Source organism: Flavobacterium sp. N2038 (assembly GCF_025947185.1).
Taxonomy (GTDB): Bacteria; Bacteroidota; Bacteroidia; order Flavobacteriales; family Flavobacteriaceae; genus Flavobacterium.
Map to the genome: position 1 here is coordinate 3,171,924 of NZ_CP110001.1, position 57,671 is coordinate 3,229,594.

The following is a 57,671-nucleotide window of genomic DNA, read 5'->3' on the forward strand; positions in this document are numbered from 1 at the left end:
TATTTTCTCTTTTAACAGAAAAATTAGAGTCAATTCGTGGCAACATTTTTTATAATGTAATCGTTGTATGCGGAATATCTGAATTTTGAAGCATTTTATGATGTCCAATTTTGATTTTCTGCACACCTCTTGATAAACTATTGAAGCAGTTATCCAATTTTGGAATCATTCCTGAATGGATTACTTTTTCTTCTTTTAGCTTATTGTATAATGTTTCGTTAATTTGGGTTATTACAGATAAATCATCTTCTGAATCCTGCAAAACGCCTTGTTTTTCAAAACAATAGGTTAGCGTCACATCAAAAACTTGAGATAGTGCAATTGATAATTCGCTCGCAATTGTATCAGCATTTGTGTTTAACAATTGTCCGTTTTTGTCATGTGTAATCGCACAAAAAACAGGAACAACTCCTGCTTCTAACAAAGTTGCCAGTAATTTGGTGTTGACTTGTTTTACATCGCCTACAAATCCGTAATCAATTGTTGGGTGATTTCTTTTTGTTGACTGAATTAAATTTCCATCAGCTCCAGAAAAACCAATTGCATTATTGTCTTTTGCCTGCAATTGCGCCACAATATGTTTGTTGATTTGTCCTGCGTAAATCATCACTACAACGTCAAGCATTGGAGCATCTGTAATTCGGCGTCCGTCAATCATTTGCGGAACCAAACCAATACTCTGCGCCATCTTTGTAGCCGATTTTCCACCGCCGTGAACTAAAACTTTATAGCCTTCAATTTTAGAAAAATCGGTTAAAAATTGTTCTAATTCTACTGGATTATCGATGATGTTTCCACCTATTTTTATTACTGATACGTTCATTTCTTTCAAGGTTCAAAGAGGCAAAGGTTCAAAGAGGCAAAGGTTTTTCTCAAGGTTATAAAACCTCTGAACCTTTGTAGCTTTGAGCCTTTGCACCTAAATTTACAATTTCTTCAAAATCTTTTGTAAAACTAATTGTGCTGAATATGTTCTGTTATTCGCCTGTTCGATTACGATTGAATTTTCTCCGTCTAAAACTTCATCGCTTACAATTACATTACGACGAACTGGAAGACAGTGCATGAATTTTCCGTTGTTGGTTAAAGCCATTTTTTCTGCCGTTACAGTCCAGTTTGGATCGCTGTTGGTTACTTTTCCGTAATCATTGAAGTTACTCCAGTTTTTTACGTAAACGAAATCAGCATTTTCAAAAGCTTTGTCTTGATCGTATTCAATTTTGCTGTCTTTTGTGATTTCCGGGCTTAGTTCGTAACCTTCCGGATGTGTGATTACAAAATCCATATCTTTTTGCATCTGCATCATTTCTACGAAAGAATTAGCTACTGCCTGAGGTAAAGCTTTTGGATGCGGCGCCCATGAAAGCACTACTTTTGGTTTGTGTTTCGTTTTGTGCTCCTCCATTGTAATAGCATCTGCTAGCGACTGCATTGGATGACGAACAGCACTTTCCATATTTACAATTGGAACAGTTGCATACTTCAAAAATCCTGAAATTACAGTTTCCTGATAATCTTTTTCTTTGTCAACCAAACCTGCGAAAGCACGAATTGCGATAATATCACAATACTGAGAAACTACTTCTGCAGCTTCTTTAATATGTTCTGAAGCGCCAGAATTCATAACGGCTCCGTCTTCAAATTCTAAAGTCCAGCCTTCATTAGTAAAATTCATTACCATAACGTTCATTCCTAAGTTTAAAGCCGCTTTTTGAGTACTCAAACGCGTTCTTAAACTCGGGTTGAAGAATAACATTCCTAGAGTTTTATTCTTTCCTAAACTTTGATTTTTAAGTGGATTCTTTTTAATTTTAATCGCACTTTTTACCCATTTTGATAATGAGTCGATATCTTTTATTGAAATATAATTCATGTCTTTTTGTTTAATTTAGATAATGTGATAATTAGAAAATTGGATAATTGTGCATTATCTGATTAACTAATTTTCTAATTGACTCATTAGATTATTTTCGTAAACGGAATTTCGTCTTTTAATGCCTTTAATATAAAATTATCATTCAGTCCATTCACAATCCAGGTTTCGATATTTGCGGCTTTTGAAATTGCAGCTGCTTCTATTTTTGATTGCATTCCGCCAGTTCCGTGTGACGATTTTGATTCACCAATTTCCTTTACAAGCGACTTCAAATCATTTACCAATTTGATCGTTTCTGGAATTTCATCATGAATAGAATCTTTCGTATAAATTCCGTTTGTATTCGTCGCAATTATCAGAATATCAACATTTAAAAGAACCGCCGTTAAAGCCGCTAATTTGTCATTATCCCCAAACCGAATTTCATCTGTTGCAACGGTATCATTTTCATTGATAATCGGAATGTAATTGTTTTTAACTAATACATTAATTGTATTTACAATGTTCTTTTTGGTTTGCTCTTTTTCAAAATCAGAATAAGAAAGTAAACACTGTGAAGTATTCAATCCTAAATCCTTAAAATTTTCATTGTAAATCCGCATTAAATGGGGCTGTCCGATTGAAGCTAAAGCTTGTTTTACAAAAACATCTTTATCCTGATTATCCAGTTTTACAAACTGCTTTGCCGCTGCAATTGCTCCTGAACTCACTATGATAAATTCATATTCGTCGTTTAAAGCCGCAATCTGTATTCCGAGGTCTTCAATCTTTCCCCGCGAAATATGATTGGTTTCTTTGGTTAAAGTATTGCTTCCTATTTTTAATAAAATCCGTTTCTTACCCATTGTTGTTGTTTTGCTGCGATTTTTTTAACCGCAAAGTGCGCAAGGTTTTTTTACATTCTTTGTACTTACAAACGCTAAGTTCGCAAAGCTTTATCTATATATTTAAATTTCAATAAATAAAATTCCAAATCCCAATAATCTGCAATCAAAAATCGTTAATCATCAATCTAAAATTCTAAGAAGTCTAACAATCTAAGAAAGTCTAACTATCTAATTTGTCCTTCTCCGTAAACGTACCATTTGTTTGTTACAAGATGCTGAAGACCAATTGGACCTCTTTGATGCAATTTATCAGTGCTTATCGCTAATTCTCCTCCTAAACCAAATTGTCCGCCATCTGTGAATCTGGTCGATGCATTTTGATAAACTGCTGCAGCATCTATTGCTTCCATAAACTGCTGTGCAACATCGTTATCTCTGGTAATAATTGCTGCAGAATGTCCTCCACAATATTTATTAATCATATCAATGGCATGATCATGAGAATCGATTGTTCCAATTACAATTTTATAATCTAGAAATTCTTCGTACCAAATATCTTCATTTTGAAGTGTTTCTGTATCTTCAAAATTCTCTAATGATTTATCGACGATTACTTCAACATTATGTTCTTTTAATTCTTCAATTAAAATAGATACAAAACCTTCAAAATTGGGTAACTTAGGATCTATTAAAACCTTATCAACTGCATTGCAGGCCGATATTTTAGATGTTTTAGCATTCAAAATTATTTTTAAAGCCAAATCAGTATCTGCTTTTTCATGAACGTACATAAAATTGTTTCCGCGCCCACTTACAATAACCGGACAGGTTGCATGCGCTTTTACAAATTCAATTAGTTTTTCTCCTCCTCTTGGAACTATTAAATCTACTTTCTGAGTTGGTTTTTCTAAAAAAACCTGAGTTTCAGTTCTGTTGTAATTCAGATATTCAACCCAGTCTTTTGAAACTCCGTTTTCTTCTAAAGCTTTGTGCCAAAGACTTACGATTTTCAAATTTGATTTTAAAGACTCTTTTCCTCCTTTTAATAAAATCTTATTTCCAGATTTAAAAGCAATTCCGCCTGCTTCGATTGTAACATCGGGGCGAGATTCGTAAATAATTAAAATCGTTCCGAAAGCGGCTGTTTTATTTATAACTTTTATTCCATTATCATGTGTAAATTGAAAACGCTCAACGCCAACGGGATCTTCCTGAGATGCTAATTGGTTTAATGATAAAATCATTTCGTCGACTTTTTTATCATCTACTTTTAAGCGTTCTTCCATCGCTAAATCTGAGCCGTTGTAATCGGCAAGATCTTCCTGATTGGTCAGGATTATCTCATTCCGCTCCTGCTCGACCAGCTTTGCCATAGACCGCAAAACCGCATTGCGTGTTTCAATTGATAATGGTTTCATAATTTCAAGTGGGTTGGTTGTTTTTTGGTTGTTTCTTTTTATAGAAACCTATATTTTAAACCTGACGGGTATTAAAAACCCGTCAGGTTTACGTAACGAGAATTAGTTTTTTAATTCTTCCAAACTTTCTTTTAAAGCTTTTACAAACGTATCGATATCTGCTTTTTTCACAGTCAAAGGCGGTAAAATTCTTAATAAATTTTTATTGTTGGCGCTTCCTGTAAAAATGTGTTTTTCGATGATTAGTTTTTTTCTTAAAGCTGCAACATCAAAATCAAACTCAACTCCAAGCATTAATCCTTTTCCTTTTACTTGTTTGATTCCGTCAACTTCTTTGATTTTCTCTAAGAAATATTCATAAACTTCGTTTACATTTTTCTGTAAATCCAGTTTTTCAATTACATCTAAAACTGCAATTCCTGCAGCACAAGACAAGTGGCTTCCGCCGAAAGTTGTACCTAATAATCCGAAACTTGCTTCAAATTTTGGAGAAATTAAAATGGCTCCAACTGGAAAACCATTCCCCATTCCTTTTGCAACTGAAATAATATCAGCATTAATTCCGTGATGTTGGAATGCAAAGAATTTTCCGCTTCTTCCGTATCCTGATTGCACTTCATCTAAAATTAAAACAACATCGTATTTTTTACATGCTTTTTCTAAAGCCTGAAAAAATTCTGTTGTTCCCTGATCTAAACCTCCAACTCCTTGAATTCCTTCGATAATTACTGCTGTAACATCGCCTTTAGATAATTCAGCCTCAACTAATTCGATTTGATTTAAAGGTAAAAAAGTAACTTCTTGCTGTGCGTTAATCGGCGCAACAATTTTCTTATTATCAGTAACAGCTACGGCTGCAGAAGTTCTTCCATGAAAAGAATTATCAAAAGCGACAACTCTTGATTTTCCGTTATGGAAAGACGCTAATTTTAAAGCATTTTCGTTTGCTTCAGCACCAGAACTGCATAAAAACAATTCGTAATCTTCAAGACCAGAAAGTTTTCCTAATTTCTGAGCCAATTCAACCTGTAAAGGATTCTGAATCGCATTCGAATAAAAACCTAAATTATCTATCTGATTCTTCAGTTTTGCTACATAATCCGGCTGCGTGTGTCCGATAGAAATCACACCATGTCCGCTGTATAAATCTAAATATTCTACTCCTTTGTCGTCAATAATTGTACAATCGACTGCTTTTACTGGAGTTATGTTGTATAATGGGTAAACGTTGAATAAGTTCATGTGTTTTTTGTTTAAAGTTTCAGGTTTCAGGTTTCAAGTTACGCTAGAGAACGTGAAACTTGAAACTTAAAACCTGAAACAAATTTTTTCTAAAATCCGCTTGGTTTCAAATGTAAACCTGTGGTTTCTTCTAAACCGAACATTAAATTCATGTTTTGAATCGCTTGTCCTGAAGCACCTTTGGTTAAGTTATCGATAATTGATGTTATGAGAACCCGGTTTCCTTTTTTCAATAAACTAATAATACATTTGTTCGTTTGCACCACTTGTTTCATATTGATGTTGGTTGTGGTAACGGTTACAAAAGGCTCGTTTTTATAGAAGTCTTCATATTTAGCAACCAATTGTTCCAAACTATCATCGCACAATGTATAAAGCGTTGCAAAAATTCCTCTTGGAAAATCTCCTCTGTTCGGAATAAAAAGCAATTCGCTGTCAAAATCGTCTTGCAATTGAACCAAACTTTCTCCGATTTCTCCCAAATGCTGGTGTTCAAAAGCTTTATAATGCGACATATTATTGTTTCTCCAGCTGAAGTGAGAAGTTTCGGAAAGACTTACTCCTGCTCCAGTACTTCCAGTTGTTGCATTAATATGAACATCATTATTCAACAAATTATGTTCTGCTAATGGCAATAAAGCCAATTGAATAGCTGTAGCAAAACAACCCGGATTCGCGATATAATTTGCTTTTTTGATTTCGGCTTTATTTATTTCAGGCAATCCGTAAACAAAGTCTTTTCCTTCGAAATGAGCATCTTTATTCAATCTGAAATCATTTCCTAAATCAATAATTTTCGTATGACTTGCAAATTGATTTTCTTTCAAAAATGAAATTGATTTTCCGTGACCTAAACACAAGAAAACAACATTCACATTTGGATTAATTTCAGCTGTGAAATTCATTTCGATATCGCCCATCAAATCTTGGTGCGCCACAGAAAGCGGTTTTCCTGCATTTGTGGTGCTGTAAACAAAATCGATGTTTACTTTGGGATGATACATTAAAATTCTGATGAGTTCTCCGGCCGTGTAGCCTGAACCACCAATTATTCCTACATTAATCATGATCTAATTGATTTACAGATGAAAATATGTTTTGTGCATTTCCAAGAATTTTGATAAATCCTTTTGCATCATCAGATGTCCATGCATTGTTCATTTCTCCGTATTGACCAAAACCTGTGTTCATCAAATCGTTTTTAGATTCGATTCCGTCAAGTGAGAAATGATATGGTTTTAATGAAACTGTTACGGTTCCATTTACTGTTTTTTGTGTGTCTTGCAAGAAAGTTTCAATGTTTCTCATTACCGGATCCAAGAACTGACCTTCGTGGAATAACATTCCGTACCAGTTTCCTAATTGTTCTTTCCAGTATTGCTGCCATTTTCCTAGCGTATGTTTCTCTAATAAGTGGTGTGCTTTGATGATAATTAACGGAGCAGCAGCTTCAAAACCAACTCTTCCTTTAATTCCGATAATGGTATCACCTACGTGAATATCTCTACCAATTGCATAAGCATTTGCCAGTTTTTCAAGAGTTACAATATTGTTTGAAGGTTTGTCTGTTTTACCGTTAATTCCAACTAATTCTCCTTGTTCAAAATGCAAGGTTACTTTTTCTTCTCCTTCTTTTTTTAATTGAGATGGATAAGCTTCACTTGGTAAAGGCTGTCCTGAAGTTAAAGTTTCTTTTCCTCCAACACTTGTTCCCCAAAGTCCTTTATTGATAGAGTATTGTGCTTTTTCCCAAGAATAGTGAACTCCGTTTTGAGCTAGATAATCAACTTCTTCTTGTCTTGACAATTTTAAATCTCTGATTGGTGTAATAATTTCAATTTCCGGAGCAATAGTCTGGAAAATTAAATCAAAACGAATTTGATCATTTCCTGCACCTGTACTTCCGTGTGCGATAGCGCTTGCTCCAACCTTTTTAGCATATTTTATAGCTTCAATTGCCTGAAAAACACGCTCTGCACTTACTGATAATGGATATGTATTGTTTTTTAATACATTACCAAAAATCAAATATTTTATAGCTTTATCGTAATATTTATCTACAATTGTAAGGTTTGCGTGTTGTGCACTTCCTAATTCATAGGCTCTTTTTTCAATAGCTGATAATTCTTCTGCATCAAATCCTCCTGTATCTACAAGCACAGTATGAACTTCGTATCCTTTTTCATTTTTTAAATATTTCAAACAATACGAGGTATCTAATCCTCCGCTATAAGCTAATACTACTTTTTTCATTTTTTATAATTTAGGCTAATACTTTCGTATGTAGCAGTTTGAGATTTTTTCTAATTAATTTTGCTTAAACAAATAATGACAATATTTTATTTAAAAATAAGGCTTGTTTGATTTTTTTAAGTCTGCTTAAAACAGCCTCGTTAAAAGGGTGCCTTGGTGGTGTTTTTTGTTTTTCTTTTGGGTCGTATAACATTCCTGTACAAAGACACATCTTGTTTTCTTTACTTTGTAAAATAGGGAAGTTAGTACAGGTTTTACAGCCTGCCCAAAAACTTGGATCGGTTGTAAGTTCTGAGAAAGGCACTGGTTTGTAACCTAAATCAGAGTTGATTTTCATTACAGCCAATCCTGTTGTGATTCCAAATATTTTAGCATCCGGATACCTTTCTAATGAATAATCAAAAACTTTTGATTTTATTTTTTTTGCCAGACCTAAACTTCTGTAGTCCGGGTGTACAATCAGGCCTGAATGCGCTACGAATTTTCCGTGCTGCCAGCTTTCGATATAACAAAAACCTGCAAATTTTCCATCTGCCAGAGCAATCATCGCATCACCATTCGACATTTTTTTCTGAATATACTCAGGAGTTCTTTTAGCAATCCCTGTACCTCTCAACAAGGCAGATGATTCTATCGTATCGCAGATTTCTTGTGCGAATTTGAAGTGTTCTTCCTGGGTAACAACAATAGAGATCTTCATTTCAATAATTGAAGTTAGAGTTAAAAATTAAAGCATATTGTTTAGTTTGAAATCCAGAATTGAATCCAATAAAATTAAGCAAAATAGAAGTAACATTCTCAAAATCAAAACATTGATTTAGAAAGTTTACAAAATAATAAATACTTTTTGGATATGTTTGTCCAATGGACAAATTATGTGATTTCAAAATGAAAAAGGGGTATGAATAAATATACGGCTATAAAACTCAGTGAATACTAGATAGATAGTATCCGTACTTCGGGAGAAGTACTAGGTGAGTTTGTCCGTGACAAAGAAGTTATATGTAAACTTATTTTATTCATTGGTGCAAAAGTACACATTTTTTTTATTTACAATATAAAAAACTAAAAATCTAACATTTTTTTAATGCAATGTTAATTTTTAAAGTTACCATCTAGATCGTCATCAGAACTAAGTCATTGATATTCTAACCATTTAAAAATAGAAACTTGATCAAGAAAGGTCAATCTAAAACTTGAAACCTGAAACAAAAAAACCCGATAACTAGACTCTAGTTATCGGGTTTCAAATATATTTGTAATTTTTAAATACTAATTTCTAGTAAATGGCAACACCTGATCTGTTCCGGAAAAAAACATATCAAAACCATTTTTTGCTTCATTAAATTTAAATTTCACACCTGCTCCTTTTGATTCAAAAGTATTCTTTTCTCCTTCAACCGGACTTAAAGGAAACTTTGGGTAATTTGTTATTTCAGCATTTAAAGTACTATTTTTCTCTGTAAATTCGATTTTCAAAGGAGCTTTCGTAGTAGTAAAAACCCCTAAATATCCATCTAAAATAACATCTTGCTCAACTTTACCGGTTCCGGCTGTCCAAACATTATTTGAGTCATTATTATCTGGAAATACATGATCCGGATCTAAAGTTATGCTTTCGATTTCCTCTGTTGAATTATGTTTGAAAGACCAATTGTTATTACGTTGCCAAATTTCTACCGGTAAATTTACTCTGGTAACTTTACCACTTTTTGTTTTAACATCTAAAACAATTGGCATTGGCATTTTATCAAAATTCTCCACATTAATTATAACTCCTTTTGAAGGATCATTTTTTACATACTTAATTGAATTTACCCCCTGATCAAAACGCCAGTTGTTTACATACCAGCTTCTCCAGAACCAGCTTAAATCTTCACCTGCTACATTTTCCATAGTTCTAAAGAAATCATCTGGCTGAGGGTGTTTGTAAGCCCAACGCTCGATATAAGTTCTAAAAGCAGTATCAAAACGTTCTTTTCCTAAAATCTGTTCTCTTAAAATAACAAGACCAGCACTTGGTTTAAAATAGCATAACATACCGATATTTGCTTCTTTCATATTATCAGGAGAACTCATAATTGTTTCCAGATTAGGGCGTGTAAAAGATTCAGCACTTTTATGCAAGTCTGCAGGCTGATCTTTATATTCCCCATTATTAAATGCGGCTGTACTTAATGAATTAATAAAAGTATTAAATCCCTCATCCATCCACGCAAATAATCTTTCGTTTGAACCAACGATCATTGGAAACCAAATATGTCCAAACTCATGATCTGTAACTCCCCATAAATCTTGTCCTTTAGACTCCCATCCACAAAAAACAATTCCGGGATATTCCATACCACCTTCATTTCCTGCTACGTTGGTAGCTGCTGGATAAGGATATTCGAACCATTGTTTAGAATAATGCTCAATTGCCGCTTTTACATATTCTGTAGAACGTCCGTAAGCCTCTTTTCCTGCACTCTCAACAGGATAAGCTGATAATGCTAAGGATTTTTTTCCGCTTGGCAAGTTTATTTTTGCTCCATCTAAAATGAATGCAGAAGACGATGCCCACGAAAAATCACGCGCATTTTTAATTTTATAATGCCATGTTTTTTCCGTTCCGGCATTAGCATTTACAGTTGCTGCAACTTCATCTGCAGAACGAATCATAACTGTTTTATCACTTTGAGACGCATCTTTATATCTTTTAAGCTGATCTGCAGAAAACACATTCTGACTATTCATTAATTCACCAGAAGCCACTACATAGTGATTTCCGGGAACTGTAAGTTTTACATCAAAATCTCCATATTCTAAATAAAACTCTGAAGCCCCCAGATATGGCGCAGTATTCCAACCCCTTACGTCATCATACACACACATACGCGGATACCATTGTGCAATCGTAAAAATTTTACCATTTTTAGTGTCTAAAACACCCATTCTGTCAGATCCTTCAAGCGGTGCAGTAAATGAAAATTCAATTTTCACCTTTACAGAAGCTCCTTTTGCTGCTAACTCTTCCGGAAGAAAAATTTGCATTCTTGTATCTGTAACAATATATTTTGCATCAACTTCTGTTTTATTTTTTCCGGCAGAAATTACCTTTACAGATTTTATTTTATTACCACCATCAAAAACCTGACCCTGAGATCCATTACGACTTCCTGTTAATGGTACAATTTCGTTTCCTCTGGAATCAGCTTTAAATAAATTTTGATCTAAATTTAACCAAAGAAATCCCAATTTATCCGGACTATTATTTGTGTATGTGATTTCGTCAGTTCCAGTAATCACATTTGTAACGGCATTTAATTTTACCGAAATCTGATAATCGGCTCTGTTTTGCCAGTATTCTACTCCAGGCTGACCACTTGCTGTGCGGGTCGAACTGCCATTTTTTGTATAAAAATGAGGACCAAAGGCATCATGATAATTGTAATTGTTTACTGGATTTGCCGTCTTTGCCAACGGAGTCTGTTGTGCCCAGACAGAAGAAATCCCAAAAAATAAAGCCGCAGTTAAAATGGCTTTTACAGATTGCTTTTTCATATTTTTTAGCTGTTTAGGCAGCAAATTAATGAAATAAAAAGCTATCTACAGAGAAATATCTAAACTTAAATTTAATTTTAGCAAAATTTTATCAATTAAATAAATTGGGAAATTTTCTTAAAAAAATAACAAATATTAAAATATCTTTACATCACTATTAAAATTAACTTTTTTTCAATTAAACTATTTTGGATACAATTATTTCAAATTCAATACTTCAAGTTTCGATAAAATCTGCGGGAGCAGAATTATTCTCTATAAAAAACAATCAAAATAAAGAATATATTTGGGAAGGAAACCCTGATTTTTGGGGAAAACACTCCCCTATCCTTTTTCCGATTGTTGGTACTTTAAAAAATAACATTTATACAATAGACGGCAAAGAATATCAATTACCAAGACATGGTTTTGCGAGAGATATGGAGTTTCAGTTAATAGAGAAAACTGAAAATAATGCTATTTTTTCTTTACAATCAAATAGTGAAACTTTTCAAAAATATCCTTTCGAATTCGAACTACAGTTAATTTATACGCTCGAAAATAATTCTTTACATATAGAGTATAAAGTTATTAATAGAGGAAATGGTAAAATGCCATTTTCAATAGGCGCACATCCGGCAATTGCACTACCTGAAAATTTTGAAAATTATGCATTTAAATTTGAAAAAGATGAGCTTTTAAAATTTAATCTTCTGGAAAATGACCTAATTTCTAATAAAACAGAAACTTTAGAAACAAAAGATGGTCTAGTTCCTTTAAATTATAAACTCTTCGAAAATGATGCTCTTGTTTTCAAAACATTAAAATCAAATTCATTAACCATTTTGGAAAACAGGAAACCTTATATTGAGGTTGACTTTGAAGATTTTCCGAGTTTAGGAATCTGGACAAAAAATCAGGCTCCATTTGTTTGTATTGAACCGTGGTTCGGATACTCGGATACGGCAGAAAATTCCGGAGATTTATTTCAAAAAGAAGGCATCTTAATTTTAGATCAAGATCAAATATTTAACTCAAAATTCAGTATAAAAATTTTATAAAATGTTAGAATTTAATTTCCATCCTTTCCCTATAATCGAAACTGACCGTTTAATTTTAAGAAGAGTTACAAATAACGATGTTAATGAAATCTTCGAATTACGATCGAATCCTGAAACAATGAAATTCATTCCAAGACCATTGGCAAAAAGTAATGAAGATGTTTTAGAACTCATTGCACAGATTGAAGATAAAATTGTAACCAATACAGGAATCAACTGGGCAATTACTTTAAAAGACAGCCCAAAACTGCTTGGTATTATTGGTTTTTACCGTACACAACATGAAAATTATCGTTCTGAAATTGGTTATATTTTAAACCCAAAATTTCATGGCTTAGGAATTATTTCTGAAGCGGTTAACAGATTAATAACTTATGGATTTAATGACCTAAAATTACATTCTATTGAAGCTATTATCGATCCTGAAAATTTTGCTTCTGAAAAAGTATTACAAAAATGTGGTTTTGTTAAAGAAGCTCATTTGAAAGAGTGTGTCTTTTATGAAGGAAAGTTTCTAGACTCGGTGATTTATTCATTGCTAAACAAATAGGAACGAATCTCTATTTTTAATAGAATCAATTCCTGTTAAAAAAACTTTAATTAGCAATAGAAAAGTTTGCATTGCGTTATATTTGCGTGCTAAATAAATTTATTGCAGTCAAGAAATACCATGAAAAAAATATTTGCCCTCTTAGTTCTTTGCTTTTCGATTCAATTACAAAGCCAAACTTTTATTAAATTTAACGCCGCAACTGCATTATTTGCTATTCCTAATGTAGGAATTGAAACAAGTATTGGCAAACAAACCACTTTTAGTGTTGATGTTATGGCCTCTTTTTGGGAATCAATTAATGGACACAGTCCAATGAAATTCTACACACTAACCCCAGAAGTTCGCTATCATTTCAAAGAGAAATATAATGGCTTTTATGTAGGTGGTCATGCTGGTCCGGATGTATATGAAATTCAAAAATGGAATTACTGGGATACAAATAAATACGAACATGGTTTTGGCTATCGTTTAGGAGTCACTGTCGGATACAACCTAAAATTAAGTGACAAATTCTTATTAGATATTTTCGCAGGCGGTGGATGGCATCAAGGCTTTTATCATGGATATTATAATGATGGAACACCGGGAAGATACGAAAAAGCACAGCACTGGAATAAAAGTGGAGAATGGCTTCCTTACCGTGGTGGTGTAATGGTTTCGTACAAATTAAACTAAAATCACTTAAATTTAGGAAGCGATTTTACATAGAGATCTTCTACTTTTTTACGGGCCCAGTCTGTTTTTCTTAAAAAAGTAAGACTTGATTTTACACTTGGATTTGAAATAAAACATTTGATTGGAATCAGTTCTGCCAAAGTATCAAAGCCATAAAAATCAACTAGAGTTTCAACAATTTTTTGAAGTGTAATACCGTGTAGCGGATCTTTAGATGTATTTTGCATTTCTATATATTTTAAAAACAATAATAAAAAGACCGTACTTAAAAAAGCACGGTCTTTCCTTTTTTTTTACAAAATTAATGAATTGATTTAAAATAATTTGATATAATTAGAATACAAATTTAAATCCAACAGCAAGTGGAGATGTTAAATTTGAACCTCCAACTAAATAAGCAGAATCAACATTTGCCATATGTGCTAGTCCAAAATTTGTAACAGTTGTTTTCTCTCCATTCTCCGGTTTTAGAGTTGTCGAAGTAAAGTTTGCCAAATCATAAGAAAACTCAACTGAGAAGTTTTTAGTTACAAAATAATCAAAACCTCCTGAAACAGATAAACCAACTTGATTTATTTTTAAGTTACTTTCTTTCTCTTTTCCTGTAATAACTGGCAAAGCCAATTGCCCAAAGAAATATAAAGATCCTGCAACATTCCAGTACTTTCTGGCTAATGGCTGAATAACAATTAAATCTGTTTTGGCAAGAGTTTTAAGATTTGTCTTATCTATATCCGCTTTATCATACCCATCTGATTTAATGTTAATATACCCAATACCAGCACCTACTGCCACAGATGGCGTAATAAACGTTCCTACAATTGGAAGTACCGATAAATTGGTACCTTTTGCATCACTGGTTTTTGTCTGTTGATATCCAAATTGCGAAGTTGCAAACCAGGCACCTTTTAGTCCCTGACCAGAATCTTGTGCTTTTACTGATAATCCAAATAATACAATGGTTGCGATAGTTAAAATTTTCTTCATTTTATTCATGTTTTAGAATTATGAAGCAAACTTAAGAGTAAGTTTTTTCCTTAAAACTGATTAAAATCATTGTTCAAAAGAAATCTTTATTTATTTTAGATTGCATTAAAGTTTTTCAATTTTGTTTACATTTGCACCTATGTTAAAAACAGTCAATATACTTAATAAAAGAGCCAGGTTTGATTACGAAGTAATCGATACCTACGTAGCAGGAATTGTCTTGACAGGAACCGAAATTAAATCTATACGATTAGGAAAAGCTAATATTACAGAGAGTTTTTGCGAATTTAGCGGTATGGAACTTTTTGCCATCAATACTTATATCGAAGAATATTCTTTTGGAAATCAATTCAACCACAAATCAAGAAGCGAAAGAAAACTGCTTTTAAACAAAAAGGAGCTAAAATCACTTCACAAAAGTGTTCAGGCAAAAGGACTCACTATTGTTCCTTTAAAAATGTTTACCAATGAAAAGGGTCTTGCAAAACTGCAGATAGGGCTTTGCAAAGGAAAAAAGAACTACGACAAACGTGAATCTTTGAAAGAACAAGATACAAAAAGAGACTTAGACAGAATTAAAAAAGCCTATAACTAAGCACTTTTAATTTTCTTAAAATGATGTATTTATAAATATTTTATCGTTATTTTTACTACAAACAATTTAACTGTAAAATATGAAAAAGTACTTAATCTTGTTTATCGCCACACTGTCTCTCTTAAGTTGCGGCAGTAATACCTCTATCGTAAATAGCTGGAGAGATCCTGATGTAACTGTTGCTCAGGAACAGTTTAAAAAAGTTTTAGTCGTTGCTTTGGTCAAAGATGAAGCTTCACGAAGAATTACCGAAAATAGAATTGCAGCCAGCAGTCCAATTTTTAAAACTTCTTATCAATACTTAACAGCAACTAGCCAATTATCTAAAGAGGACAAATTAAAAGTACTACAAGATGAAGGCTTTGATGGAGTTATTAGTATGCGTTTAGTCAGCAAAGAAAAAGAAACAACTTATGTACCGGGAACCTATACCGGAATGTATTACGGAGGATTTGACGGAATGTATACAGGAATGTATGGCTATGGTTTTGGAAACTGGTACGGAATGTACTCGCCTGCTTTCTATGATCCGGGATATTATCAGGAAACAACATCATATATGGTGGAAACCAATATTTTTTCATTAAAACAAAATAAATTAATCTGGACCGGAACCACAGAATCGCAATATGTAACCGATCTGGGGCAAACTGTAGATGCAATAATGCAGGCAGTAGTCAAGGAAATGAGAAAAGATGGTTCTTTACCTCCAAAATAATATATAAAAAAGCAACATCTAACTGTTGCTTTTTTTACGTAAATAAAATTGACTAAATTTGTCAAGACTAAAATTTTCATTGAATGAAATCACTTTTAAAGAATGCCAGAGAACAAAAAGGTTTAAAAACCCGTGAAGTTGCACAGCTTCTTGGAATCGATCAGGCATTAATCAGCAAATTTGAATCAGGAACACGAAAACCAACAAGAGATCAAATTTCAAAATTGGCTCAGCTTTTAGAAATCGATTATGAAACTCTAATGATTGCATGGCTAAAAGAAAAAATTCTTTATGAAATTGGAGATGATGAATTTGCTTTGAAGGCTTTAAAAGTTGCCGAAGACGAGCTCAAATACAATAAAACAGTTTCAAATCTTAAATTATCTACTTCTTTAGAAAAAATATTAAACGAAATTGATCTTCTAAAAGAAAAATTAGATTCTCACAGACAATTAGATAGTTTCAAAATCAAACAAGCCTTAGAACTTGAATATACTTTTGAAAGCAATAGAATTGAAGGAAACACTATGACTCTTCGTGAAACTGATATGGTGGTAAATGAAGGCTTGACAATTTCCGGAAAAAGCATGCGTGAACATCTAGAAGCAATCAACCATCAGGAAGCTATTAGTTTTATTAAAGATTTGATAAGTAAAAATAATTCATTAAACGAACGTGATCTCTTATCTATTCATAATTTAATTCTTAGAGGAATAATTCCTGAAGATGCCGGACGTTATCGAAAAGTTCAGGTTATGATACAAGGAAGCAGTCATATGCCACCACAACCTTTGTTAGTTCCACAAGAAATGGAAGAATATTTTACCTGGTATGAAATCAACAAAAACAAACTTCATCCAGTTATTCTGGCTGCCGAAATGCATGAAAGATTAGTTACAATTCATCCTTTTATCGATGGAAACGGAAGAACTTCAAGATTAATCATGAATTTAATTTTAATGCAAAAAGGTTATTTAATTGCCAATATTAAAGGGGATTACGAAAACCGAATGCGTTATTACCAATCTCTGGAAGTTGCTCAGACAAAAAAAGACAAAGAAGATTTTCTACTTTTTATTGCTCAAACACAAAAGGAAAGCTTAGAAAGATACATTAACATTCTTACACAATAAAAAAGCCCAAATTAATTGGGCTTTCTATTTAATTTCTATCTTCTAATAAAGGAACAAATCTAAACTCTCCAAACTCATGTTTTTCAAATTGAGTTTCATTTTTACGAATTAACAAAGTCATAATCTGAACATCTTCTCCCAGCGGAATAACAAGCCTTCCTCCTATTTTAAGCTGAGCCATTAAAGGCTGTGGAATAAATGGTGCCCCGGCAGTCACTATGATACTATCAAACGGTGCAAAATTTGGTAACCCTTTATAACCGTCTCCAAAAGAAAGGTGTTTAGGGCGGATATTTAACTTCGGAAAAAGATTAGAAGTCGTTTTAAACAATTCGTTTTGTCTCTCTACACTGTAAACTTTAGCTCCAAGCATAAACAAAACCGCTGTCTGATACCCCGAACCAGTTCCAATTTCTAATACTTTATGATCTTTTTTTACTTCTAATAATTGAGATTGAAAAGCAACAGTATAAGGTTGCGAAATAGTTTGCCCCGCTCCTATAGGAAATGCCTTATCCTGATAAGCATAATCTTCAAAACTAGAATTTAAAAAAAGGTGTCTTGGGATTTTTTTTATCGCATCCAGCACAGCTCTGTCAGTAATTCCTTTTTGCTCTAAAGTTGTTACTAATTGATTACGAAGTCCTTGATGTTTGGCAGTATCTTTCAAAATGGGTAGGTTTTATTTTCGCAAAAATAAGAAACTAAATAGGAAATCAAATATTGATTTTTAATTATTAAATCGCTAAATCTTTATTGCATTCATTTTCACTTTCGACAAATAATATATATTTTTGTTTAAAATACATTCTCATGTTAAAAGTAGGAGTTTTAGGTGCTGGTCATCTTGGTAAAATACATTTACGCTTATTACAACAATCTGACCAATACGAATTAGTTGGATTTTACGACGAAAATCAAGAAAATGCCGAAAGAATCTCAAAAGAGTTTGGCTATAAAAACTTCAGTACAATTGCAAAACTCATTCACGCTGTAGACGTGATTGATATAGTTACTCCAACCCTTTCGCACTATAAATGCGCCAAAGTTGCGATTAAATCAGGAAAACATATCTTTATAGAAAAGCCAATTGCCAACACTGTTGAAGAGGCTGAAGAAATTATTGCTCTTGCAAAAGAATACAACGTAAAAGGGCAAGTTGGGCACGTAGAGCGTTTTAACCCCGCTTTTATAGCTACAAAGAATATGATCGAAAATCCGATGTTTATTGAAACACATCGTTTGGCCGAATTTAATCCACGTGGTACAGATGTTCCTGTAGTTCTGGATTTAATGATTCATGATATTGATGCCATTCTAAGCGTTGTCAACTCAAAAGTAAAAAGTATTAATGCAAGCGGTGTTTCAGTAATTAGTGATACCCCGGATATTGCCAATGCAAGAATCGAGTTCGAAAATGGCTGTGTTGCTAATTTAACTGCCAGTAGAATTTCGATGAAAAACATGCGTAAAACACGTTTCTTTCAAAGAGATGCTTACATTTCAGTTGACTTTCTGGAGAAAAAATGCGAAGTAGTTCGTATGAAAGATGCTCCGGAAGTTCCTGGAGACTTTGATATGATCTTGCAAAATGCCGAAGGCGTAAAAAAGCAAATCTATTTCACCAACCCGGATGTAGAGCAAAACAACGCTATACTAGATGAACTAGAATCATTTGCCAATGCAATCAATACCAATACAACTCCGGTTGTAACACTTGAACAAGCTACAGATGCACTACGAGTGGCTTATCAAATTATTGATTGTTTCAATAAATAATTTAAGGAATTTAAAAAATAAATTAGCCACGTAATTCACCTTTCACTCGTGAATTCGTGGCTAAAATCATAAATATAATATCACGTTAAAATGAAAACAATAGCTGTAATTGGAGCAGGAACAATGGGTAATGGAATTGCACATACTTTTGCGCAAAGCGGATTTACCGTAAAATTAATTGACGTTTCTGAAAAATCATTAGATAAAGGAATGGCAACTATTGCTGCCAATTTAGATCGTATGTTATCTAAAGGATCTATAACTCAGGAAGATGTTGCCAAAACAATCACCAACATTATTACCTATACCGATATTAAAGACGGTGTTGTTGGAGCTGATCTGGTAGTTGAAGCTGCAACTGAAAATGTAGAATTAAAACTAAACATCTTCAAGCAATTGAACGAATACTGTTCTCATAACACCATTTTAGCAACCAATACTTCTTCGATTTCGATTACACAAATTGGAGCTGTTGTAGCGCATCCTGAACGTGTTATCGGAATGCACTTCATGAATCCGGTGCCAATCATGAAATTGGTTGAAATCATCCGCGGGTACAACACTAGCGATGAAGTCACTAAAATTATCATGAGTTTATCTGAAAAATTAGGTAAAGTTCCAGTTGAAGTAAACGATTATCCTGGTTTTGTAGCAAACAGAATTTTAATGCCAATGCTAAACGAAGCAATTGAAACGTTATACAATAAGGTTGCAGGAGTTTATGAAATTGACACGGTAATGAAATTAGGAATGGGACATCCAATGGGACCACTTCAATTAGCTGATTTTATTGGTCTTGACGTTTGTCTTGCTATTCTTAATGTAATGTACGACGGATTCAAAAATCCTAAATATGCGCCTTGCCCACTTCTTGTAAATATGGTAAGAGCTGGAAAACTGGGTGTAAAATCTGGCGAAGGTTTCTATGATTACAGTGAAAGCAAAAAAGCAGAGAAAATCTCGAAGCAGTTTATTTAAGATTTTTAAAATATGATAACATATGAGAGTGAATACATAAACTTCAATCAACGCCTTTTTACTTTAAGAAATTTGGCATTCCTAATTGAATTTATTATCTATTCATCTCTAATTATCTTTTTTAATCTTTCAAAATTTCACACGATTATAATTGAATTGTTTCTTTTGGCAATCTGTGTCTTTATCATTATTAATAGAAGCAAAAGCAATATTGATTTAATAACCTTCGAAGAAAATAGTATTATCTTAAATGGTGAAACATTTTATACAAAATGGATAAAATCAATAAACATAAAAGAAACTTACATCCAGATACAGAGTATTGGCTCCAGACAAGGATTGCGTAGTGCGGTTTTTTATTTAAAAATAAAAAGCAGAACGGATAATTACATCATAAATTCGTTCGAAACATATTCTGACGAAGGAATAATAGAGATCTTTAACCAGTTTAAGAAGTTCAAAGACGAAAAAATAATCATTGACGAAAGGCTAGTCATATTGAGAATTCAAGAAAAAATAGAAAAATGTCAATAGCATCAAATTTAAATACAATTAAAGCAAGTCTGCCTGAACATGTAACATTAGTTGCGGTTTCTAAAACCAAACCTGTTTCTGATTTGATGCAGGCTTATGAAGCAGGTCAACGCATTTTTGGAGAAAACAAAATTCAGGAAATGACTGAAAAATGGGAGCAAATGCCAAAAGATATTCAATGGCATATGATTGGTCATGTTCAGTCCAATAAAGTCAAATTTATGGCACCATTTGTGAGTTTGATCCACGGTGTTGACAGTTTAAAATTATTACAGGAAATAAACAAACAAGCTTTAAAAAACAATAGAATTATAGATTGTTTGCTGCAAATTTACATTGCAGAAGAAGAATCTAAATTTGGTCTGGACGAAAAAGAACTAAACGAACTTTTAACTTCTTCAGAATTTAAAGAGTTAAAAAATATTCGTATCTTGGGTTTAATGGGAATGGCAACGTTTACAGAAGATCAAAACCAGATAAAAAAAGAATTTACACATTTAAAATCGATTTTTGATTCTATCCAAAAACAACAAATTGTTGAGTTAAAAACAATTTCAATGGGAATGTCCGGTGATTACCAATTAGCTATCGAATGTGGCAGCACAATGGTTCGAATTGGAAGCAGCATTTTTGGAGGGCGTTAGTTTTTCAATATCAATTGCAATTGCAAAAATCAATATCAATTTTTACAATGGAAAAAATATTCAATTTTGAGGATCGATTAGTGCGTTTTGCTGGAGAATGTATTTTCTTTACAAGGCAATTAGACCCATTATTTGAAAATGAATATTATAAAAACCAATTAATTAGATCATCCGGAAGTGCATCATTAAATTTTGGAGAAGCACAAGGAACAATTACCGATAAAGATTTTGTTTTTAAAGTTTCGCTAGTTGTAAAAGAGTTAAAAGAATCGAGAAACTCATTAAAAATCCTTGATTATATTAAAGAAGGTAATGAAGATAAAAGAAACAAACTACTCATTGAAGTAGAACAACTAATAGCAATTTCATCAAAAATGATTATCAACAAAAAATAATTCAATTACAACTACAATAGCAATCACAATATTTGAAAATTAAAATTGATTTTTGAAATTGCCATTGCCATTGATTTTTGAAATTGCCATTGAATATGTACGCAATACTAGACATAGAAACCACTGGGGGACAATTTAATGAAGAAGGAATTACCGAAATCGCCATCTACAGATTTGATGGATACGAGGTAGTCGATCAATTCATCAGTCTTGTCAATCCCGAAATTCCAATTCAGCCTTTTGTAGTAAAACTGACTGGAATCAATAATGCTATGTTGCAGTCTGCACCTAAGTTTTATGAAGTAGCAAAACGCATTATCGAAATTACTACAGACTGTGTTATTGTTGCTCATAATGCCTCTTTTGATTATAGAATCCTCCGTACCGAATTTAGACGCTTAGGCTATGATTTTGAAGCCAAAACATTGTGTACTGTAGAATTAGCTAAAAAACTAATTCCGGAACAACCCTCTTACAGTTTAGGAAAATTAGTGCGCGCACTGGGAATTCCAATGGCCGACAGACATCGTGCCAGTGGAGATGCAATGGCTACCACAAAGCTTTTTAAAATGCTTTTAGAAAAAGACTTAGAAAAAACAATCGTAAAAGATTTTATAAAACTCGAAGTCGAAAAAGGAATTGCACCAAAATTTCTGGATATTTTAAATCAAATGCCTACTAAAACAGGCGTTTATTATATTCATAATCAAAGCGGAACCTTAATCTATATTGGCAAGAGCCAAAACATAAAAAAAAGAGTCAATCAGCATTTTACCGGGATTACTACTAAAAGCAAAAAAATTCAGGCCGAAGTTTTTACGGTAACTTATGATGAAACCGGAAGTGAATTAATTGCTCTTTTAAAAGAAAGTGAGGAAATAAAAATAAACAAACCCCGATATAATCGCGCACAGCGAAAAACAATTTTTCAATATGCATTGTATGCCGAAAAAGATTCAAACGGCTATCTCAATTTAAAACTTGAAAAAGCTGACGGTCGCAAAAAAGAAATTACTTCATACGCTAGTTTACAGGAAGGCAAAAATGCACTTTTCAGACATACTTCAAAATATCATTTATGTCAAAAACTAACCGGTTTGTATGTTACAAAAAAAGAGTGTTTTCAATATAAAATAAAAGAATGCGATGGCGCCTGCATTGGCGAAGTTACTCCCGAAATCTACAATCTGCGTGTACAGCAATTTATTACCGATAACAGCCTGGAAAACAAAAGTATGATTTTGCTTGACCGGGCCGAAATATAAATGAAAGAAGCGCAATTCTGATCGAAAATGGAATTTATAAAGGGTATGCTTATTATGATCTGAATTATCAGATAACCAATATCGAGATTCTTAAAAACATCCTGATACCAATGCAGCATAATCGTGATGTAAAAAACATCATTCAAAGTTATATGCGCAAAAGTAAATCATTGAAAATCCTTCATTTTTAATACAACAAACTTTACGTATCTTCGTGATATGACAAAAAATAAATCTAAATACGATATTTTCAGGCAAAAAATCCAGATTATTATCTATGGGAGTAATACCTTTTCAGGACGTCTGTTCGATTTGGTGCTTCTTGGACTTATTCTGCTTAGCGTACTTTTAGTAATGCTCGATACAGTCGAAGGAATTAATCAAAAATATCATGCTCAACTCCTAGTCTGCGAATGGATAATTACCATATTTTTTACAATCGAATACCTTTTAAGGATCATTTCAATTCAAAAACCTTTAAAATATATTTTTAGTTTTTACGGAATTATTGATCTTCTGGCGATTTTACCCATGTATCTTTCGATATTTTTCCCTGCAACAAATGTTCTCACGATTGTTCGTGTACTACGTTTTTTCAGACTATTCAAGATCTTACATATTCCGCAAATCTCGCATCAATCTTATCAGTTAAAAGAAGCACTGCAAGCCAGTAAAGAAAAAATTCTTGTATTTATTTATTTTGTCATAATCAGCGCAGTAATTATTGGTGCCTTAATGTACGTGGTAGAAGGCAGAGAAAGTGGCTTTACAAGTATTCCTGTTGGTATTTACTGGGCAATTGTAACCTTAACAACCGTTGGTTACGGAGACATTTCGCCTGCAACACCGCTTGGCCAGTTTTTAGCCTCACTTGTCATGATTATGGGATACGGAATCATTGCAGTTCCCACAGGGATTGTAACAGCCGAATTTGCCAAAACCAGTTTAAGAAACAGCGCAATAAGCACCAAAAAAATATGTTCAAAATGCCTGGCTCAAGTTCACTTTGACAATGCCAAATATTGTTATCAGTGCGGCAAAACATTACCTAATGATTAATTTATGAAGCCATTCCAGCTGTACATTGCAACTCCTCCTTATCTTTGTTGTTTTTTTAAGTCATAAAAGGAGCTTCTTAAGTCGCTCTTTTATTCCAAAAAAAGCAAACAAAAATAAGTCCGGGGTTTTCATTTCCATCTGGGCTAAAAAATATGAAATACCTAATAACCATTGTCGGACCAACAGCCATAGGCAAAACAGCCCTAAGCATTGCTTTGGCACAGCATTTTAACTGCGAAATCGTTTCTTGCGACAGTCGTCAATTTTTTAAAGAAATGACCATAGGAACTGCAGTTCCAAGTCAGGAAGAATTAAACTCGGCAAAACATCATTTCATTCAGAACAAATCGATTTTCGAAAACTATACCGTTGGAGATTACGAAAAAGAAGCATTAGCCAAAATTGAAGAACTCTACCAAAACAATGATTTTGTCATTCTCATCGGTGGTTCAGGATTATATGTTGATGCCATTTTAAAAGGCTTTGATGAATTTCCCGAAATTAATCCAGAAGTTCGCTCTGAAGTAAATTCAAACTACGAAAAACTCGGAATCGAATATCTTCAGGAACAACTTAAAAACCTTGATCCTGATTATTATCAAAAAATAACCGTCGAAAATCCTCAGACTTTGCAGAACCCACAACGAATGATGCGTTTTGTAGAAGTTTGTATTGGCGCAGAAAAACCCTATTCCTCTTTTTTAAATCAAAAGAAAAACAATAGAAACTTCACTCCTATTTTAATTGGTTTAGATGCAGACAGAGAAATCATTTACAACCGAATCAACCAGCGAGTTGATATCATGATGAACGAAGGATTACTAAAAGAAGCAGAAGTACTTTATCCTAACAAAGAGTTAAATGCACTCCAAACTGTCGGTTATAGAGAATTATTTAGTTATTTTGACGGAGAATTCACGTTCCCATTCGCCATTGAAGAAATCAAAAAGAACACAAGAAGATTTTCTAAAAGGCAATTAACCTGGTTCAAACGAAACGAAAACACAAAGTGGTTTGATTATGCGACAGATAGAAAAGAAATCGTAGCTTATATAGAAAATCTTCTAAGGTAAAAGTCTATTTCTTTCCTCTTTATTATATTTTCCAAAGAAAAAAATCTAAAATCAGCAATCTCAAAAATCAATTTTCTTTCGTTTTTTCTCTATTCTCTAAAAAAAATAAAAATGCCAATATCTCCAAATTTCACATCAGTTTTAAGCAAAGACTGGGAAATCAATTTCACGCAATGTACACCAACCGGTTATTTAAAGTACACGGATTTGTGCAATCTTTTACAACTAACCGCAGCTGCACATTCTGAAGTTGGCGGAATCAGTTTTACCGATATGCAGGAATTTGATCAGGCCTGGGTTTTAAGCAGAATGCGCGTAGAAATATCCGCTTTACCGAAATGGCAAGATGTAGTTACTGTAAAAACATGGATTAACAGCTTAGAGAACTCTCGCTCTGTTCGTGCCCTTGAAATGTACGTAAACGGAAAAAAGATTGTAGGAAGCGAGACTTATTGGGCCGTTTTTAATACCAAAGCACGTCGTCCGGAAGGCCTGGCTTTACCTTACGAACATTTCGAACTTTTTCCGGATAACAGAGCAACAGCTGAAGGCTTTTCCAGAATCAACATCGATTCTGAAAAAGAATCTGTTTTTGAAAAAACTGTTTATTTATCTGATCTAGACATTGTAAATCATGCCAATAATGTAAAATATCTGGAATGGTGTCTGGATCACGTTGATGCAAAAAGAATTTTAAAACAAGAAGTAAAAAGCTTTGAAATGAATTTCTTAAAAGAGCTTTCATTAAACGATCAGGTTGTTATTCACGAAAGTGACAATGAGGATCAATCTGCTACAACATTTAGCATCACAAAAGGCGACAAAAATTGTTTTGCGCTAGAATTGCATTGGAAATAAAATTAGATTTCATTTCCTCCAAGGTTTTCAAAACCTTGGAGGTATTTATGCTTAAGGATATTTTCTGAAATTTCAACATTCCAATCTAAATATAAACCTACAAGGTTTTGAAAACCTTGCAGGAACTTATACTAAATAAAAAAAACGATGCAAATTGCATCGTTTTTTATTTAAAATCATTTCGATTTCTTTTTAGAATCTTTTTTTGGTTTCTTCTCTTTCTTCTTTTTTAGTAAATTAATTTTCCCCTTTATTCTTTTCTCAACTTCGCTAATTCCGGAATCATAATCATGTTGAATAGAATACAATTTTGCCTGCTTAATTTCTTTTAAAGCTTCTTTAAACTTTTGCTGTACTTCTAAGAGAATGGCTTTCTTTACAAAAATTTCGGCCTTATTAATTCCTTTTATGGTCATAGCAAATTCAATTAACTTTTGAGCTTCGGCATAATCTTCATTCAAAATCAGCGTTTGCAAATAATATGGATATACTTCAAGCGCATGAATATTTATAGTTAAAGCTTGCTGAAAATAAGATTTAGCTTCTTCGTAATTCAATAGTTGTTCTGCCTGAATTCTTCCGTACAAACACAAAACCATTGTATTCTTTGCATCATACGAAAATGCATAATCCAGAGATTCTATAGTTTCTTCAAGCGAATATGGATAACTATCCAATGCCTGAAAAAGATATTTATCAGTTGTTTTCATTTTATCTGTCGATATTTATTGTTTTTTTTTGCGAACAAGTTTTTAATTATGCTCATTTCGCAAATCGTTTTTTAGTTTCTGACGAGTTCCTTTGTAACTTTTCTCCACCTTGTTCTTTTTAAAATCACTTCCGGCAAAAACTCTAACTGGGTTTCCACGCTCGACATTGAGCTGATTTTCCCATTGTTGTCCGACATGATTTTTAAGCTGGAGCAATTTTTCGTCTTCTAATTTTTTAAATAATCTTTCTGTTGCCAGTTTCTTGTTTTGGTGTTGAGAACGGCTGTCCATTGAAACAACTGCAATTCCGGTTGGAATATGTGTAGCTCTAATAGCCGAACTTACTTTATTAACATGTTGTCCTCCTGCACCGGAGCTTCGCATTGCCTGATACTGAATATCGTTCTCGGAAAACGAAGCATTCTTTTGCTGTTCAACCTCAAAAATGCCAATAAACCAGTTTTTGCGTTTATGCATTTTTCTAAACTGACTTTGACCAATCCATTGAATAGTTCCAATCCAGGAATTCACAAACTGATCGGCATTTTTTCCTTTTACAGCAATAGATGCCGTTTCGATCGTTCCGTTTTCCTGTCCTGCTTCTCGTTGCAGCAAAACAACATCTAATTGTTGATCTTGTGCTTCCTCCAAAACTTTTTTAAGCACTTGGGCAACTACCCAAGTGCATTCTGCTGGTCCGCGACCCGCTGTTATCTGAATTATTCTTTCCATTTCTTTAAAATTTTGAGCAGCTTTTCTCTATTTTTCGCTGCTTTTACAAATTGTGGCAAGCGTGCCACCAAACTTGATGTATAATTGCTCTTTGAATTGCGTTCTCTTAATCCGGCTCCAATATATCTTTCCAGATAATCAATATGATCAGGATTATAAGCCCAAAAAACATTCCCATCAACCTCTTTCTGAAACCAAAGTGGCAAATTGTACCACGTTTCTCTTACTAAACCATCATCTGTATTTGATGACTCTTTAATTCTGTAGCTTTTCGTTTTCCATTCTTCCTGAAAACTACAATGAGGACATTTAGTTCCGTATTTTAAAGGTTTCTCTTTTAAGGGCTGAGATTGATACTCAAACTTTTCAAAACAATTATTGCAATACTCTTTTCCGTAAGCTATGTATTGAAAAACTGGCTCTTTTAGTTTATAAAAACATTTTTTGCATTCAAAAACCATACTGTGGCATCTTCCGCATTCACAATTTTCTTTTAACTCTTCCTTTACAGCAGCTTTCGATTCGCATTTTGGACATTTCACCAAAATCTCATTATTAAAACTTCCTAAAAACTTATTTTCATCCTGAAATCTTTCCATAATCTTTAATTTTTAGCGATCCATTCTAACAATCTTTGGCGTGAATGTTCCCAGAACTTCAACCAAATCATTTTGATTTGCCATTACTTTTTCGATGTCTTTGTAAGCCATTGGTGCTTCGTCAATATTTCCACCAATTAAAGTCACATCATGCTTTTGCAATTCTTTCTTAATCTGACTTTGAGTAAAACTGCTTTTGCACTTTGCTCTCGAAAATAAACGTCCTGCACCATGTGAAGCCGAATTTAAACTTTCTTCATTTCCTTTACCTTTCACAATATAGCCAGGCGCAGTCATCGAACCGGGAATTATTCCCAATTGTCCTTCTGCTGCAGGAGTTGCTCCTTTTCTATGCACAATACATTCCTGACCGTTTACCATTTCTTTCCATGCAAAATTGTGGTGATTTTCAATCGTAACTACTACTCTTTTACCAATCACTTTAGCAATTCGTCTGTGAATATCATCATGACACGCTTTTGCATATTCTCCGGCTAAATTCATCGCCAGCCAATATTCCTGACCATCGTGCGTACTTAAATCTAACCAGGCCAAATGCTGCACATTTTTCGGTAACGGACATTGTTTTGTTGCCAGATAAGTATAATGTTTCGCAATGTTTGCACCCAAACCGCGAGAACCGCTATGCGATAAAACTGCAAAATATTCTCCTTTTTCCAATTTCCATTCGTTCTCCGGATTGTCAATTTTAGCGATTCCAAATTCTACAAAATGATTTCCTCCTCCAGAGCTTCCTAATTGTTTATACGCTTTTGGCAAAAGATTCTTTAATAACGGAATATCCTGAAATTCACTTTTATAAAAGACTTCGTGATCTACTCGGGAAGCATGCGATTCATACATTCCGAATTTTGTATTGTCCTTTAAAATTGCTTCCAGCTGATGTTCTCTTCCTTTAAAATGAGAAGCTGGCAAATCAAAAATTGAAAGACTCATTCGGCATCCAATATCAACACCAACTCCGTAAGGAATAACTGCATTATCAGTTGCTAAGACACCGCCAATTGGCAATCCGTAACCAGAATGCGCGTCTGGCATTAAAGCTCCTGCAACTGAGATTGGCAACTTCAAGGAATCATACAATTGAAATTTAGCCTGTTGATCAATTTCATTTTCGCCAAAAATTGCAAAAGGAACTCTTGTCGTTTTAAGCTGGTGCATTCTAACATGCACTGGTTTTATCAAACCTTCTGCTACTTTTCCCCAGGTTCCGTGACCTTCAAATTTTTCAGGGTTTAACAATACGTCTTTTGCTTCTGTTAGAATAGATTCTTTCTTTTCTCTTTTTCTATATCTGTTTATCTGCCCTAAAGCGATATTTATTGAATTGTTTTTTGGAAATCCCAATTTAATCAGGTCTTTTCCAGATAATTTATTTCCCATGATTTTATATCATTTCGTCTGCATACTGTTGATACAAAGCAGGCAGACTTATATTTTTAATTGGGTTTTTCTCTTTTGGATTCTCATTTTCGTAATAACTCCAACGATGAGAAAAACCATCTACTAATTTGTTTATTTTATATCTCAGATGATTATTAACAATGTAATTATCAAGAAGCTGAATTTCACTTTCCAAATCTGAATCGACCATCTTTGTATGTGTTATCATATATGGACTAACACGAAGTACGTAACGCCAAGGCTCATTAAATACATAATGAATTTTGTACCGCTTAAAATTGCTGCACCAGCGTTCTCGCTTATAAAAATGTACTTTTTCTTTTTCGGTCAATTCTAATTTTGGGCTTTTCCATTCCCATTCTGAAAACTCTTTTACAATTTGAATATTTTCTACATACACATGTCTTCTTTTTCTTTTTTTCTTTCTTTTAAAAGATTTCTCAGGAGAAAACTGCCGTGTATTTATTTTTTCTAATAATGTTCTGTAAAAATTCGCTTCACTAGATCTTGCTACATCTTCGCGCAACACAAAATTTCGCTGCCAGCCCTTTTGATATGGGTTTTCGAGTGGAATTAGTGGCAAATCTTTTCGCCTATTCCAAAGCTCTTTTTCAAGTCTTCTTATCTGAATTAATTGTTTTTCAAAATCTTCTTTTACTAATCTTTTCTTTCTTTTTTTACTTTTAAAACGAGTACATAAAGCGTACTCATCTACCGTATAATTTCCCATTAAAAAATTATAGTGCATTAAATTAATAGCCAAACAGGCTTAACATTTTATCCCACGGGATAAATAATAAAAATCGATTTTCGGGAAAATTTGAAGTGTCTAGAATAAAAAAAGCCCGAAACTAAATGTCTTCGGGCTTTTTTATATATCTAAAAATGTATTTCTAAGATTGAAATAAGCCACGAAGAATTGCTGCACCAAATCTGTTTGGTGTGAAGCTCTGAGATGTCGATGTAAGTACAAACATTTTTCTTCGTTTTTAAAGGGTTATTATTTTTTTCGTTTGCAAATATTCATAATTGTTTTTCTATTTTCCAAATTATTTTAAAGAAAATTCCTCAAAATAAAATAAACCAGGAAATTGAAAAGCGCAAAAAACCAACCTAAACAATTATATTCCAATAAATTAAATCCAAATATTTTAAAAACAATATGACGAATATTTTTTCAATTTCAGGCATAAAAAAAGCTCTGATTACTCAGAGCTTATATATTTTTGGTGAATTATTATTCAGTTACTTTGCTTTTTACAACCAATCTGAATCCTTCTCCGTGAATGTTTAAGATTTCAACATCCTCATCAGCTTTTAGATATTTTCTAAGTTTTGCGATGTAAACATCCATACTTCTTGAAGTAAAATAGTTGTCATCTCTCCAGATTTTTGTTAATGCTAATTCTCTAGGCATTAAATCATTTTCATGCAGAATTAACATTTTAAGTAATTCATTTTCTTTTGGAGACAACTTAATAGGTTCTTCATCCTGGAAAGTCAAAAATCTAAGTTTTGAGTTTAGATGAAATTTACCAATATTAAATTCAAATTGTACTTGTTCTGCTTTTGTATCAGCAGATTTCCTTTGAATAATTGCTTTAATTTTCATCAATAAAACTTCTGAATCAAAAGGTTTATTCAAATAATCATCAGCACCAGCTTTGTATCCTTTTAACACATCTTCTTTCATAGATTTTGCTGTCAAGAAGATAATAGGCACTTCGCTGTTTTTTTCTCTAATTTCTTTAGCTAAAGTATAACCATCTTTATAAGGCATCATAACATCCAGAATGCATAAATCATACACATCTTTTTTGAATTTTTCGAAACCTTCCATACCGTTTTTAGCTAAAGTAACTTCAAAGTCATTTAACATTAGATAATCTTTAAGAACTGCCCCAAAATTTAGGTCATCTTCTACTAAAAGTATTCTTTTGTTACTATTTTCCATATTTTAATTTATTAATGGTATTTTTATTATAAAGGTGCTACCTTTTCCTTTTTCGCTTTCAACATATACTTGACCATTGTGGTCTTCTACTATTCTTTTTACATATGCAAGGCCTAAACCATGCCCTTTTACATTGTGCAAATCTCCTGTATGCTCTCTGTAAAACTTCTCAAAAACTCTTTTTTGAGCTACTTTACTCATTCCAAGACCATTATCTTTAACTTTTATCAGAATCATGTCTTTTACATTTTCTGTAAAAATTTCAATTTCCGGAATATCAGGTGAATATTTTATTGCGTTTTCTAAAATATTAACCAAAACATTTGTAAAGTGTACCTCGTTGATTAAACAAGTTGTTCTTACTGCATTAAAATGCTTTACAACAGTTCCTTGTCTATCCTCCAAAATTAGATTTACATGCTCAATAGCATCATCAATAATATCATGAATTGCAGTTGGTTCTTTTGTAATATCAAGTTCTCGTTTTTCTAACTTAGAAATTCGAAGTACATTTTCAACCTGTGCATGCATTCTTTTATTTTCGTCGCGAATCATCTGAAGATATCGATAGACCTTTTCTTTATCTTCAATAATCTTTGGATTTTTGATCGCATCAAGTGCAAGATTTATCGTCGCAATTGGAGTTTTAAACTCATGAGTCATATTATTTATAAAATCTGTTTTGATTTCAGAAATATGTTTTTGACGCAACAATTGGTTCAAAGCACTTGTATAAGCTATTATTATAATTAATGTAAAAACTATTGATAAAATTGTAATACTCAATAATTCTGACAGTAAGAACTTCTTTTTATGTGGAAAAGTGATATATAATTCATATTTACTATTCCCTTCATTATCTGTATATATAGGAACGTGATAGCTTGCTTCTTTATCGTAATGAAAACCTTCAGATTTTACTTTTGTTGGCAAACCACTATTAAGAACCCCATATTCAAATTTGGTTTTTACACCATATTCTTCTAATTCTTTCTTTAAAAGTTTAAAAAGTTTGTCTCTTGTAATCCTTCCTTCGATCGGGGTTAATGATGCAATATCCTTGTACTGAATTTGTTGTTGTACTTTGTTCAGAATATCCAGACTCCCTGATTTTTCGATCCTTAAATCTGGTATAATGGTCTGTCCCAAAGAATTATTATCAATACTGTTATTATTGTTATATACTTCAGTTACACGTTTAGAACTAAAATTCTTAAATCTCTCACTACTGAATTTTTTATTAAAAAGCGAACCGCTTATATCATAATCCTCAGAAGTCAGTGTATTAGAATATACTATGGTTTTATTTGTTTTTGTATTTCGTTGAACGTACAGAACTTCTAATAAATCTTCTTTTTTAGGAATTTTACCAGTACTATCCTTAATTCGATTGTATTTGTCGTAAAAACTGTATTCTTCTTGTTGTTCAAGTTTATCAGCGACATTCCCAATTACTTGAGTAACGTGGTATTTAAATTGTTCATCATTATTTTTGAACGAAGAGTTGAACCAAAATACCTGAACCAGAATTATCCCTATTAAGGACAAACTCATAAGCAAAACAAGTATTCTAAAAAATAATTTATTCATCGAAACAAAATTAATATTTTAACAATATACTAAATAATACATTAACCAAATATTAACATTTAAGACTGATTTTGTTTAATATCTAAAATTTTAAGAATTTTAACAACTTCTTCTTTAGCAATTTTAAGATTAACGTTATTAATAATAAAATTACTTCGTGAAATACGATCTTCGTCTTTCCATTGCATTTTCATTCTGCTTAAAACTTGTTCTTTTGTGGTATTATCTCGTTTTAAGACTCTTTCTATTCTGATTTCTTCCGGGGCGGTAACTGTTATGATCAGATCACAGTCTTTATAACGACCGCTTTCAAATAAAATTGCAGCTTCGTATATTACATACGGGTTCGAGTTGTGCTGCTTTAACCATAATTCAAAATCTTCCTTAACTGCAGGATGAACTATTCCATTTAATTGCGCTAATTTGTCTGCATCATTAAATACTATTTCTGCCAGTTTTGCTCTATTTAAAATATCATTTTCAAAAAGCGCATCTCCAAAAACTTCTTTTATTTTTTTTATTACATCGTCAGACTTCATTACATTTCTGGCTCCGTCATCTGCAATATAAACAGGGACTCCCATTTCATTAAAATAACTGGCAACAGTTGTTTTACCGCTACCAATTCCGCCAGTTAAGCCTATAATTTTTGTCATCTTATATTTTAAAAAACATACGAGGAAAAGCCTCTTGTGGATTTTTCTTTAAAAGAATAATTTTTACAAACGATTCCAAAAATCCCGTTCCATAGCCATAAAATTGTTTCCAAACTGCTATTACTGAAAGATATCCAATTTTAATGCTCTTATTTTGTATACTCGCTGTAAGAAAAATAATAACGAAATATACAAAATATAATTGTAACAGCAAATCAATATTAAATATTAATAGTAAAAAAGCTAATAATAACCCCAATATAAATAAGGTCGGAAAGAAAAAGGTTAATTTATTATGTTCCGGATACCAACTATTTAAAATAGGCCGAGCGATTCCGAATTTATGAACTTGTATTGAAAATTTCTCCCAATCAATTCTTCGTTTATGATAAACGTAAGCTTCTGAGAACAAACGCGTTTCGAAACCTAAATTCCACAAACGAATGGACAAATCCGGATCTTCTCCAGGATGTATATTACCAAATCCTTTAGACGCTAAAAAAGCTCTTTTTGAAATTCCCATATTGAAACTTCTTGGCTGAAATTTGTTGATTTTTTCAGAGCCTCCACGAATTCCTCCTGTAGTAAGGAAGGAAGTCATAGCAAAATTTATTGCTTTTTGAATATTTGAAAAACTATCTAATGCCTTATCAGGTCCACCAAAACAATCCACATATTCAGCATCAAGCGCTTTTCGTACTTCTGTCAAATAATTTGGAGGAATAATACAGTCTGAATCAAAAATGATATAGTAATCCCCTCTCGCCTTCTGCATCCCGAAATTTCTTGAATCACCTGGTCCTGAATTTTCTTTAAAATAATATGAAATATTCAATTTTCCCTGGTAGTTCATCACAACATCTTTACAAGGAATTGATGATCCATCTTCAACAAGAACAATTTCAAAAGCTTCATTATAATCAGATTTCGAGAGACTTTCTAAAAGTTCATCAACTTCATCTGGGCGATTATACACGGGTATAATTAAAGAAAAAACCATAACAGAATATGCGGTATTAGAGTAGCAATTTTTTAAATTTCAAAATTTTAACAAAGATAAGGTATATTCATAAAAAAACCACCAACTTTTGGTTGATGGTTTTCATTTATCGCAATCAGGTATTATTTAATACTCTCTATGTTTACAATCTCATTTGCTTCAGCCTGATAATCAACTCCTGCAAACTCAAATCCGAATAAATTCAGGAAGTCATTTCTATATCCTGCCAAATCTCCTATTTCTGGTAAGGTTTCAGTCGTTGCTTCTAACCAAAGTTTAGCCACTTTTGCCTGAACATCATCACGCATTTCCCAGTCATCGATTCTAATTCTTCCTTTATCATCTGTAGGAACTTCAGATCCGTTATATAATCTGTCCTGAAACAAACGCTGAATTTGCTCAATACAACCTTCATGAATTCCTTCTTCTTTCATGATTTTGTATAAAAGAGAAATATACAAAGGAATAACCGGAATTGCAGAACTTGCCTGAGTAACTAATGCTTTATTTACAGAAACATAAGCTTTACCTCCAATAGCTTTTAAGCTATCTGTGATAGTAAATGCCGTCGCTTCTAAATGATCTTTTGCACGACCAATAGTTCCTTTACGGTAAACCGCTTCTGTCAATGACGGTCCGATATATGAATATGCAACAGTTGTAGCGCCGTCAGCTAATAAATTTTCAGCTTTTAAAGCGTCTATCCACATTGCCCAGTCTTCACCTCCCATAACTGCAACTGTATTATCAATATCTTCATCGTTTGCAGGAGCGATAGAAACTTCAGAAACTTTTCCTGTATGAAAATCAACTGTTTTATTGGTAAACGTTTGACCAATAGGCTTTAAAACTGAACGATGTAAAACTCCTGTATTAGGATTTGTACGTACAGGTGAAGCTAAACTATAGATTACAAGATCTACTTGTCCTAAATCAGCTTTGATCAAATCAAGTGTTTCTCTTTTAATTTCATTTGAAAAAGCATCTCCATTAATACTTTTTGCATATAGACCTGCTTTATGAGCTTCTGTTTCAAATGCAGCAGAATTATACCATCCCGGAGAAGCCGTTTTACCTTCAACTGGTGGTTTTTCAAAAAATACTCCAATAGTTGCAGCATCAGATCCAAAAGCACTTGTAATTCTTGAAGCCAATCCAAAACCTGTCGAAGCACCGATTACCAATACTTTTTTAGCACCTGCAATTGATCCTTTTGATTTTATATATTCGATTTGATTTTTAACATTTTGTTCAGCTCCCTTTGGGTGGGCAGTCAAACAAATAAAGCCTCTCATTCTAGGTTCTATAATCATATTTTTATTATTTTTTCGTTCCTTTATTAATCTTTACATATAGTAAATAATTAACTTATTTGCGTTTATTTAATTTATTTTGAGATGACAAATATAAAGTATTTCTTTAGTTCAACAAGGCTTTAGCATGATTTAAAGCCGAATCTGAAACAACTGCACCAGACAACATTTGCGCAATTTCGATAACTCTTTCGTCCTGAGACAGAAGCTTTAATTCTGACTGTGTATCATTAGCAATTGTAGATTTAAAAACTTTGAAATGAGAATCTCCTTTTGCCGCAATCTGTGGTAAATGCGTGATAGCAAAAATTTGCATTGTATTGCTCATTTCTTTCATTATTTCACCCATTCTGATTGCTATTTCTCCTGAGACTCCTGTATCAATTTCATCAAAAATTAAAGTTGGCAGTTTAGAATACTGTGCCAAAATTGCTTTTACAGCCAGCATAATACGAGACATCTCTCCTCCGGAAGCCACTTTTTTAAGCAATCCAAAATCGGTTCCTTTGTTTGCAGAAAATAGAAACTGTAATTCATCTTTACCATTAGAGAAATACGTTTCTGATGGCAAAAGCTCAATATTAAAACGCACGTTAGGCATTCCTAATGTTTCTAAAATCGAAATTAGTTTATTTGATAAAACCGGGATCGCATTAGCTCTGTTTTGATGAATTGTATTCGAAAAAGCATCCAATTCAATTTGTTTTTCTTCAATTAATTTAGACACAGAAGCAATCTCCTCTTCTATATTACCAAGTTCTAAAACAGTATCACTTAATTCCGCTTCAATTTGAATCAACTCATCTACAGAAGACACCTGATGTTTTTTCTGAAGATTGTAAATCAATTGTAATTTCTGACTAGTCAATTCTAATTGTTCAGGGTCATTTAAAAGCTTTTCCGAACAATTCTGCAATTCTTTAGAAACATCATCAAATTCAATTGCTAAACTGTTTATTCTTTCAAATATACCTTGGTATTCTGTTGAAAAAGAAGCAATTTTTTGTATCGATGCTTTTATTTCGTTCAGGCTATGAAAAACACCATACTGCTCTTCATTTGCAATCGTTAAAGATTTATCGATTGATTCTTTTATAATCTCAACATTATTCAGTTTCTCAAAATCAGCTTCAAGTTCTTCTTGTTCTCCTGATTTTAATTTAGCCACAACCAATTCATTCAATAAAAACGTATTGTATTCCTGCTCTTTTCCTGAATCGCTTTGTTTTTTCAACAAAGCATTCAATTTTGATTTATCTGATTTATATGTTTTTAATACTTTTTGATATTCTAAAATAGTTTCAGCATTATTTGCAATGGCATCAATAATCTTAAACTGAACATTTTCATCTGATAATTCCTGTGTTTGCTGCTGCGAATGAATGTCTATTAAAAAAAGACTCAAATCTTGCAATTCCTGAAGATTTACCGGACTATCATTTATAAAAGCACGCGATTTTCCTGAAGGCAAAATTTCACGTCTTATAATAGTTTCATCTTCATAATCAAGATCGTTGGTCTCAAAAAACTCTTTCAGATTGTATTTAGAAATTTCAAACTGCGCTTCAATAACACATTTCTCTTCTTTGTTTTTTAACGAAGTTAAGTCTGCCCTTTTTCCTAAAACCAGACCTAATGCCCCTAAAATAATAGATTTACCTGCACCTGTTTCACCTGTAATTATAGAAAATCCTTTTGAAAAATCAATTGTAAGTTTTTCAATCAGAGCATAGTTTTTAATTGACAGCGAAGTAATCATAAAGTAAATGTGAAATAAAATTAATGAATGAAAAGTAAATAGAAATTAAAATTTAATCTGTGACCACTTTGTAGAGTTCAAAGGAGAAACCTTATTTAGAACGTCTGTCAAATCAGTAATAGGAATACTTGGCCCACCAGAGAAAATAGATGTAATTTCGTCTGATTTGGCATCAAAAAACACTCTTGTTAAAAATGCATTTGGCTTAACAGAATTAAATTTACCTATAAGCAGTATCGAAGATTTGATTTTTTCTTTTGCCCCTTTTAAATCCTCACTCATTCTGTCTAAACCTGAATGGTACAAGAAAGTCACCTGACGCAAGTCACTGTACATAGGCGAAATCATATCTGTGATTAAATAATAACGATTCTGAATTCCATCAGCCTGGCTCCATCCTTTAAAACCTCCTTGCTGGGCAACGTTGGCAATATTTTGTGCCGTTTCTAAATATTGGTTTCCTGCTCCCATTTGAAAAGTATCTGCATCCATTCCTAAAATCAGATAACTATAGAATGAAACTACAGAAACTAAATTTGATTCGTAAGTAGTCGGATTAAACAACAGAGGTTCGTATTCAGTATATCTAAAACTAAAATCTTTGTCATTATAATTCAAAACCGGTGAGGAATATGTAGAATTAAAAATCAATCGTGAAGACTGCACTTGTATTGTTCCCGAAAACTGATCTGAATTATTCGAAGAAAGTGTAATATACATAGAGCAATTAATTCGCTCATTCTGTTTTAAGACAGCTCCGTTCCAATCTGTTTTATTGACAAACTCAGATAATGAAGTTTGTAATGTTTTAAAAACCTGCTGATTTGGATTTGGAAGTCTTTCTGTATTTATAGTTACAGTACAATTAAGTTGTTGTGCCTGTGCGAAGCCAAAAATTAAGAATGCTAAAAACGTCGCTATTTTATTCATAAAAATACAATTAGTGTTTGCAGTTAACGCATTAAAACATTTTTTCTGACACTTTATTATAATTTAGCCAAAATGCTCAATCACTTTTCTTAAAATATCAGTTGCAACTGCTTCTTTCGATTTTAGTTCCATTGGCTCGATATTAAAATTCTTATCAATAAAAGTAACTTTATTGGTTTCTTTTTTAAAACCTGCGCCTTCATCCTGTAAGGAATTTAGAACAATCAAATCTAAGTTTTTTTTCTGAATTTTCAACTTAGCATTTTCAATTTCATTTTGAGTCTCGAGTGCAAATCCAATTAAAAACTGATTTTTTTTAATTGTTCCCAGTGAAGCTAATATATCTTTTGTCTTCTCTAATTCTATTGAAAACTCATCAGCCGCTTTTTTAATCTTCTGTAAAGCAACAACTTTTGGTTTATAATCAGCAACTGCCGCTGCCGCAATAGCAACATCCACATCATTATAATGTTGGTGACAAGCATCATACATTTCCTGTGCTGATACTACATTTACCACTTCAACTGAACTGTTTTTTACTTTAAAATGAGTTGGACCAGCTATCAAAATTACTTTCGCACCCAATTTTGCCGCTTCGTTTGCAATATCAAAACCCATTTTTCCGGAAGAATGATTTCCAATAAAGCGTACCGGATCTATTGCTTCGTAAGTTGGACCTGCAGTTATTAATATTTTTTTTCCTTTTAGAGGGAGTTTGCTTTCTAAATCTGCTTCAAGAAAAGCAATAATATTTTCAGGCTCTGCCATTCGTCCTTCTCCGGACAAACCACTTGCCAGTTCTCCATTTTCAGCAGGAATCATTATATTTCCAAACTGTTTTAAGCTATCAAAACTTTGTAAACTTGAAGGATGTTTATACATATCCAGATCCATTGCCGGAGCAAAATAAACGGGACATTTAGCCGATAAATAAGTAGCAATTAAAAGATTATCGCTGTTTCCTGTCACCATTTTAGACAACGTATTTGCTGTTGCCGGAGCAATCAGCATCAAATCGGCCCAAAGTGCCAAATCAACATGATTATTCCAAACCGCATTTTCGTCGTCGGTATTAAAAAAACTGGAATGTACTGGATTTTTTGATAACGTAGATAACGTAAGTGGAGTTACAAAATCCTTAGAAGCAGGTGTCATTATCACTTGGACATGTGCACCTGCTTTTATAAAAAGTCGTACTAATGAGGCTGTTTTATACGCTGCAATTCCACCAGAAACTCCCAGTAAAACTTTTTTACCGTTTAAAACTGACATTGTACTGTATTATTTGTTTGAACTTCTGTGGTATGTTTTACCGTCTAACCATTCCTGTACCGCTAAAGCGTGTGGTTTTGGTAATTTCTCGTAAAATTTAGAAACTTCAATTTGCTCTTTATTTTCAAAAACTTCTTCAAGACTGTCATTATAAGTAGCAAACTCTTCTAATTTTTCAGTTAATTCTTTTTTAATTTCAGAATTAATCTGGTTTGCTCTTTTAGCCATAATGGTAATTGCCTCATACACATTTCCTGTTGGCTCTTCAATAACTGTTTTATTGTAAGTTATTGTGTTAACAGGAGCATTCGTCTTTTTTAAATCCATGACTTTTATTATTTAGTAAATTTTTGTAAATCTGTTTCAACTCTGGCATTCATTTCGTCTGCCTGTTTTTTATACTTAGTATCGCTTTTAAACTTTAATAAGTTTGCATAAGCTATTTTAGCAACGTTTAAACGTTCTTCCATTTTTGAAGGAATACTATTTATTGCCAATTGATATGCCGAATCATATTTGTAAAACAAGGCATCTTCTTTATAAGGTGTCCCGGGAAAATCAGCAATAAAATTATCAAAAGCTACTAATGCTGATTTATAATCTGAAATAGTATTGTATCCTTTTGCATTTTCGTATGCTTTTTTCTCCAGTTTTCCATTTAAAACCTTCACTGCTTCATTAGCCTGAGCAATATATTCAGAGTTTGGATAATTATCAATAAATGCTTGCAATTTCTCTAAAGCTTTTACTGTATCTGCCTGATCTAAACTATAAACCGGTGCTAATTTTGAGTAACTGTAAGCTCCTAAGAAAGCAGCTTCCTGTACTTTTTCACTTCGCGGATAACCAGAAACAAAACTTTCAAACTGATAACCAGCTAAATAATATTGTTTGGTTTTATAATACGACTGCGAAAACATGTAAAATAATTTCTCTGCCTGAGGTTTCCCTCTGTAAGAAGACGCTAATTGTTCAAAAAGACGAATTGCTTTTGAATATTTACCAGCATCGTACATTTTTGTTGCCATTTCGAATTTTGCTGCAACATCTTCATTTTTTAATGCCTTCTGGTAATCACTACAAGAGCAAAAAAGGACAACAACAATTAATAGAGCTACTATTTTTTTCATTTTCTTACTTTTATTATGCTTTCGTAGACTTAATGTCAATGAAAAATCACACCGAAGTTTCGGTGGCAAATTTAGTTATTAATTTAGCTATTGCAAAATATTTTTTTTGTATAATAAAATACGACTATTTTTATACTTCTTTAATACTGTTTTTCACAAATTCATTTAGTCTTGCTGCTAAAGAATCATCTACAGAAACCAGTGGCAAACGAACTGTGTTATCAGCAATACCAAGGGCTTGAAACACTTGTTTTATTCCAGCAGGATTTCCTTGCTCAAAAATCATATCGATACAATCTGATAAAAAGTATTGTGTTTTAAATGCTTCTGTAACTTTTTTATTCAATCCTAAACGTATCATTTCTGAAAATTCTTTAGGAAAACCTTGTCCGATAACCGAAATAACACCTGCTCCGCCTGCTAAAACGATCGGTAAAGCAATCATATCATCACCAGAAATTACAAGAAAATCTTTGGGTGCATTTTTGATTAACTGCATCGCCTGAACTACATCACCAGCTGCTTCTTTTATCGCAACAATATTACTAAAATCATTTGCCAGACGAACAACTGTTGATGGCAACATATTACTTGACGTTCTTCCCGGAACGTTATATAATATAACAGGTAGCGGAGATGCTTCGGCAATTGCCTTAAAGTGCTGATAAATTCCTTCTTGCGTAGGCCTGTTATAATAAGGAGAAACTGAAAGTATCGCTTCAAAAGCTGAAAAATCTCCAGTTTTTAATTCTTCAACTATCTGCATGGTATTATTTCCTCCTACACCAAGAACTAAAGGCAATCTTCCTTTGTTTGTTTCAATTACAGTCCTGATAACCAATTCTTTTTCAGACTCAGTCAAAGTAGCATTTTCTGCTGTTGTACCCATAACAACAAGATATTCTACTCCTCCATCGATCGAAAAATTAACGATACGCTGTAAAGCTTCAATATCTACTGAAAAATCTTTTTTAAATGGAGTTACAAGCGCAACACCTGTTCCTATTAATGATTGCATATTTTATTTATAATTTATTTTATTCTTTTTAAATACATAAACAATTCTGAAACGAAAAGTTTATAATTCCCAATTGCGGTATCAATCATCAATCGGTTTAATCTTGCGTCTACCGAAGAAAATCCTACCTTAAATTTTGCTTTTGACATACTTGTAATCAGCATTAGAATTGGTTTTTCTTTTTCATAATAACTAATCAAAAGATCAAATTCTGTTTCTATAAATTCGTTCAGAAAAACTTCAGTAACTTCTCCCTTCCAATTCATATGCTTTTTACCAAAAGTTAACTCTGAGTACTCTTTTTTCTTCTCAAATTTATCCCGGTAAGTTACAATTTTAATGTTCTTCTGAGCAATTCCGTGAGAAACCAATTCAGTCATCAATTCTTTTGAATATAATGAATCACTTTCATCTATCAATAAACCAATTGTTTGCGCATTACTTGTAAATACTTCGTTTTTGCTTATACGCAGGTTTTTTTTTAATGATTTTTTTACACAAAATTCCTTTATATAATTTAAAAACATAGTACTTTTGCCAGATTACAAAATTAATTATTTAAGTCGCATTTACGATGGTAAAACTAAAAAAGTATAACGTGTTTTTAAAACTTTTTGTTATATTCTTAACACTTTTTTTTATATTTTCCTGCAGCCCGAAAAATTACAATCTAACAAAGATTGAAGGAAAACAAATTCCAGTTACCGAAAAAGGAGCTCAAACTCCCGAAATTGAAAATTTTATTAAACCATATCGCGATCATATTAATAAGGATCTGGATAGTGTTTTGGCATATTGCCCTGAAACTCTTGATAAGAGTACCGGAAAATGGCAAACTACAATTGGCTGTTTACTTGCTGATGTTTGTGCACAAAGAGGAAATCTTGTTTTTAAATCACGAGAAAATAAGACTATTGATCTGTGCCTTTTAAACCATGGTGGAATTCGCGCTATTTTACCAAAAGGAAATGTAACAAGCAGAACTGCTTTTGAAATTATGCCTTTTGAAAACAATCTGGTTGTTATCGCGCTAAAAGGAGAACAAATTCAGGATATTGCTGCTTATATTATTAAGGAGAAGAAACCGCAACCTTTATCAGGGATGACTTTTACAATTACAAAAGACAAAACGGCAAAGAATATTCTAATTCAGGGAAAACCTCTTGATATAAACAAAGTATACTACGTTGCAACTAATGACTACTTAGCAAATGGTGGAGACAGTATGAGTTTCTTTGCAAAAGGTGTTCAGAAATTTGATCTAAACTATAAACTTCGAAATGTATTGATTGATTATTTTAAGGAAGTGGACACAATTCCGGCTCCTAAAGATATCAGAATTACTGAAGAATAATATTTCGAAAAGATAAAATAATAATACTCGCGTTTACGCAAAAAAATATACCCATGAAAAGAAGAGAATTTATCGAGAAAACTGCGGCAAGTACAGCACTTTTAAGTTTAGGCTTATCTTTGAGCAGTTTTGAATCCAACGATATTAAACACTTAACCATTTTACATACGAATGATGTACACAGCCATATAGATCCTTTTCCGGCTGATGATCCTCGTAATGCAAATAAAGGTGGTGTGTCTCGTCGTGCAGCTCTTATTGAAACTATTCGAAGAGAAAACCCTAATGTTCTTTTATTGGATGCAGGTGACATTTTTCAGGGAACTCCATACTTTAATTATTATGGAGGAGAATTGGAGTTTAAATTAATGAGCATGATGAAATATGATGCCTCTGCAATTGGAAATCATGATTTTGACAACGGTGTTGAAGGTTTATACGCTCAATTACCTCATGCAAGTTTTGATTTTATCTGTTCTAATTACGACTTTAAAAACACCGTTATGAACGGACATGTGAAACCTTATAAAATTTTCAACAAAAACGGAATTAAAGTAGGTGTTTTTGGTTTAGGAATTGAGCTTAATGGCTTAGTTGATAAACAAATGTATAAGGAAACCGTTTATAATAATCCTGTAGAAATCGCACAGGATATGACACAAATACTTAAAAAAGAAGAGAAATGCGACTTAGTTATCTGTCTTTCGCATTTGGGCTACAGCTATCGTGATGATGAATCGAAAATTTGTGATGTAAAATTAGCTGCTTTAACACAGGATATTGATTTAATTATTGGAGGCCACACGCATACATTTCTTGATAAACCGACTATCTTGAAAAACAAGGCGGGACAAGATGTATTAGTAAATCAAGTGGGATGTTATGGAATAAATTTAGGCCGAATTGATTTTTATTTTGACAACAATAAGAATCATACCAATCAAGGGAAATCAATTATTGTATAATACTTTCCTCTGCAGTTTAGCTTTTTCAAGAAAATACTCTGCCATAAAATAATAGGCCAGTATCTGGGTTATATCCCGAATTAGAACCAGCACAACTGAATAGGAAAAATACACGTTGAAAATATAGAAGATATCTGAAAATATATAACTCACAGCCATTAAAGACATTAATAGCGCCAAATAGGTTCCTTTTGTAATATAACTTACAAATGAATAATAGCTTAAAATACTTAATACTATCCCGTAGATGGTATAGAGTAAATTAAATTTTTTCATGTTATCAAACTGCAGACTTAATACAGAAACCAGTAAGTAAACAATAAAAATTACTACTATCGAAATGGGGAGTATATCTTTTCTTCTTAATTGAATGCGCTCATGATCTATTATAAAAAGCTTTATAATCAATAAGTAGACGATTAAAAAGCTAATTACTCCTCCTATTTCAGAAATCTCAACATCCATGAGATCAAAAACCTGGCCTACAAAGCAAAAGAAAAAGATCAGGCCTTCTGTTTTTCCAACTTTAAAATCATTACTTACAATAAAATAAAAAAAGATAGCCGGCAGGACTACGGCTTTAGCATAAATCGCTAAAGCATCCTGCTTTATCCAGTCGAAAATAATTGTAAACAATAATGCTACAAAGAATAAAATCAACGATGGTTTATTCGCTTTCATTTAGTTTATTTATAAAATCTATTTCTGACAATATCGGAATATTTAATTTACTTGCTTTTTCTAATTTAGCTGGTCCCATATTATCCCCTGCAACTACAAAATCTGTTTTTGCGGAAATTGAACTTCCCACTTTTCCACCATTATCTTCTATAGTCTTCTTTAATTCGTCTCTCGAAAATTGGCTAAAAACTCCTGAAACTACAAAAGTTTTTCCAATAAATTTCTCGGTAGCATTTGGGTTGATTTTTTCTTCTATTTCAAATTGAACTCCGTAACTTTTTAAGCGTTCAATGATTCTCTTATTTTCTTCATTCTCAAAAAACTCAATAACACTTTTGGCAATTCTCTCGCCAATCTCATCCACCAAAACTAAGTCCATTAAAGAGGCCTGGCTCAGGGCATCAATATTTTTATAATGTTTAGCCAGTTTTTTAGCAACTGTTTCACCGACAAAACGGATTCCGAGCGCAAACAGCACACTTTCAAACGGAATTTCTTTAGATTTTCCTACTCCTTTTACTAAGTTTTCTGCAGATTTTTGTGCCATTCTTTCTAATGGTAAAATATCTTCTACTTTCAACTCATAAAGGTCAGCATAATTATGCACTAATCCATTATTAAAAAGTAATGTAACAGTTTCTCCTCCAAGTCCCTCAATATCCATTGCTTTTCTTGAAATATAATGCTGAATTCTGCCTATAATCTGCGGAGGACATCCATAAAAATTAGGACAATAATGGTTTGCTTCTCCTTCATTTCTAATCAACTCTGTCTGACATTCCGGACAATGCGTAATATATTGAGTTGGCACCGAATTTTCAGGACGTTGCTCTAAATCAACAGCAATAATCTTTGGAATGATTTCTCCTCCTTTTTCAACAAAAACGGTATCATTAATTCTGATATCTAATTTTTCAATTTGATCGGCATTATGCAAAGAAGCTCTTTTTACAATTGTTCCTGCCAATTGTACCGGCTCTAAATTTGCAACAGGAGTAATTGCTCCCGTACGCCCTACCTGATAAGAAATTGATTTTAATTTGGTTGAAACTTGTTCTGCCTTGAATTTATAGGCTATTGCCCAGCGTGGTGATTTTGCTGTATAACCTAATTCTTCCTGATGCTGAATGCTGTTTACTTTTATAACAACTCCATCTGTTTCATAAGGCAAATTGTGGCGGTGTGTATCCCAATAATCAATGAAATCAAAGACTTCATTCATGTTGTTGACTAATTTTGCTTCTGTTGGAACTTTAAACCCCCATTTTCTGGCAGATTCCAGTCCTTCAAACTGTGTAGTAAATGGCAGATTATTTCCGGTAACAAAATACAGTAAACACTCTAAAGGTCTTTTTGCAACCTCAGCACTATCCTGAAGTTTTAAACTTCCTGAAGCTGTATTTCTTGGATTTGAATATGGTGTTTCTCCTATTTCAATTAAGTCCTGATTCATTTTTTCGAAACCGGCAAAAGGTAAAATTATTTCACCACGAATATCAAATCTCTCAGGGTAATTTCCTTTTAATTGTAAGGGAACCGATTTTATTGTTTTGATATTGTTTGTAACCTCATCTCCCTGGAAACCGTCACCACGTGTTAACGCCTGAATCAGTTTTCCGTTTTCGTATGTAATACTTATTGAGGCTCCATCGTATTTTAATTCGCAGGTATATTGCAAATCAACATTTCCTAAAACCTTTTGAATTCTGTTTTCCCAATCTAACAGATCTTCTTTGGAATATGAATTATCCAAAGAATACATACGGGACTGATGGGCAATCGTTTTAAAGTTTTTTGTAATGGCTCCTCCTACGCGTTGTGTTGGAGAATGTTCATCAAAAAAATCCGGGTTTTTATCTTCTAAATCCTGAAGTTCTTTTAATTTAATATCGAAGTCATAGTCTGAAATTGTAGCGTTATCAAGCACATAATAATTATAATTGTGCTGATTAAGTTCGTCACGTAAAGCTTGAATTGTCTCTTGAATATTCATAAGATATTAAAATAATGCAAATTGAAATTTAGAATAACTGAGCATCAAAATTAGGATTATTTTTTCTCAAAAACATCAAAAATTAAAAGTTTTAAAAAATCAAAAATCAAGCTGCAAAACGATGCAACTTGATTTTCTTCTTGTCCATTATTCTTGTAAAAGAATTAAACAAAACCAACTTCCAAATGGTTTCTAAATTTTATATTTTTACCTGATTATCAAATAATTAGACTGCAAATATAAAACTATTTTTGGATAATAATAAAGTCGGAACGTCTATTTAGTAAATGTTCTTCTTCTGTACATTTTACACCATTTTTACATTTATTGATTAATCTGCTTTCTCCGTACCCAATAGCACTTTCAATTCTTGATGCATCAATATTCTGTGAAATAATATAATCTCTTGTTGATTTTGCTCTATTATCAGAAAGTTTCATATTATAAGAATCTTTTCCTCTTGAATCTGTATGTGACTCGATTTTGATTCTGATATTTGGAAATTTTTGCATAATAAAAACAACTTTAGTTAATTCTTCTACCGCCAATGGCGTAATGTCGTATTTATCGTAATCAAAGTAAATTGGTTTTACATCTACTTTCTCTACTCCTTTTTTCTTCACAACCAAATCATCATAATTACTAAGCTCGAAGTTAACATCTTTGATTTCACCATCATTTTCCATCGTAGTTTCAACGGTTTTTTCGTCGCTGCTATAATTTGGTTTTGCAGCTATCATTTTTACCATTTTACCACATGGTACTACAACGGCATATTTACCCTCAAAATTTGTTTTGGTCTCGCCCAGAATCTCACTATAAGAATTGTAAGCCAATATAGAGACGTCACTAAGAGGTAATTTTGTTTTGCGATCGATTGCCATACCAGAAATACTTTGATTACAAACCGGTTTTCCTTTTACAAAAGAGTAGATATCATCATCTCCTTTTCCTCCGGCTCTGTTTGATGAAAAATAACCATAAGTATCTGCGCTGTCGATTATAAAAGTAAAATCATCTTTATTACTATTTACAGGCTCTCCCAAATTTACAGGATCAGAAAAAGTTCCGTCTGCCAAAAGATTACTTTCATAAATATCCAGATCACCATAACCATAATGACCGTCTGATGAGAAATAAAGCTTTCCGTTTCGGAAATAAGGAAAAAGATCATTCCCAATTGTGTTGATTTTTGACCCCAGATTTACCGGAGAACTCATCGTTCCGTCATCAGCAATTTTTACATAATATAAATCAGTTTCACCAAATCCTCCCGGCATATCTGATGCAAAGAAAAGCCAATGGCCATCTTCACTCAAAGAAGGATGTCCTACAGAATAATCATTATTATCAAAGAAAACTGTTTTTGGGTTCTCCAGTTTATTATTTATAATATCTCCCTTGATAATCTGAAAATTATTGGTTTTACTTTCATCAATAACCAGCTTGTTCTTTTTAACAATGTTTGTTGAATAGTACATTGTTTTCCCACTAGCATCAAAAGAGGCTGTTGCTTCATGATATTTGGTCATTACATTAGGAAGAAACAAGCCTTCGTTAAACAAACTTCCGTCTGCAGGATTTCTTTCTGCTAAGTACAGATTCAAAAAAGGCTGATTATTCCATGTATATAATTTTTCGCTAAATTTTGTTGTATCTCTGGCAGAAGTAAAGACTACTTTATCCTGAAAAAATGTAGCTCCAAAATCAGATTTACTGGTATTGATATCAAGATTCTTAATTTTATAAAGAGATTTCGCTTTAGACAAACTGTCCATTTGTTTTTTCTGGGCAAGATATCTGTTGACTTCGTTTTGATCTCCTTTTTTGGTAAGATACTCTTTAGTCATTTTATCTGCTATATCATAATCCATAACACCTTTTAGCGACTGAATATAACGCAGATAGTAAATATCGGTTAAATTATTGTCCTGAACTTCGTATAACTTTTTATACCATTTAAGTGCATTTCTGGAATCTGATATAAAATAATACGAGTCGGCAGCATTTTTTAACGTTTGTGCTGACGGGTTTTTTATGTTCTGCAAGCATTCTTCATAAGCCTTTGAGGCTTCTACGTAAGAATAATTTCTAAACAGAGCATCCGCCTTTTTTAAATTAGTCTTTTGAGCAAAACTAAACGTAATGCTCAAGACTAAACTTAGGATATATAATTTTCTCATAGGTTTTAATTTTAGAAGAATCGAGGAGATTTAATTTTACTTTCGCCTTTATTAAATTGATAGCGCAGAATGATTTCATGCGTTCCGTCATTGTATTTATTAAGGTCACTTACGGTATAATCGAAAGCGTATCCTACATAAAAACTTTTGGATATTTGAAACCCTGCCAGTATGCTTACAGAATCATCTGTTCTGTAAGAAGCACCAATTACAAATTTTTCAGCAATCATAAAATTCGCCGAGATATCAGCCGTAAGCGGAGCCCCACTAACTGCTTTTACTAAAAATGCCGGTTTGAATTTTAAATTCGGATTCAAATCAAAAACATAACCTCCCATCAAATAATAGTGCAAACGATCATAGTCTACAGATTCCTGAACATCATCGTAATAATTACTTTGGATAAAACTAGGAATGGAAGCTCCTACATACCATTTATCGGTATAATAATAAACCCCTGCTCCAACAGCTAATTTTGCCTGATTATCGATATTCTGATTTAACAGAACATCATTTGGATCATAATATTTTCCTTTTGACCAGTCAACATTTAGCATTCTCATCCCGGCTTTTATACCAAAGGCTAATCTTTGCTCATATCCAAGTGGAATTGAATAAGAGAAATTTCCATCAAGATAAAGTTCTTCTGAAGGACCTATTTTGTCATTAACAATACTTAGTCCTAAACCTATTTTTTCATTACGAAGCGGCGCCTGAATAGAGAACGATTGTGTTTCCGGTGCCCCGGAAATTCCAACCCATTGAGAACGAACTAAAAGTGCTGCTTCTAATGTGCCGGCAGATCCAGCGTAAGCTGGATTTACCGCCATTGTGTTGTACATGTACTGCGTGTACTCCGGATCTTGTTGTGCATTTGCACAAAATGTGATAAAAGAACATATTAAGACGAAATATGTTTCTAATGATTTTATATATAGTTTCATAACGATACTTATTTAGTTTAATTAATTAGATGATTAACCTAGTTGCTTATCTCATTATAGATAACCATCCTTTTTTAACCGTTCCGTTTCCAATGTCTATCACATAAAAATAAGTACCTGTTGGCAACATATCTCCTCTATTAATTACTCCAGATACATTGGCAGTTCCGTTCCAATCATTTTCGTAATGTTGTTTGCTGTATACTAAAGCTCCATATCTGTTGTATACTTTTAACTCATTATTTGGATATGATTCGATACAGTCAATTCTAAACAGATCGTTTGAGCCATCGTTGTTTGGTGTGAACTCATTATAAACTGTAAGACAAACTGGCTCAACAGAAACAGAAGCTGAGTTGTTTGCTGCATCAGCATCTAAAGGAGTTGAAATTTCAATAGTTGCAACACTTAGATAATCACCGGCTGGTAATACTTCGGCAACAATTGTTAACACCACGCTTTGACCTGCATTTAGAGTTGGAATCGTCCAAAGCTGAGTAGCAGGATCATATACACCCGCTGTTGTGCTGGTACTAACTAAGTCGTATCCGCTAGGCAATAAATCACTTACTACGGTATTTATGAAATTACCTTCTCCAACATTATTCACTGTTACAGTAAATACGATCTGTTCTCCAAAATTCGGAGTAGGATTACTAACTGTATTTGTAATGGTTAAATCAGAACAAGTTGCCACTGTAACATTCAGTGTTTTTGTTGTGCTTTCATCACAAGTATTGATGTAAGTAACTTCAATTTTACCAGGTCCAACATCTGACCATGAAACAGTTACATTTCCGTCAGCAGTTCCTCCGCCAGAAACAATTGTTCCGTTCGTAATTGACCATACATAATTTGATTTACCATTTGCTACTGAATACGTTACTCCCTGGAAAACACATGGTGTATCATCACTGGTTGTAATAGGAACTAGAGCATCGTTTTCGAAACTTATTGTTACTCCTAATCTCGTAGCGCTTTCACAACCATTTGTTGTATTACCAAGAGCTCCTGCATAATATGTTGTAGCTGTAAGTTTTGTATTTGCTGCCAGTGGAGTTCCGCCTGTTGCAGAAGAATACCAAACTACATTACTTTCGTTTACTAAGATATTAGCAAGTGTTGGCAATTTTGACAAACAGAATGTTTGTGCTGTTCTAGGTGTTGTTACTACTCCCGGTGTATTTACAGTTACAGTAACTGCTAATCGCACTGGATTTTCACAACCTGAAGCACTTGAAACTGCTCCGTAATAAATACCGTTAGTTAAAGCTGTTGTCGCTGGAATTGCTGTTCCGCCAGTTGCAGTACTGTACCAAACTACATTTGCTTCATTTACCTGAATATTGGCTACAGTTGGTGCATTTAACGAACAGAAATCTTGTGTTGTATCTGTTGTCGTTGGTGTTGCTGCCGGATCTGAAACCGTAACAGTTACTTGTAAACGAGTTGCGCTTTCACAACCTGAAACAGGATCTACAATGTTTCCATAATAAATTCCGGATGTTAATGCTGTATTAGCCGGAATTGCTGTTCCGCCAGTTGCACTACTAAACCATGTTACTCCGCTTTCATTTACCTGAATACTCGCAACAGTTGGTGCAGCAGTTGAACAGAAGTTTTGTGCTGTGTTAATAGTTGTAGGATTAGGTGCGTTTCCAAGAGTAATCGTTACTTTTAGTCTAACATTGCTTTCACAACCTGTTACAGCATCTTTTAATGCTGCAAAATAATCTCCATTTGCTAAAGCAGTTGTTGCTGGAATTGCTGTTCCGCCAGTTGCTGCATTATACCAAACTACATTACTTTCATTTACTTGTATATTAGCAACAGTTGGGTTATTTCCTGAACAGAAAACCTGAGAGTTAGATGTTGTTGTTGGTGTTCCCGGATCGCTAACATTTATTGTTACTGATAATCTTACAGCACTTTCGCATCCTGATACCGGATCTTTGATTACTGCAAAATAAGTTCCGCTTGTTAACACTGTTGTTGAAGCAATTACATTTCCTCCGCTTAAAGCATCGTACCAGACAATATTAGCCTGATTAAATTGCACACTGGCAAAAGTTGGCGCATTTACCAAACAGAAGTTTTGTGTCCCTGCTGTTACTAAAGTTGGTGTTCCTGGATCGCTAACATTTATGGTCACTGATAATCTTGTAGCACTTTCACATCCTGATACCGGATCTTTTATCACTGCAAAATAAGTTCCGCTTGTTAACACTGTTGTTGAGGCAATTACATTTCCTCCACTTAAAGCATCGTACCAAACAATATTAGCTTGATTAAACTGCACACTTGCAAAAGTTGGTGCATTTATCAGACAGAAGTTTTGTGTTCCTGCTGTTACCAAAGTTGGTGTTCCTGGATCAGTCACGCTAATAGTAATAGCCAATCTAACATTACTTTCACAAGTAGTTGTTGGATCTTTTATCGCTGCATAGTATGTTCCTGTTGTCAAGGCTGTAGTTGACGGAATTAAATTTCCTCCGGTTAAAGCATCATACCAAACAATATTGGTAGCAGGACTTACGTCGATGCTCGCAAACGTTGGTGCATTTACTAAACAGAAATCTTGTGAAGTTTTTGTAATTACCGGTGTTCCTGGATCTGTTACGCTAATAGTGATCGCTAATCTAACATTACTCTCGCAAGTAGTTGTTGGATCTTTTATCGCTGCGTAATACGTTCCTGTTGTCAAGGCTGTAGTTGACGGAATTAAATTTCCTCCGGTTAAAGCATCATACCAAACGATATTGGTAGCAGGACTTACGTCGATGCTGGCAAAAGTTGGTGCATTTACTAAACAAAAATCTTGTGAGGTTTTTGTAATTACCGGTGTTCCTGGATCTGTTACGCTAATAGTGATCGCTAATCTAACATTACTTTCGCAAGTAGTTGTTGGATCTTTTATCGCTGCGTAGTATGTTCCTGTTGTTAAAGCCGTTGTAGATGGAATTAAATTTCCTCCGCTTAAAGCATCATACCAAACGATATTGGTAGCAGGACTTACGTCGATGCTCGCAAAAGTTGGTGCATTTACTAAACAGAAATCTTGTGAAGTTTTAGTAATTACCGGTGTTCCTGGATCTGTTACGCTAATAGTGATGGCCAATCTAACATTACTTTCGCAAGTAGTTGTTGGATCTTTTATCGCTGCATAGTATGTTCCTGTTGTCAAGGCTGTAGTTGACGGAATTAAATTTCCTCCGGTTAAAGCATCATACCAAACAATATTGGTAGCAGGACTTACGTCGATGCTCGCAAACGTTGGTGCATTTACTAAACAGAAATCTTGTGAAGTTTTTGTAATTACCGGTGTTCCTGGATCTGTTACGCTAATAGTAATAGCCAATCTAACATTACTTTCACAAGTAGTTGTTGGATCTTTTATCGCTGCATAGTATGTTCCTGTTGTCAAGGCTGTAGTTGACGGAATTAAATTTCCTCCGGTTAAAGCATCATACCAAACGATATTGGTAGCAGGACTTACGTCGATGCTGGCAAAAGTTGGTGCATTTACTAAACAGAAATCTTGTGAGGTTTTTGTAATTACCGGTGTTCCTGGATCAGTCACACTAATAGTAATAGCCAATCTAACATTACTTTCACAAGTAGTTGTTGGATCTTTTATTGCTGCATAGTATGTTCCTGTTGTCAAGGCTGTAGTTGATGGAATTAAATTTCCTCCGGTTAAAGCATCATACCAAACTATGTTTGTTGCAGGACTTACGTCGATGCTCGCAAAAGTTGGTGCATTTACTAAACAGAAATCTTGTGAGGTTTTTGTAATTACCGGTGTTCCTGGATCAGTCACACTAATAGTAATAGCCAATCTAACATTACTTTCACAAGTAGTTGTTGGATCTTTTATTGCTGCATAGTATGTTCCTGTTGTCAAGGCTGTAGTTGATGGAATTAAATTTCCTCCGGTTAAAGCATCATACCAAACGATATTGGTAGCAGGACTTACGTCGATGCTGGCAAACGTTGGTGCATTTACTAAACAAAAATCTTGTGAAGTTTTTGTAATTACCGGTGTTCCTGGATCTGTTACGCTAATAGTGATGGCTAATCTAACATTACTTTCGCAAGTAGTTGTCGGATCTTTTATCGCTGCGTAATAGGTGCCTGTTGTTAAGACTGTAGTCGATGGAATTAAATTTCCTCCTGTCAATGCATCATACCAAACAATATTGGTAGCAGGACTTACGTCGATGCTGGCAAAAGTTGGTGCATTTACTAAACAAAAATCTTGTGACGTTTTTGTAATTACCGGCGTTCCTGGATCAGTCACACTAATAGTAATAGCCAATCTAACATTACTTTCACAAGTAGTTGTTGGATCTTTTATCGCTGCATAGTATGTTCCTGTTGTCAAGGCTGTAGTTGATGGAATTAAATTTCCTCCGGTTAAAGCATCATACCAAACTATGTTTGTTGCAGGACTTACGTCGATGCTCGCAAAAGTTGGTGCATTTACTAAACAGAAATCTTGTGAAGTTTTTGTAATTACCGGTGTTCCTGGATCAGTCACACTAATAGTGATAGCCAATCTAACATTACTCTCGCAAGTAGTGGTCGGATCTTTTATCGCTGCGTAGTATGTTCCTGTTGTTAAAGCCGTTGTAGATGGAATTAAATTTCCTCCGGTTAAAGCATCATACCAAACTATGTTTGTAGCAGGACTTACGTCGATGCTGGCAAAAGTTGGTGCATTTACTAAACAAAAATCTTGTGAGGTTTTTGTAATTACCGGTGTGCCTGGATCTGTTACGCTAATAGTGATCGCTAATCTAACATTACTTTCGCAAGTAGTTGTCGGATCTTTTATCGCTGCATAATAAGTGCCTGTTGTCAAGGCTGTAGTTGATGGAATTAAATTTCCTCCGGTTAAAGCATCATACCAAACAATATTGATAGCAGGACTTACGTCGATGCTGGCAAACGTTGGCGCATTTACTAAACAAAAATCTTGTGACGTTTTAGTAATTACCGGTGTACCAGGATCACTTACTGTTACTGTTACAACAGATCTTAAAGAACTTTCGCAACCTGTAACATCTTTTATTGCTCCATAATAAATTCCATTTGCTAATGCTGTTGTTGGATCTAATGCTGTTCCTCCGTTTGCAGTAGTATACCAAACTACATTTGCTTCATTAACCTGAAGATTTGCAACTGTTGGCGCATTTACTAAACAGAAATTCTGAGTATAATTATTAGATGTTGGCGTTGGAGGATCGTTAACAATTACTGTTACAGCTTTTAATTCTCCATTTTTATTTTGACAAGTATTATCACTTGCTACCGCTACGTAATATGTAATCGGGCTCATTGCAGTTGTTAAACCAGAAGCTGTTAAAACTCCTGTACCGCTTATTGTGTAGGTTACACCACCTATTACTCCGTTTGATATAGGTTGCGTTTTATTAGCATCTAAATACCAAAAGAATACTGGGTTTACTAAACTACTTGTAGGTGTAAGCACAGCATTTGTATCATGACAAATTGTAGCATTGTCTATTACAATATCAGTAGATAATGAACTTGGTAAAATAGTAAAAGTAACTTGTTTTCTGTCTGCCGGTGCAGTTTCACAATATACATCAGAACGAACTCCAACATAATAAGTGTAAGTACCAGGAGTTAATCCTGTTAAGATTAATTTAGAAGTTGTTTGTCCAACTATTAAATTACTTGTTGTACCATCAAAACTATACCAGGAGTATACTGGATTTGTAAGTGCTGGTGTACCACTTAATACAGCATCCAAAGTTACCTGACCACTTTCTGAACAAATGATTGTACTGTTTCCTCCGTTTATTGTTACGTTTGCAATTGCAGCTGCCGGAGTAGTTGCTGTAACAACTACTGTTACAAGTCCTCTCTCTAAAGCCGCGCAACCGTAACGAATAGGCTGAACATAAAATTTATAAGTTCCCGCAGCAAGTGTAGCCGGAAGCGAATAGGTTTGACCACTCGCTACTACATTTCCTCCTGTAGGAGAATCATACCATATATAATCTGCACATGATTTTGGCGGAACCTTGAGTGTAATATCTGTTCCGGGGCAGACCGTTACCGTATTAGTCGGATCGGCTCCTATTACCTGTGTATTGGTTGTACGATCAATTGTATGAACTCTAAGCTGATCTAAAACACTTGCAACTCCTCCTAGACTAATAACAACTTTGTCATAAGGTTCAGTTTGCGGTGCAATAAGTGTCATTGCCATTGTATCAGCCGAAAGTAATTTTAAAGTCAATAAACTACTTGTATTTTCTATTGGAGCTCCAACAGGAATATTTCCTGAATAAAGCTGAACGCTAAATCCGGTAAGCAAATTTAGATTTAAAATTGTTCCTGGTTTTGAAATCACAATTCTAAGGGTATCACCAACCATAGATGGTGTTCTAAATTTTGCTGTAAGTTGTGCAGCGGCAAGTACTCCAACTGCATTAAACATTGTAGCATATGTAGATACATCTCCATCGGCTACATTCCATGCATTAGAAACTCCTACTGTAGAGGTTAACACACCAAGACCTAAATCTTTTACTCCATAAAATACATCTTCAATATCGCCTTGTCCACATGCAATTTGAGTTACCTGTTTTTGATAATGAGCATCGTAAACATTTACATTTTGTGCAACACTTAAAATTGAACCTAATTGTACACGGATACCATCATAATCCTGAGGTCCTGAATTATTAGACGGTACAAAAGTAAATTCAAATGAATTTTGGCCTGGTAATAAATTCAATAATGATCCTGATACCGGTTGTAATGTTCCAATATCAATTGGATTATTCAATGCATTACGTTTAGTACCTACAACGGTAATACTTTGTCCTACCGCAACTGCACTGTATTCTAAACCAAGTTTCACTGTTACCGGTGTTCCTTTGGATATAGTTGTTGGCCATTGCAGATTTTGCCACGTAGTTCCAATACCTAAAAGTCCTAATCCTGTAGTTATCGTAGAATAAGTACTTGGATCACCATCTACTGCCAAAGGCCCGTTTGATACTCCACCTGTAATAACTGATCCCCATGATTGACTGTTAGCATAAACTCTTTCAAATAATGAGTCGCAAGTTGCAGGATCAATAACACTAATGGTTACTGTCTGACTAGTAGTACAATTTCCAATACTTGCAATTACTGTATAAGTAAATGTACCCACAGTATTTAAAGCACCCGTATTATTAGAAGGCAAAACATTCCCTTGTGGATCGTACCATGTTATTGTTCCATTTGATGTAGCAGCTAATGTTACTGAAGTTCCTTTTGTAACTGCTATTGAACTTGTTACTCCTGTTAAGGTTGGTACAGGATTTACGGTTACTGCAACTGGTAATTTAGCAGAAGAACAAGCAACACCAGTTGTTTGAGCCTGAATAAAATAATTACCATTACCCAAAATATTTGTCGCAGCTTGCTCTGTGATCGGATTACCTGCTGAATCAAAGAAAGTATAAGTAGTATTTCCTGATGTATCAAAGTCTGTTATAGCATCTCTTAAACTTGCTTTCCCACAAGCTACCAATGGAGATACAACTGTTAAATCAGAAGCTGCAGGGTAATTAACCACAACTGGTTGTAATGAACCGTTTGGACTCTCACAAATACCACCATTAAGCACAGATACATAATAAGTATAAGGAGCATTCAAAGCAGTAAGACCACTAATAGTTAATGCACTAGTTACAGGATCTTTAGAATAGGTTATACCTCCTACTGTTCCGTTTGCAAGTTCCTGAGTTTTATTTTGATCAGTATAATATTTAAAAGTTGCTCCCGCTAAAGCAGATGTCGGAGCCAAAACTACACCTCCAGAACAAGAAGCTGTCACAGGAGTTGTAATTGTAATATCTGAAGCTGTCGGGATAGTCAACACATTGATTGCTACAGCCTGACGCGCGCTATTAACACAAGATCCGCGACTTGCCTCTAAATAATAAGTTGTATTAGCCGTTAATGGAATCGTAGGATTAACAGCAACAGGA

49 protein-coding genes and 1 pseudogene (1 of these 50 only partly in view) are annotated in these 57,671 nt (G+C 33.6%); 16 read left to right on the forward strand and 34 right to left on the reverse strand.

Annotation, left to right across the window (positions count from 1 at the left end):
* Positions 1 to 49 precede the first annotated feature (49 nt).
* The 9 genes from argB to OLM51_RS14075 all read right to left on the reverse strand — a co-directional run bounded on the left by argB (position 50) and on the right by OLM51_RS14075 (position 11,159).
* Positions 50 to 823, reverse strand: coding sequence for an acetylglutamate kinase (gene argB / locus OLM51_RS14035; RefSeq protein ID WP_264551228.1), 774 nt, complete (start codon positions 821 to 823; stop codon positions 50 to 52).
* Positions 824 to 925: 102 nt separating this feature from the next.
* Positions 926 to 1,873, reverse strand: coding sequence for an N-acetylornithine carbamoyltransferase (locus OLM51_RS14040; protein ID WP_264551229.1), 948 nt, complete (start codon positions 1,871 to 1,873; stop codon positions 926 to 928).
* Positions 1,874 to 1,959: 86 nt separating this feature from the next.
* Positions 1,960 to 2,721, reverse strand: a complete 762-nt coding sequence (proB, locus tag OLM51_RS14045) for a glutamate 5-kinase (RefSeq protein WP_264551230.1) — start codon at positions 2,719 to 2,721, stop codon at positions 1,960 to 1,962.
* Positions 2,722 to 2,927: 206 nt separating this feature from the next.
* A complete protein-coding gene (locus OLM51_RS14050; RefSeq protein ID WP_264551231.1) occupies positions 2,928 to 4,121 on the reverse strand; it encodes a glutamate-5-semialdehyde dehydrogenase in 1,194 nt (397 codons plus the stop codon).
* A gap of 102 nt (positions 4,122 to 4,223) precedes the next feature.
* The gene (locus OLM51_RS14055) at positions 4,224 to 5,363 is read right to left on the reverse strand and encodes an aspartate aminotransferase family protein (RefSeq protein ID WP_264551232.1); all 1,140 of its coding nucleotides are present in this window, start codon (positions 5,361 to 5,363) and stop codon (positions 4,224 to 4,226) included.
* 89 nt (positions 5,364 to 5,452) lie between these two features.
* Positions 5,453 to 6,430 carry an N-acetyl-gamma-glutamyl-phosphate reductase gene (gene argC / locus OLM51_RS14060; protein WP_264551233.1) on the reverse strand — a complete coding sequence of 326 codons (978 nt, stop codon included), beginning with the start codon at positions 6,428 to 6,430 and terminating at the stop codon, positions 5,453 to 5,455.
* Positions 6,423 to 7,616 carry an argininosuccinate synthase gene (locus tag OLM51_RS14065; RefSeq protein ID WP_264551234.1) on the reverse strand — a complete coding sequence of 398 codons (1,194 nt, stop codon included), beginning with the start codon at positions 7,614 to 7,616 and terminating at the stop codon, positions 6,423 to 6,425. Before OLM51_RS14065 ends, argC begins: the two co-directional genes overlap by 8 nt.
* Before the next feature lie 64 nt (positions 7,617 to 7,680).
* Complete coding sequence (locus OLM51_RS14070) at positions 7,681 to 8,316, reverse strand: GNAT family N-acetyltransferase (protein WP_264551235.1); 636 nt, start codon at positions 8,314 to 8,316, stop codon at positions 7,681 to 7,683.
* A 572-nt stretch (positions 8,317 to 8,888) separates the two neighbouring features.
* Positions 8,889 to 11,159: a M1 family metallopeptidase gene (locus OLM51_RS14075; protein WP_264551236.1), complete on the reverse strand. Its 2,271-nt coding sequence runs from the start codon at positions 11,157 to 11,159 to the stop codon at positions 8,889 to 8,891.
* Positions 11,160 to 11,347: 188 nt separating this feature from the next.
* Between OLM51_RS14075 and OLM51_RS14080 the strand changes: the two genes are divergently transcribed.
* From OLM51_RS14080 to OLM51_RS14090, 3 genes are all read left to right on the forward strand, one after another.
* Positions 11,348 to 12,199 (forward strand): aldose 1-epimerase family protein, encoded by an 852-nt coding sequence (locus tag OLM51_RS14080; protein ID WP_264551237.1) that lies wholly within the window; start codon positions 11,348 to 11,350, stop codon positions 12,197 to 12,199.
* Between the two features lies 1 nt (position 12,200).
* Positions 12,201 to 12,749 (forward strand): GNAT family N-acetyltransferase, encoded by a 549-nt coding sequence (locus tag OLM51_RS14085; protein WP_264551238.1) that lies wholly within the window; start codon positions 12,201 to 12,203, stop codon positions 12,747 to 12,749.
* Positions 12,750 to 12,869: 120 nt separating this feature from the next.
* Complete coding sequence (locus OLM51_RS14090) at positions 12,870 to 13,427, forward strand: DUF3575 domain-containing protein (protein ID WP_264551239.1); 558 nt, start codon at positions 12,870 to 12,872, stop codon at positions 13,425 to 13,427.
* A 2-nt stretch (positions 13,428 to 13,429) separates the two neighbouring features.
* On the opposite strand, the gene OLM51_RS14095 is transcribed toward OLM51_RS14090, so the two are convergent.
* Together OLM51_RS14095 and OLM51_RS14100 are read right to left on the reverse strand one after the other, a co-directional pair.
* A complete protein-coding gene (locus OLM51_RS14095; RefSeq protein WP_264551240.1) occupies positions 13,430 to 13,654 on the reverse strand; it encodes a VF530 family protein in 225 nt (74 codons plus the stop codon).
* A 106-nt stretch (positions 13,655 to 13,760) separates the two neighbouring features.
* Positions 13,761 to 14,414, reverse strand: a complete 654-nt coding sequence (locus OLM51_RS14100) for a porin family protein (RefSeq protein ID WP_264551241.1) — start codon at positions 14,412 to 14,414, stop codon at positions 13,761 to 13,763.
* Positions 14,415 to 14,553: 139 nt separating this feature from the next.
* Between OLM51_RS14100 and smpB the strand changes: the two genes are divergently transcribed.
* The 3 genes from smpB (at position 14,554) to OLM51_RS14115 (ending at position 16,860) form a co-directional block, all read left to right on the forward strand.
* On the forward strand, positions 14,554 to 15,009 hold the full coding sequence (gene smpB, locus OLM51_RS14105; RefSeq protein WP_264551242.1) for an SsrA-binding protein SmpB: 456 nt from the start codon (positions 14,554 to 14,556) through the stop codon (positions 15,007 to 15,009).
* Between the two features lie 79 nt (positions 15,010 to 15,088).
* Positions 15,089 to 15,727, forward strand: coding sequence for a hypothetical protein (locus OLM51_RS14110; RefSeq protein WP_264551243.1), 639 nt, complete (start codon positions 15,089 to 15,091; stop codon positions 15,725 to 15,727).
* Positions 15,728 to 15,810: 83 nt separating this feature from the next.
* Positions 15,811 to 16,860, forward strand: coding sequence for a Fic family protein (locus tag OLM51_RS14115; RefSeq protein ID WP_264551244.1), 1,050 nt, complete (start codon positions 15,811 to 15,813; stop codon positions 16,858 to 16,860).
* A gap of 28 nt (positions 16,861 to 16,888) precedes the next feature.
* Here the strand turns inward: OLM51_RS14115 and OLM51_RS14120 are convergent, their stop codons facing one another.
* Positions 16,889 to 17,530: a protein-L-isoaspartate(D-aspartate) O-methyltransferase gene (locus tag OLM51_RS14120; RefSeq protein ID WP_264551245.1), complete on the reverse strand. Its 642-nt coding sequence runs from the start codon at positions 17,528 to 17,530 to the stop codon at positions 16,889 to 16,891.
* A gap of 143 nt (positions 17,531 to 17,673) precedes the next feature.
* Between OLM51_RS14120 and OLM51_RS14125 the strand changes: the two genes are divergently transcribed.
* The 8 genes and pseudogenes from OLM51_RS14125 to OLM51_RS14160 all read left to right on the forward strand — a co-directional run bounded on the left by OLM51_RS14125 (position 17,674) and on the right by OLM51_RS14160 (position 25,445).
* Entirely contained in the window at positions 17,674 to 18,639 is a 966-nt protein-coding gene (locus tag OLM51_RS14125) for a Gfo/Idh/MocA family protein (RefSeq protein ID WP_264551246.1), read from the forward strand.
* 90 nt (positions 18,640 to 18,729) lie between these two features.
* Entirely contained in the window at positions 18,730 to 19,617 is an 888-nt protein-coding gene (locus OLM51_RS14130) for a 3-hydroxyacyl-CoA dehydrogenase family protein (protein WP_264551247.1), read from the forward strand.
* A gap of 524 nt (positions 19,618 to 20,141) precedes the next feature.
* Positions 20,142 to 20,795, forward strand: coding sequence for a YggS family pyridoxal phosphate-dependent enzyme (locus tag OLM51_RS14135; protein ID WP_264551248.1), 654 nt, complete (start codon positions 20,142 to 20,144; stop codon positions 20,793 to 20,795).
* Positions 20,796 to 20,842: 47 nt separating this feature from the next.
* Positions 20,843 to 21,190, forward strand: a complete 348-nt coding sequence (locus OLM51_RS14140) for a four helix bundle protein (protein ID WP_264551249.1) — start codon at positions 20,843 to 20,845, stop codon at positions 21,188 to 21,190.
* 95 nt (positions 21,191 to 21,285) lie between these two features.
* Positions 21,286 to 22,646: pseudogene (locus OLM51_RS14145) on the forward strand (exonuclease domain-containing protein).
* A 28-nt stretch (positions 22,647 to 22,674) separates the two neighbouring features.
* Entirely contained in the window at positions 22,675 to 23,514 is an 840-nt protein-coding gene (locus OLM51_RS14150; RefSeq protein ID WP_264551250.1) for an ion transporter, read from the forward strand.
* 152 nt (positions 23,515 to 23,666) lie between these two features.
* The gene (gene miaA / locus OLM51_RS14155) at positions 23,667 to 24,587 is read left to right on the forward strand and encodes a tRNA (adenosine(37)-N6)-dimethylallyltransferase MiaA (protein WP_264551251.1); all 921 of its coding nucleotides are present in this window, start codon (positions 23,667 to 23,669) and stop codon (positions 24,585 to 24,587) included.
* 111 nt (positions 24,588 to 24,698) lie between these two features.
* Positions 24,699 to 25,445 carry an acyl-[acyl-carrier-protein] thioesterase gene (locus OLM51_RS14160; protein WP_264551252.1) on the forward strand — a complete coding sequence of 249 codons (747 nt, stop codon included), beginning with the start codon at positions 24,699 to 24,701 and terminating at the stop codon, positions 25,443 to 25,445.
* A gap of 176 nt (positions 25,446 to 25,621) precedes the next feature.
* On the opposite strand, the gene OLM51_RS14165 is transcribed toward OLM51_RS14160, so the two are convergent.
* The 17 genes from OLM51_RS14165 to OLM51_RS14245 form a co-directional block, all read right to left on the reverse strand.
* Positions 25,622 to 26,155 (reverse strand): hypothetical protein, encoded by a 534-nt coding sequence (locus OLM51_RS14165; RefSeq protein WP_264551253.1) that lies wholly within the window; start codon positions 26,153 to 26,155, stop codon positions 25,622 to 25,624.
* 42 nt (positions 26,156 to 26,197) lie between these two features.
* Positions 26,198 to 26,887: a peptide chain release factor H gene (gene prfH, locus OLM51_RS14170; RefSeq protein WP_264551254.1), complete on the reverse strand. Its 690-nt coding sequence runs from the start codon at positions 26,885 to 26,887 to the stop codon at positions 26,198 to 26,200.
* The gene (locus OLM51_RS14175) at positions 26,875 to 27,486 is read right to left on the reverse strand and encodes a hypothetical protein (RefSeq protein WP_264551255.1); all 612 of its coding nucleotides are present in this window, start codon (positions 27,484 to 27,486) and stop codon (positions 26,875 to 26,877) included. The genes prfH and OLM51_RS14175 overlap by 13 nt, the downstream gene beginning before the upstream one ends.
* A gap of 12 nt (positions 27,487 to 27,498) precedes the next feature.
* Positions 27,499 to 28,890, reverse strand: coding sequence for an RtcB family protein (locus OLM51_RS14180; RefSeq protein WP_264551256.1), 1,392 nt, complete (start codon positions 28,888 to 28,890; stop codon positions 27,499 to 27,501).
* A 4-nt stretch (positions 28,891 to 28,894) separates the two neighbouring features.
* Entirely contained in the window at positions 28,895 to 29,641 is a 747-nt protein-coding gene (locus OLM51_RS14185) for a hypothetical protein (RefSeq protein ID WP_264551257.1), read from the reverse strand.
* Positions 29,642 to 30,148: 507 nt separating this feature from the next.
* Complete coding sequence (locus tag OLM51_RS14190; protein ID WP_213256104.1) at positions 30,149 to 30,865, reverse strand: response regulator transcription factor; 717 nt, start codon at positions 30,863 to 30,865, stop codon at positions 30,149 to 30,151.
* 3 nt (positions 30,866 to 30,868) lie between these two features.
* A complete protein-coding gene (locus tag OLM51_RS14195) occupies positions 30,869 to 32,455 on the reverse strand; it encodes a sensor histidine kinase (RefSeq protein WP_264551258.1) in 1,587 nt (528 codons plus the stop codon).
* 59 nt (positions 32,456 to 32,514) lie between these two features.
* The gene (coaE, locus tag OLM51_RS14200) at positions 32,515 to 33,111 is read right to left on the reverse strand and encodes a dephospho-CoA kinase (protein WP_264551259.1); all 597 of its coding nucleotides are present in this window, start codon (positions 33,109 to 33,111) and stop codon (positions 32,515 to 32,517) included.
* A gap of 1 nt (position 33,112) precedes the next feature.
* Positions 33,113 to 34,111, reverse strand: coding sequence for a glycosyltransferase (locus OLM51_RS14205; RefSeq protein ID WP_264551260.1), 999 nt, complete (start codon positions 34,109 to 34,111; stop codon positions 33,113 to 33,115).
* 122 nt (positions 34,112 to 34,233) lie between these two features.
* Positions 34,234 to 35,424 carry an enoyl-ACP reductase FabV gene (fabV, locus tag OLM51_RS14210; protein ID WP_264551261.1) on the reverse strand — a complete coding sequence of 397 codons (1,191 nt, stop codon included), beginning with the start codon at positions 35,422 to 35,424 and terminating at the stop codon, positions 34,234 to 34,236.
* A 106-nt stretch (positions 35,425 to 35,530) separates the two neighbouring features.
* Positions 35,531 to 37,183, reverse strand: a complete 1,653-nt coding sequence (gene recN / locus OLM51_RS14215; RefSeq protein WP_264551262.1) for a DNA repair protein RecN — start codon at positions 37,181 to 37,183, stop codon at positions 35,531 to 35,533.
* 45 nt (positions 37,184 to 37,228) lie between these two features.
* Positions 37,229 to 38,113: a DUF4835 family protein gene (locus OLM51_RS14220; protein ID WP_264551263.1), complete on the reverse strand. Its 885-nt coding sequence runs from the start codon at positions 38,111 to 38,113 to the stop codon at positions 37,229 to 37,231.
* 63 nt (positions 38,114 to 38,176) lie between these two features.
* The gene (gene coaBC, locus OLM51_RS14225) at positions 38,177 to 39,385 is read right to left on the reverse strand and encodes a bifunctional phosphopantothenoylcysteine decarboxylase/phosphopantothenate--cysteine ligase CoaBC (protein ID WP_264551264.1); all 1,209 of its coding nucleotides are present in this window, start codon (positions 39,383 to 39,385) and stop codon (positions 38,177 to 38,179) included.
* A 9-nt stretch (positions 39,386 to 39,394) separates the two neighbouring features.
* Entirely contained in the window at positions 39,395 to 39,712 is a 318-nt protein-coding gene (locus tag OLM51_RS14230; RefSeq protein ID WP_008463064.1) for a DNA-directed RNA polymerase subunit omega, read from the reverse strand.
* An 8-nt stretch (positions 39,713 to 39,720) separates the two neighbouring features.
* Entirely contained in the window at positions 39,721 to 40,515 is a 795-nt protein-coding gene (locus OLM51_RS14235) for an outer membrane protein assembly factor BamD (RefSeq protein WP_264551265.1), read from the reverse strand.
* A 130-nt stretch (positions 40,516 to 40,645) separates the two neighbouring features.
* Positions 40,646 to 41,533, reverse strand: coding sequence for a 4-hydroxy-tetrahydrodipicolinate synthase (gene dapA, locus OLM51_RS14240; protein WP_264551266.1), 888 nt, complete (start codon positions 41,531 to 41,533; stop codon positions 40,646 to 40,648).
* 14 nt (positions 41,534 to 41,547) lie between these two features.
* On the reverse strand, positions 41,548 to 42,060 hold the full coding sequence (locus OLM51_RS14245; protein WP_264551267.1) for a DUF6913 domain-containing protein: 513 nt from the start codon (positions 42,058 to 42,060) through the stop codon (positions 41,548 to 41,550).
* Between the two features lie 47 nt (positions 42,061 to 42,107).
* Between OLM51_RS14245 and OLM51_RS14250 the strand changes: the two genes are divergently transcribed.
* On the forward strand, positions 42,108 to 42,887 hold the full coding sequence (locus OLM51_RS14250) for a 5'-nucleotidase C-terminal domain-containing protein (RefSeq protein ID WP_264551268.1): 780 nt from the start codon (positions 42,108 to 42,110) through the stop codon (positions 42,885 to 42,887).
* A gap of 53 nt (positions 42,888 to 42,940) precedes the next feature.
* The gene (locus OLM51_RS14255; RefSeq protein ID WP_264551269.1) at positions 42,941 to 43,852 is read left to right on the forward strand and encodes a bifunctional metallophosphatase/5'-nucleotidase; all 912 of its coding nucleotides are present in this window, start codon (positions 42,941 to 42,943) and stop codon (positions 43,850 to 43,852) included.
* Here the strand turns inward: OLM51_RS14255 and OLM51_RS14260 are convergent.
* From OLM51_RS14260 to OLM51_RS14280, 5 genes are all read right to left on the reverse strand, one after another.
* A complete protein-coding gene (locus OLM51_RS14260; protein ID WP_264551270.1) occupies positions 43,838 to 44,533 on the reverse strand; it encodes a lysoplasmalogenase in 696 nt (231 codons plus the stop codon). The two genes, OLM51_RS14255 and OLM51_RS14260, sit on opposite strands and share 15 nt — an antisense overlap.
* Complete coding sequence (gene ligA / locus OLM51_RS14265; RefSeq protein WP_264551271.1) at positions 44,520 to 46,526, reverse strand: NAD-dependent DNA ligase LigA; 2,007 nt, start codon at positions 46,524 to 46,526, stop codon at positions 44,520 to 44,522. Before ligA ends, OLM51_RS14260 begins: the two co-directional genes overlap by 14 nt.
* Positions 46,527 to 46,771: 245 nt before the next feature.
* Entirely contained in the window at positions 46,772 to 48,709 is a 1,938-nt protein-coding gene (locus tag OLM51_RS14270) for an OmpA family protein (protein WP_264551272.1), read from the reverse strand.
* Between the two features lie 11 nt (positions 48,710 to 48,720).
* Entirely contained in the window at positions 48,721 to 49,653 is a 933-nt protein-coding gene (locus OLM51_RS14275) for a type IX secretion system membrane protein PorP/SprF (protein ID WP_264551273.1), read from the reverse strand.
* 46 nt (positions 49,654 to 49,699) lie between these two features.
* A protein-coding gene (locus tag OLM51_RS14280) for a gliding motility-associated C-terminal domain-containing protein (protein ID WP_264551274.1) crosses the window boundary here: on the reverse strand, positions 49,700 to 57,671 show its 3' portion. It continues 3,143 nt past the right edge of the window; 7,972 of the gene's 11,115 nt are visible here — the last part of the coding sequence; the start codon falls outside the window, past its right edge; it ends in the stop codon at positions 49,700 to 49,702.

What these genes read in the sequence shown, in the direction of transcription:
- argB (WP_264551228.1), bottom strand. Translation starts at nt 823, where the DNA reads ATGAACGTATCAGTAATAAAAATAGGTGGAAACATCATCGATAATCCA.
- OLM51_RS14040 (WP_264551229.1), bottom strand. Translation starts at nt 1,873, where the DNA reads ATGAATTATATTTCAATAAAAGATATCGACTCATTATCAAAATGGGTA.
- proB (WP_264551230.1), bottom strand. Translation starts at nt 2,721, where the DNA reads ATGGGTAAGAAACGGATTTTATTAAAAATAGGAAGCAATACTTTAACC.
- OLM51_RS14050 (WP_264551231.1), bottom strand. Translation starts at nt 4,121, where the DNA reads ATGAAACCATTATCAATTGAAACACGCAATGCGGTTTTGCGGTCTATG.
- OLM51_RS14055 (WP_264551232.1), bottom strand. Translation starts at nt 5,363, where the DNA reads ATGAACTTATTCAACGTTTACCCATTATACAACATAACTCCAGTAAAA.
- argC (WP_264551233.1), bottom strand. Translation starts at nt 6,430, where the DNA reads ATGATTAATGTAGGAATAATTGGTGGTTCAGGCTACACGGCCGGAGAA.
- OLM51_RS14065 (WP_264551234.1), bottom strand. Translation starts at nt 7,616, where the DNA reads ATGAAAAAAGTAGTATTAGCTTATAGCGGAGGATTAGATACCTCGTAT.
- OLM51_RS14070 (WP_264551235.1), bottom strand. Translation starts at nt 8,316, where the DNA reads ATGAAGATCTCTATTGTTGTTACCCAGGAAGAACACTTCAAATTCGCA.
- OLM51_RS14075 (WP_264551236.1), bottom strand. Translation starts at nt 11,159, where the DNA reads ATGAAAAAGCAATCTGTAAAAGCCATTTTAACTGCGGCTTTATTTTTT.
- OLM51_RS14085 (WP_264551238.1), top strand. Translation starts at nt 12,201, where the DNA reads ATGTTAGAATTTAATTTCCATCCTTTCCCTATAATCGAAACTGACCGT.
- OLM51_RS14090 (WP_264551239.1), top strand. Translation starts at nt 12,870, where the DNA reads ATGAAAAAAATATTTGCCCTCTTAGTTCTTTGCTTTTCGATTCAATTA.
- OLM51_RS14095 (WP_264551240.1), bottom strand. Translation starts at nt 13,654, where the DNA reads ATGCAAAATACATCTAAAGATCCGCTACACGGTATTACACTTCAAAAA.
- OLM51_RS14100 (WP_264551241.1), bottom strand. Translation starts at nt 14,414, where the DNA reads ATGAAGAAAATTTTAACTATCGCAACCATTGTATTATTTGGATTATCA.
- smpB (WP_264551242.1), top strand. Translation starts at nt 14,554, where the DNA reads ATGTTAAAAACAGTCAATATACTTAATAAAAGAGCCAGGTTTGATTAC.
- OLM51_RS14110 (WP_264551243.1), top strand. Translation starts at nt 15,089, where the DNA reads ATGAAAAAGTACTTAATCTTGTTTATCGCCACACTGTCTCTCTTAAGT.
- OLM51_RS14115 (WP_264551244.1), top strand. Translation starts at nt 15,811, where the DNA reads ATGAAATCACTTTTAAAGAATGCCAGAGAACAAAAAGGTTTAAAAACC.
- OLM51_RS14125 (WP_264551246.1), top strand. Translation starts at nt 17,674, where the DNA reads ATGTTAAAAGTAGGAGTTTTAGGTGCTGGTCATCTTGGTAAAATACAT.
- OLM51_RS14130 (WP_264551247.1), top strand. Translation starts at nt 18,730, where the DNA reads ATGAAAACAATAGCTGTAATTGGAGCAGGAACAATGGGTAATGGAATT.
- OLM51_RS14135 (WP_264551248.1), top strand. Translation starts at nt 20,142, where the DNA reads ATGTCAATAGCATCAAATTTAAATACAATTAAAGCAAGTCTGCCTGAA.
- OLM51_RS14140 (WP_264551249.1), top strand. Translation starts at nt 20,843, where the DNA reads ATGGAAAAAATATTCAATTTTGAGGATCGATTAGTGCGTTTTGCTGGA.
- OLM51_RS14150 (WP_264551250.1), top strand. Translation starts at nt 22,675, where the DNA reads ATGACAAAAAATAAATCTAAATACGATATTTTCAGGCAAAAAATCCAG.
- miaA (WP_264551251.1), top strand. Translation starts at nt 23,667, where the DNA reads ATGAAATACCTAATAACCATTGTCGGACCAACAGCCATAGGCAAAACA.
- OLM51_RS14160 (WP_264551252.1), top strand. Translation starts at nt 24,699, where the DNA reads ATGCCAATATCTCCAAATTTCACATCAGTTTTAAGCAAAGACTGGGAA.
- OLM51_RS14165 (WP_264551253.1), bottom strand. Translation starts at nt 26,155, where the DNA reads ATGAAAACAACTGATAAATATCTTTTTCAGGCATTGGATAGTTATCCA.
- prfH (WP_264551254.1), bottom strand. Translation starts at nt 26,887, where the DNA reads ATGGAAAGAATAATTCAGATAACAGCGGGTCGCGGACCAGCAGAATGC.
- OLM51_RS14175 (WP_264551255.1), bottom strand. Translation starts at nt 27,486, where the DNA reads ATGGAAAGATTTCAGGATGAAAATAAGTTTTTAGGAAGTTTTAATAAT.
- OLM51_RS14180 (WP_264551256.1), bottom strand. Translation starts at nt 28,890, where the DNA reads ATGGGAAATAAATTATCTGGAAAAGACCTGATTAAATTGGGATTTCCA.
- OLM51_RS14185 (WP_264551257.1), bottom strand. Translation starts at nt 29,641, where the DNA reads ATGGGAAATTATACGGTAGATGAGTACGCTTTATGTACTCGTTTTAAA.
- OLM51_RS14190 (WP_213256104.1), bottom strand. Translation starts at nt 30,865, where the DNA reads ATGGAAAATAGTAACAAAAGAATACTTTTAGTAGAAGATGACCTAAAT.
- OLM51_RS14195 (WP_264551258.1), bottom strand. Translation starts at nt 32,455, where the DNA reads ATGAATAAATTATTTTTTAGAATACTTGTTTTGCTTATGAGTTTGTCC.
- coaE (WP_264551259.1), bottom strand. Translation starts at nt 33,111, where the DNA reads ATGACAAAAATTATAGGCTTAACTGGCGGAATTGGTAGCGGTAAAACA.
- OLM51_RS14205 (WP_264551260.1), bottom strand. Translation starts at nt 34,111, where the DNA reads ATGGTTTTTTCTTTAATTATACCCGTGTATAATCGCCCAGATGAAGTT.
- fabV (WP_264551261.1), bottom strand. Translation starts at nt 35,424, where the DNA reads ATGATTATAGAACCTAGAATGAGAGGCTTTATTTGTTTGACTGCCCAC.
- recN (WP_264551262.1), bottom strand. Translation starts at nt 37,183, where the DNA reads ATGATTACTTCGCTGTCAATTAAAAACTATGCTCTGATTGAAAAACTT.
- OLM51_RS14220 (WP_264551263.1), bottom strand. Translation starts at nt 38,113, where the DNA reads ATGAATAAAATAGCGACGTTTTTAGCATTCTTAATTTTTGGCTTCGCA.
- coaBC (WP_264551264.1), bottom strand. Translation starts at nt 39,385, where the DNA reads ATGTCAGTTTTAAACGGTAAAAAAGTTTTACTGGGAGTTTCTGGTGGA.
- OLM51_RS14230 (WP_008463064.1), bottom strand. Translation starts at nt 39,712, where the DNA reads ATGGATTTAAAAAAGACGAATGCTCCTGTTAACACAATAACTTACAAT.
- OLM51_RS14235 (WP_264551265.1), bottom strand. Translation starts at nt 40,515, where the DNA reads ATGAAAAAAATAGTAGCTCTATTAATTGTTGTTGTCCTTTTTTGCTCT.
- dapA (WP_264551266.1), bottom strand. Translation starts at nt 41,533, where the DNA reads ATGCAATCATTAATAGGAACAGGTGTTGCGCTTGTAACTCCATTTAAA.
- OLM51_RS14245 (WP_264551267.1), bottom strand. Translation starts at nt 42,060, where the DNA reads ATGTTTTTAAATTATATAAAGGAATTTTGTGTAAAAAAATCATTAAAA.
- OLM51_RS14250 (WP_264551268.1), top strand. Translation starts at nt 42,108, where the DNA reads ATGGTAAAACTAAAAAAGTATAACGTGTTTTTAAAACTTTTTGTTATA.
- OLM51_RS14255 (WP_264551269.1), top strand. Translation starts at nt 42,941, where the DNA reads ATGAAAAGAAGAGAATTTATCGAGAAAACTGCGGCAAGTACAGCACTT.
- OLM51_RS14260 (WP_264551270.1), bottom strand. Translation starts at nt 44,533, where the DNA reads ATGAAAGCGAATAAACCATCGTTGATTTTATTCTTTGTAGCATTATTG.
- ligA (WP_264551271.1), bottom strand. Translation starts at nt 46,526, where the DNA reads ATGAATATTCAAGAGACAATTCAAGCTTTACGTGACGAACTTAATCAG.
- OLM51_RS14270 (WP_264551272.1), bottom strand. Translation starts at nt 48,709, where the DNA reads ATGAGAAAATTATATATCCTAAGTTTAGTCTTGAGCATTACGTTTAGT.
- OLM51_RS14275 (WP_264551273.1), bottom strand. Translation starts at nt 49,653, where the DNA reads ATGAAACTATATATAAAATCATTAGAAACATATTTCGTCTTAATATGT.